Source organism: Rhodococcus sp. 06-470-2 (genome assembly GCF_002258235.1).
In the GTDB taxonomy this organism is placed as follows: domain Bacteria; phylum Actinomycetota; class Actinomycetes; order Mycobacteriales; family Mycobacteriaceae; genus Rhodococcoides.
In genome coordinates, this window is record NZ_NOYB01000038.1 from 284,793 (window position 1) to 342,463 (window position 57,671).

At 65.6% G+C, this 57,671-nt stretch carries 50 protein-coding genes (2 of these 50 cut by a window edge); 23 read left to right on the forward strand and 27 right to left on the reverse strand.

Going from position 1 to position 57,671, the window contains the following annotated elements; all coding sequences use genetic code 11:
* Positions 1–471, reverse strand: the 5' portion of a protein-coding gene (locus CH276_RS22245) for a metallophosphoesterase family protein (protein ID WP_037191692.1). 246 nt of this gene lie to the left of the window's left edge; 471 of the gene's 717 nt are visible here — the first part of the coding sequence; its start codon is at positions 469–471; the stop codon falls past the left edge of the window.
* A gap of 70 nt (positions 472–541) precedes the next feature.
* Here CH276_RS22245 and CH276_RS22250 point away from each other — a divergent pair, with 70 nt between their 5' ends.
* Positions 542–1,135: a suppressor of fused domain protein gene (locus CH276_RS22250; RefSeq protein ID WP_082073932.1), complete on the forward strand. Its 594-nt coding sequence runs from the start codon at positions 542–544 to the stop codon at positions 1,133–1,135.
* A 7-nt stretch (positions 1,136–1,142) separates the two neighbouring features.
* On the opposite strand, the gene CH276_RS22255 is transcribed toward CH276_RS22250, so the two are convergent.
* The gene (locus CH276_RS22255) at positions 1,143–2,105 is read right to left on the reverse strand and encodes a hypothetical protein (RefSeq protein ID WP_052683988.1); all 963 of its coding nucleotides are present in this window, start codon (positions 2,103–2,105) and stop codon (positions 1,143–1,145) included.
* A gap of 140 nt (positions 2,106–2,245) precedes the next feature.
* The gene (locus CH276_RS22260) at positions 2,246–3,334 is read right to left on the reverse strand and encodes a magnesium and cobalt transport protein CorA (RefSeq protein ID WP_032394111.1); all 1,089 of its coding nucleotides are present in this window, start codon (positions 3,332–3,334) and stop codon (positions 2,246–2,248) included.
* Between the two features lie 57 nt (positions 3,335–3,391).
* On the opposite strand from CH276_RS22260, the gene CH276_RS22265 reads away from it, so the two are divergent.
* The 4 genes from CH276_RS22265 (at position 3,392) to CH276_RS22280 (ending at position 6,572) form a co-directional block, all read left to right on the forward strand.
* Positions 3,392–4,228 carry a PHP domain-containing protein gene (locus CH276_RS22265; protein ID WP_032394238.1) on the forward strand — a complete coding sequence of 279 codons (837 nt, stop codon included), beginning with the start codon at positions 3,392–3,394 and terminating at the stop codon, positions 4,226–4,228.
* On the forward strand, positions 4,225–4,839 hold the full coding sequence (locus tag CH276_RS22270) for a MarC family protein (RefSeq protein ID WP_032394112.1): 615 nt from the start codon (positions 4,225–4,227) through the stop codon (positions 4,837–4,839). The genes CH276_RS22265 and CH276_RS22270 overlap by 4 nt, the downstream gene beginning before the upstream one ends.
* Positions 4,836–5,123 (forward strand): hypothetical protein, encoded by a 288-nt coding sequence (locus CH276_RS22275; RefSeq protein ID WP_094629606.1) that lies wholly within the window; start codon positions 4,836–4,838, stop codon positions 5,121–5,123. The genes CH276_RS22270 and CH276_RS22275 overlap by 4 nt, the downstream gene beginning before the upstream one ends.
* 243 nt (positions 5,124–5,366) lie before the next feature.
* Complete coding sequence (locus CH276_RS22280; protein WP_094629703.1) at positions 5,367–6,572, forward strand: NAD(P)-dependent malic enzyme; 1,206 nt, start codon at positions 5,367–5,369, stop codon at positions 6,570–6,572.
* 89 nt (positions 6,573–6,661) lie between these two features.
* Here the strand turns inward: CH276_RS22280 and CH276_RS22285 are convergent, their stop codons facing one another.
* Genes CH276_RS22285 through CH276_RS22300 form a run of 4 tightly spaced genes read right to left on the reverse strand, consistent with a single transcriptional unit; the run spans position 6,662 to position 10,138 of the window.
* Entirely contained in the window at positions 6,662–7,354 is a 693-nt protein-coding gene (locus CH276_RS22285) for an ABC transporter permease (protein ID WP_032394114.1), read from the reverse strand.
* Positions 7,351–8,016: an ABC transporter permease gene (locus CH276_RS22290; RefSeq protein ID WP_032394115.1), complete on the reverse strand. Its 666-nt coding sequence runs from the start codon at positions 8,014–8,016 to the stop codon at positions 7,351–7,353. The genes CH276_RS22285 and CH276_RS22290 overlap by 4 nt, the downstream gene beginning before the upstream one ends.
* Positions 8,013–9,164: an ABC transporter ATP-binding protein gene (locus tag CH276_RS22295; RefSeq protein WP_032394116.1), complete on the reverse strand. Its 1,152-nt coding sequence runs from the start codon at positions 9,162–9,164 to the stop codon at positions 8,013–8,015. Before CH276_RS22295 ends, CH276_RS22290 begins: the two co-directional genes overlap by 4 nt.
* Positions 9,164–10,138, reverse strand: a complete 975-nt coding sequence (locus CH276_RS22300; protein ID WP_045199238.1) for an ABC transporter substrate-binding protein — start codon at positions 10,136–10,138, stop codon at positions 9,164–9,166. The genes CH276_RS22295 and CH276_RS22300 overlap by 1 nt, the downstream gene beginning before the upstream one ends.
* Before the next feature lie 202 nt (positions 10,139–10,340).
* Here CH276_RS22300 and CH276_RS22305 point away from each other — a divergent pair, with 202 nt between their 5' ends.
* Complete coding sequence (locus CH276_RS22305; RefSeq protein WP_094629607.1) at positions 10,341–11,231, forward strand: glycine betaine ABC transporter substrate-binding protein; 891 nt, start codon at positions 10,341–10,343, stop codon at positions 11,229–11,231.
* Here the strand turns inward: CH276_RS22305 and CH276_RS22310 are convergent.
* From CH276_RS22310 to CH276_RS22320, 3 genes are read right to left on the reverse strand one after another with little or no spacing between them, the layout of a single operon-like run.
* Positions 11,187–12,143 (reverse strand): alpha/beta hydrolase, encoded by a 957-nt coding sequence (locus CH276_RS22310; protein ID WP_032394118.1) that lies wholly within the window; start codon positions 12,141–12,143, stop codon positions 11,187–11,189. The genes CH276_RS22305 and CH276_RS22310 overlap by 45 nt on opposite strands.
* Positions 12,144–12,155: 12 nt before the next feature.
* Positions 12,156–12,989: an SDR family NAD(P)-dependent oxidoreductase gene (locus tag CH276_RS22315; RefSeq protein WP_032394119.1), complete on the reverse strand. Its 834-nt coding sequence runs from the start codon at positions 12,987–12,989 to the stop codon at positions 12,156–12,158.
* Positions 12,986–14,557 (reverse strand): flavin-containing monooxygenase, encoded by a 1,572-nt coding sequence (locus tag CH276_RS22320; RefSeq protein ID WP_045199242.1) that lies wholly within the window; start codon positions 14,555–14,557, stop codon positions 12,986–12,988. Before CH276_RS22320 ends, CH276_RS22315 begins: the two co-directional genes overlap by 4 nt.
* 69 nt (positions 14,558–14,626) lie before the next feature.
* On the opposite strand from CH276_RS22320, the gene CH276_RS22325 reads away from it, so the two are divergent.
* Positions 14,627–15,286 carry a TetR/AcrR family transcriptional regulator gene (locus CH276_RS22325; RefSeq protein ID WP_094629608.1) on the forward strand — a complete coding sequence of 220 codons (660 nt, stop codon included), beginning with the start codon at positions 14,627–14,629 and terminating at the stop codon, positions 15,284–15,286.
* Positions 15,287–15,497: 211 nt separating this feature from the next.
* On the opposite strand, the gene CH276_RS22330 is transcribed toward CH276_RS22325, so the two are convergent.
* The 6 genes from CH276_RS22330 to CH276_RS22355 form a co-directional block, all read right to left on the reverse strand.
* On the reverse strand, positions 15,498–19,301 hold the full coding sequence (locus tag CH276_RS22330) for a multifunctional oxoglutarate decarboxylase/oxoglutarate dehydrogenase thiamine pyrophosphate-binding subunit/dihydrolipoyllysine-residue succinyltransferase subunit (RefSeq protein WP_094629609.1): 3,804 nt from the start codon (positions 19,299–19,301) through the stop codon (positions 15,498–15,500).
* A 110-nt stretch (positions 19,302–19,411) separates the two neighbouring features.
* Positions 19,412–23,146 carry an ABC transporter ATP-binding protein gene (locus tag CH276_RS22335; protein WP_094629704.1) on the reverse strand — a complete coding sequence of 1,245 codons (3,735 nt, stop codon included), beginning with the start codon at positions 23,144–23,146 and terminating at the stop codon, positions 19,412–19,414.
* A gap of 182 nt (positions 23,147–23,328) precedes the next feature.
* Positions 23,329–24,099, reverse strand: a complete 771-nt coding sequence (locus CH276_RS22340; RefSeq protein WP_094629610.1) for an ABC transporter permease — start codon at positions 24,097–24,099, stop codon at positions 23,329–23,331.
* A complete protein-coding gene (locus CH276_RS22345) occupies positions 24,096–25,139 on the reverse strand; it encodes an ABC transporter ATP-binding protein (RefSeq protein ID WP_094629611.1) in 1,044 nt (347 codons plus the stop codon). The genes CH276_RS22340 and CH276_RS22345 overlap by 4 nt, the downstream gene beginning before the upstream one ends.
* Before the next feature lie 122 nt (positions 25,140–25,261).
* Positions 25,262–26,101, reverse strand: coding sequence for an LLM class F420-dependent oxidoreductase (locus tag CH276_RS22350; protein ID WP_094629612.1), 840 nt, complete (start codon positions 26,099–26,101; stop codon positions 25,262–25,264).
* 43 nt (positions 26,102–26,144) lie between these two features.
* On the reverse strand, positions 26,145–26,864 hold the full coding sequence (locus CH276_RS22355; protein ID WP_094629613.1) for a hypothetical protein: 720 nt from the start codon (positions 26,862–26,864) through the stop codon (positions 26,145–26,147).
* Positions 26,865–26,961: 97 nt separating this feature from the next.
* Between CH276_RS22355 and CH276_RS22360 the strand changes: the two genes are divergently transcribed.
* Complete coding sequence (locus tag CH276_RS22360) at positions 26,962–27,810, forward strand: helix-turn-helix domain-containing protein (RefSeq protein ID WP_176459376.1); 849 nt, start codon at positions 26,962–26,964, stop codon at positions 27,808–27,810.
* Positions 27,794–28,195, forward strand: coding sequence for a VOC family protein (locus CH276_RS22365; protein WP_176459377.1), 402 nt, complete (start codon positions 27,794–27,796; stop codon positions 28,193–28,195). The genes CH276_RS22360 and CH276_RS22365 overlap by 17 nt, the downstream gene beginning before the upstream one ends.
* Here CH276_RS22365 and CH276_RS22370 read toward each other — a convergent pair.
* Together CH276_RS22370 and CH276_RS22375 are read right to left on the reverse strand one after the other, a co-directional pair.
* A complete protein-coding gene (locus tag CH276_RS22370; RefSeq protein WP_094629616.1) occupies positions 28,177–29,196 on the reverse strand; it encodes a glutathione S-transferase family protein in 1,020 nt (339 codons plus the stop codon). The genes CH276_RS22365 and CH276_RS22370 overlap by 19 nt on opposite strands.
* Positions 29,197–29,253: 57 nt before the next feature.
* Complete coding sequence (locus tag CH276_RS22375; RefSeq protein ID WP_094629617.1) at positions 29,254–30,006, reverse strand: GNAT family N-acetyltransferase; 753 nt, start codon at positions 30,004–30,006, stop codon at positions 29,254–29,256.
* A 174-nt stretch (positions 30,007–30,180) separates the two neighbouring features.
* Here CH276_RS22375 and CH276_RS22380 point away from each other — a divergent pair, with 174 nt between their 5' ends.
* The 3 genes from CH276_RS22380 to CH276_RS22390 all read left to right on the forward strand — a co-directional run bounded on the left by CH276_RS22380 (position 30,181) and on the right by CH276_RS22390 (position 32,742).
* Entirely contained in the window at positions 30,181–30,384 is a 204-nt protein-coding gene (locus CH276_RS22380) for a cold-shock protein (RefSeq protein ID WP_008714360.1), read from the forward strand.
* Between the two features lie 288 nt (positions 30,385–30,672).
* A complete protein-coding gene (locus CH276_RS22385; protein ID WP_032396495.1) occupies positions 30,673–31,278 on the forward strand; it encodes a PadR family transcriptional regulator in 606 nt (201 codons plus the stop codon).
* A 9-nt stretch (positions 31,279–31,287) separates the two neighbouring features.
* A complete protein-coding gene (locus CH276_RS22390; RefSeq protein ID WP_094629618.1) occupies positions 31,288–32,742 on the forward strand; it encodes a DHA2 family efflux MFS transporter permease subunit in 1,455 nt (484 codons plus the stop codon).
* Between the two features lie 67 nt (positions 32,743–32,809).
* Here the strand turns inward: CH276_RS22390 and CH276_RS22395 are convergent, their stop codons facing one another.
* A complete protein-coding gene (locus CH276_RS22395; RefSeq protein ID WP_032396497.1) occupies positions 32,810–33,955 on the reverse strand; it encodes an acyl-CoA dehydrogenase family protein in 1,146 nt (381 codons plus the stop codon).
* An 89-nt stretch (positions 33,956–34,044) separates the two neighbouring features.
* On the opposite strand from CH276_RS22395, the gene CH276_RS22400 reads away from it, so the two are divergent.
* Both CH276_RS22400 and CH276_RS22405 read left to right on the forward strand, forming a co-directional pair.
* A complete protein-coding gene (locus tag CH276_RS22400; RefSeq protein WP_045201077.1) occupies positions 34,045–34,836 on the forward strand; it encodes an enoyl-CoA hydratase/isomerase family protein in 792 nt (263 codons plus the stop codon).
* 10 nt (positions 34,837–34,846) lie between these two features.
* Positions 34,847–35,788 carry an adenosine deaminase gene (locus CH276_RS22405; RefSeq protein WP_094629619.1) on the forward strand — a complete coding sequence of 314 codons (942 nt, stop codon included), beginning with the start codon at positions 34,847–34,849 and terminating at the stop codon, positions 35,786–35,788.
* Positions 35,789–35,807: 19 nt separating this feature from the next.
* Here CH276_RS22405 and CH276_RS22410 read toward each other — a convergent pair whose 3' ends face one another.
* Both CH276_RS22410 and CH276_RS22415 read right to left on the reverse strand, forming a co-directional pair.
* Complete coding sequence (locus CH276_RS22410; RefSeq protein WP_094629620.1) at positions 35,808–37,295, reverse strand: molybdopterin-dependent oxidoreductase; 1,488 nt, start codon at positions 37,293–37,295, stop codon at positions 35,808–35,810.
* A 61-nt stretch (positions 37,296–37,356) separates the two neighbouring features.
* Positions 37,357–38,670 carry a D-arabinono-1,4-lactone oxidase gene (locus CH276_RS22415; protein ID WP_094629621.1) on the reverse strand — a complete coding sequence of 438 codons (1,314 nt, stop codon included), beginning with the start codon at positions 38,668–38,670 and terminating at the stop codon, positions 37,357–37,359.
* A gap of 88 nt (positions 38,671–38,758) precedes the next feature.
* Between CH276_RS22415 and CH276_RS22420 the strand changes: the two genes are divergently transcribed.
* A complete protein-coding gene (locus tag CH276_RS22420) occupies positions 38,759–39,400 on the forward strand; it encodes a TetR/AcrR family transcriptional regulator (RefSeq protein WP_032396501.1) in 642 nt (213 codons plus the stop codon).
* 90 nt (positions 39,401–39,490) lie between these two features.
* On the forward strand, positions 39,491–40,705 hold the full coding sequence (locus CH276_RS22425) for an alanine racemase (protein ID WP_094629622.1): 1,215 nt from the start codon (positions 39,491–39,493) through the stop codon (positions 40,703–40,705).
* Here the strand turns inward: CH276_RS22425 and CH276_RS22430 are convergent.
* Positions 40,675–44,124, reverse strand: a complete 3,450-nt coding sequence (locus tag CH276_RS22430; RefSeq protein WP_094629623.1) for a TM0106 family RecB-like putative nuclease — start codon at positions 44,122–44,124, stop codon at positions 40,675–40,677. The genes CH276_RS22425 and CH276_RS22430 overlap by 31 nt on opposite strands.
* Positions 44,125–44,203: 79 nt before the next feature.
* Here CH276_RS22430 and CH276_RS22435 point away from each other — a divergent pair, with 79 nt between their 5' ends.
* Entirely contained in the window at positions 44,204–44,821 is a 618-nt protein-coding gene (locus CH276_RS22435; RefSeq protein WP_045199264.1) for an alpha/beta hydrolase, read from the forward strand.
* 57 nt (positions 44,822–44,878) lie between these two features.
* On the opposite strand, the gene CH276_RS22440 is transcribed toward CH276_RS22435, so the two are convergent.
* Entirely contained in the window at positions 44,879–46,666 is a 1,788-nt protein-coding gene (locus CH276_RS22440; RefSeq protein ID WP_176459378.1) for an AMP-dependent synthetase/ligase, read from the reverse strand.
* Between the two features lie 277 nt (positions 46,667–46,943).
* Here CH276_RS22440 and CH276_RS22445 point away from each other — a divergent pair, with 277 nt between their 5' ends.
* The 4 genes from CH276_RS22445 (at position 46,944) to CH276_RS22460 (ending at position 52,423) form a co-directional block, all read left to right on the forward strand.
* Positions 46,944–48,764 (forward strand): DEAD/DEAH box helicase, encoded by a 1,821-nt coding sequence (locus tag CH276_RS22445; RefSeq protein WP_256986309.1) that lies wholly within the window; start codon positions 46,944–46,946, stop codon positions 48,762–48,764.
* A gap of 61 nt (positions 48,765–48,825) precedes the next feature.
* Positions 48,826–49,326 (forward strand): 2Fe-2S iron-sulfur cluster-binding protein, encoded by a 501-nt coding sequence (locus tag CH276_RS22450; RefSeq protein ID WP_094629706.1) that lies wholly within the window; start codon positions 48,826–48,828, stop codon positions 49,324–49,326.
* Entirely contained in the window at positions 49,323–50,318 is a 996-nt protein-coding gene (locus CH276_RS22455; protein ID WP_094629625.1) for an FAD binding domain-containing protein, read from the forward strand. The genes CH276_RS22450 and CH276_RS22455 overlap by 4 nt, the downstream gene beginning before the upstream one ends.
* Positions 50,315–52,423 carry a xanthine dehydrogenase family protein molybdopterin-binding subunit gene (locus tag CH276_RS22460; protein ID WP_094629626.1) on the forward strand — a complete coding sequence of 703 codons (2,109 nt, stop codon included), beginning with the start codon at positions 50,315–50,317 and terminating at the stop codon, positions 52,421–52,423. The genes CH276_RS22455 and CH276_RS22460 overlap by 4 nt, the downstream gene beginning before the upstream one ends.
* Here CH276_RS22460 and CH276_RS22465 read toward each other — a convergent pair.
* From CH276_RS22465 to CH276_RS22480, 4 genes are read right to left on the reverse strand one after another with little or no spacing between them, the layout of a single operon-like run.
* Positions 52,420–53,166, reverse strand: a complete 747-nt coding sequence (locus tag CH276_RS22465; protein ID WP_094629627.1) for an amino acid ABC transporter ATP-binding protein — start codon at positions 53,164–53,166, stop codon at positions 52,420–52,422. The two genes, CH276_RS22460 and CH276_RS22465, sit on opposite strands and share 4 nt — an antisense overlap.
* Positions 53,163–54,653, reverse strand: coding sequence for an ABC transporter permease subunit (locus tag CH276_RS22470; protein ID WP_094629707.1), 1,491 nt, complete (start codon positions 54,651–54,653; stop codon positions 53,163–53,165). Before CH276_RS22470 ends, CH276_RS22465 begins: the two co-directional genes overlap by 4 nt.
* A gap of 38 nt (positions 54,654–54,691) precedes the next feature.
* Positions 54,692–55,174 carry a RidA family protein gene (locus CH276_RS22475; RefSeq protein ID WP_032396509.1) on the reverse strand — a complete coding sequence of 161 codons (483 nt, stop codon included), beginning with the start codon at positions 55,172–55,174 and terminating at the stop codon, positions 54,692–54,694.
* Between the two features lie 14 nt (positions 55,175–55,188).
* A complete protein-coding gene (locus tag CH276_RS22480; RefSeq protein WP_094629628.1) occupies positions 55,189–55,743 on the reverse strand; it encodes a histidine phosphatase family protein in 555 nt (184 codons plus the stop codon).
* Between the two features lie 78 nt (positions 55,744–55,821).
* Between CH276_RS22480 and CH276_RS22485 the strand changes: the two genes are divergently transcribed.
* Both CH276_RS22485 and CH276_RS22490 read left to right on the forward strand, forming a co-directional pair.
* Entirely contained in the window at positions 55,822–56,997 is a 1,176-nt protein-coding gene (locus CH276_RS22485; protein WP_032396511.1) for an acyl-CoA dehydrogenase family protein, read from the forward strand.
* Between the two features lie 17 nt (positions 56,998–57,014).
* On the forward strand, positions 57,015–57,671 hold the 5' portion of the coding sequence (locus tag CH276_RS22490; RefSeq protein ID WP_094629629.1) for an acyl-CoA dehydrogenase family protein. It continues 471 nt past the right edge of the window; the window shows 657 of its 1,128 coding nt (coding positions 1–657); it begins with the start codon at positions 57,015–57,017; its stop codon lies beyond the right edge, outside the window.

Consider the following 57,671-nt stretch of genomic DNA (forward strand, 5'->3'; position numbering starts at 1 on the left):
GCCCAGAGGTGGACTGTGGGTGAGCAGGATGTCGACGGGCCGAAGATCCTTGCGCACGTTGCGATGCCATGCGAACGTCCGGGTCAGGGTGCGTGATCGCCGTCGCTGCTGCCGTTGGGTCCACTGATTGGGCCCACCGTTGTAGCGGATGGACCCGCCGAGACCGGCGATCCGCACGCCTGCCGCGGACACGATGCGACGGTCGACGTTGACGGCACCGACCGGTCCGGGCCAGGTGGCGGGCAGCCCGGCGCGCATCCAGCCTGCACGCCCGGCCGAGTATCCGGTGAGGTCCGCGTCGTGATTGCCTGGAACGAACACACACGGAGCGTTCAACGCGTCGGTGAGGTACTCGAGGTAGTCGAACGGGAGGTCGCCCGCGCCGAGAATCAGGTCGACTCCGAGCGACTTCACCTGCGGACTCCACAGGGATTCGATCGTTTCGTCGGCAACTGCGAGAACGGAGACCACGGGTACGACGGTACCCACCTCCGGTGCGGTGATACCTCCGAACGGACTTCTCGGGCATCGGTGGTGTTGGATGGGTCAGGTGAGCGACAGTGTCATTGCAGCGGTACGCGCACATCTGGTGACCGAGATCGGCGACGAGAATCCGTCGTCGGCGTCGGTGACGTTCCTCGGCCTCGAGTCGCTGGACGTGCTGAGATTCGGCGCGGACTCCGACGTGGTCCGGTACGTCAGTCTCGGCTGTTCTCGTCACCCCATGGCCGATCCCAACGAACTCGTCGCCGATCCCTCGCGCGGCCCCCGAGCAGAACTGGTGCTGACTCTTCGCGGTGGGGCAGGCGTGGCGTCGGGCGTGCACAAGTCACTGGCCGTGCTCGCTGCCTCGCCCGCGGTGGAGGGGGTCGTGCTCGTCGAGGACGCGCTGCTCGACCTGGGCGAGCCGCTCTGGACCAACGCGCCGTTCACCGCGGTGCTGCTCGGCGACAGCGACATCGCCGATCTGACGCTGCCCGAGCCCTACGATCCGGTTCGCTTTCTCGCTGCCGTGCCGTTGACCGGTACCGAGGCCGCCTGGGTGCGTCTGCGCGGTGCCGCGGCCCTGCGTGAGGCCTGGGCCGAGGCCGGGATCGACGTGCGCGATCCGAATCGGTCCGCGGCCAGTCTCTGACCCGGAGTCACCGAGCGTAGGACGCCAATTCCGGTTCTGCGGTGACGGAGTCGTCGATCAGGTGCCGAGGTACCTGGGCCAGGTACTTCAGGCCGGTGATCGCGGCATGCGCGTCGTAGCGCAGGTTCGGCATGCTGGTGGTGAAACACAGATCGTCCGGAATCCGCTCGCGGACAGCAGGTCCGTCGTGTTCGAGTGCATCGAGGACGATACGGAAGGCGACGTTGTCGCCGATGATGTTGAAGTGTTCGACGGGCCGCAGCGGGCAGACGTCCTGAACGGCGATGTTCGCGGCTCCGGCAAGAGTGCTGGCGTGCGGTTGCGGATAGATCAGCTCGTCGAATTTCGTGTAGATCGAGGTGTAACCCGGTCCCTCCGGCAACGGACGCGCCGCCAGCGCGGTGAGGAACTTCGATCCGGTGGCGATCTGCCAGTTCGCAGGCGGGCACTCCTGCGAGTCGTCGCATCCCGAACGCGCCGAGTCGGTGCCGTTGTACGGGGTGGCGAGCGAGATGAGATCCGACACCAGAGCAGGCAGATCCGGCCAGAACGTCAACGCCCACAGCTCGTCGAGCGGGCCGTGCTGGTGGCCCATCATGACGACCTGGCGACCGCTGTCGGCGGCCATCGTCCGAACCGCGTGCACCACGTACTGGGCGGCGATCTGCAGGTCGCCGTACCCCTCGTCCGGCAGGGAGAGGCTGCACACCGGTATCCCGGCGGCGGGCAGAGACTGCAGATAGTTCCACCCGAACGACTGCTGGTCGGTGGCGAAAGCCGGGGTGAGCAGGACCGGATCGCGGGTGGCGTCGTGCAGATCGGGGGTGCACGTCAGAGCGTGGTCGAGGGCGGCCGGATCGACGGTCAGTGCGGGACCCGGATCGAGGTTCGACCCTGCCGATGCGGTTCCCGGTACCACCGTGGACAGCAACGCGACGGTCGACGCCAGTACGAGTGAGCGGATTCTCATCGATCCCTTCCGGACGACAATGCAGGGCTTCTGCAGTCTCATCCGGCCCGAACCGGTGGGCTCGTCACCGGTCGGCAGTCGGGGCAATCACCAACGATCGGACGATTCGGTTGGGCATCGTCCAATCGAATCGTCGGCCCCTAGAGCCAGTTGTTCTTGTGGAACGTCCGCCACAGTCCGATGCACACGCACAACACCACTGCGACCATCAGGTGGTAACCGTACGTCCAGTGCAACTCGGGCATGTTGTCGAAATTCATCCCGTAGATCCCCGCGACCATCGTCGGCACGGCGGCGATCGCCACCCACGACGAGATCTTGCGCATGTCCAGGTTCTGCTGCATCGTCACTCGCGCCAGCGCAGCGTCGACCAGTGAGCTGAGCACCTCGTCGTACTCGGAGATGCGTTCGGCGACCGTCGTGTGATGGTCCTGCACGTCGCGCAGGTAGCGTCGCACCGCTTTGGGGACGCTCGGCTCCTGCACCAGACGCGCCAACGGCGTCGACAGTGGTGTCACCGACCGCCGAAGTTCGACGACCTCCCGCTTGAGGAGATAGATGTTCTCGATGGGCACGTGGTGGTGCGGCGAGAACACTTCCTCCTCCATACCGTCGACGTCCCGCTCGATCGAGTCGGTCACCGCGAGATACTCGTCGACCACGTGGTCGGCCACCGCATGGAGAACTGCCGACGGGCCGAGCGCGAGCTGTTCGGGGTTGCCCTCGAGGCGTTGACGCACGCCGGCCAGTCCCGAATGCTCCCCGTGCCGGACGGTGATGACGAAGTCACGGCCGACCATCACCATGATCTCGCCGCTCTCGACGATCTCGTTGGCGGTCGTCACCGACTCGTGCTCAACGTACTTCACCGTGCGCAGTACCAGGAACGCGACGTCGTCGTAGCGCTCGAGTTTGGGTCTCTGGTGGGCGTGCACGGTGTCCTCGACCATCAGCTCGTGCAGGCCGTAACACTGGGCGATGGCGTTCATCTGTTGGTCGTCGGGTGCGTGCAGACCCACCCACACGAATCCTTCGCCGCGTGCACGCACCTCCGCGATTGCCGAGGTGTGAGTGAATCTGCCGGGCAGTCGAGCGCCCTCGACGTAGACCGCGCAGTCGACGATTGCGCGAGCCGTGGGCACCGGAATTCGCGGTGCGTGCACGGGACCGGCCTTGGCCGATCGTCGGTGCAGGGACGGCAGCGACGGGCGTGGTGGAAGGGACGGCATGGCGGGCAATCGTACGCCAGCAAAACGACGAGAGAGTGGGCCTGGAACACTGTGCAGGTGCTCATCGACCTCCACACCCACTCGACGGCGTCCGACGGCACCGACAGCCCGGCCGAGCTGGTCCGGGCCGCAGCCGAGGCGGGACTGTCGGTGGTGGCTCTGACCGACCACGACACCACCTCGGGATGGGACGAGGCGGCCTCCGCACTGCCGTCCGGTCTCACGCTCGTGCGCGGCATGGAACTTTCCTGCACCGGGCGAGGCGAGGACGGCCGGCCGGTTCCCGTGCACCTACTGGCGTATCTGTTCGACCCCGCGAACGAGGTGTTCGCAACCGAGCGCGCGCGGTTGCGCAGCGAGCGGGTCACGAGATTGCGTGCCATCGCCGAGAAGATGGCGGCGGACGGTCTGCCCATCGATCCCGACGCGGTGCTGGCCTCGGCCGGTGCGGCGGCCGGGCGACCCCATCTGGGTCGAGCCCTGATCGACGCCGGGTACGTCCCGGACATGAACGCCGCGTTCGCCGGTCCGTTGGCGACCGACGGCAAGTACTACGTCGAGAAGGTCGACACTCCCCTCGAAGTAGCGGTGGACATGATCGCTGCGGCAGGCGGTGTCAGTGTGCTCGCGCACGCCAGAGCTCGTACCCGCGGCCGCATCCTCGACCTCGATCACATTCGCGAACTCGCAGCGCGCGGTCTCGGTGGTGTGGAGGTTCATCACATGGATCACTCGCCGGAAGACACCGCGGTGATGGCCGACCTCGCCGCGGAACTGGACCTGATCGTCACGGGATCCTCGGATTACCACGGCACCAACAAGACGGTGAAGTTGGGCGAATACTCCACTGCCCCAGAGCAGTACGACCGTCTGGTTGCGGCGGCGCGGCCATGACATTCGATGTGACGCTCTACTTGACGGTGTTGATCACCCTGTTCGTCATCATGGACCCGCCGGGCGCGATCCCGGTGTTCCTGTCTCTGGTCGGGCGCAAGAGCAAAGAAGCCCGCAACAAGGCCGCATGGCAGGCCCCCGCGGTTTCGCTGACCGTCATCTCGGTGTTCGCGATCGGCGGCCAGGCGATCCTGAGTTACCTGCACATCGGCATTCCGGCATTGCAGGGTGCGGGCGGGTTGCTGTTGCTGCTCATCGCGTTGTCGCTGCTCACCGGAAAGGGTGCGGGCGGGGACACCGCCGCGGAGGACGTCAACGTGGCACTCGTGCCGCTCGGGACTCCGCTCATGGCGGGCCCCGGTGCCATTGCCGCGGTGATCGTCTACGTCAGCCAGGCGGACGGTGACGCCGGTTCGTTCTTGGCAATTGCGTTGGGCATCATCACCATTCACATTCTGTTCTTCCTGGTGCTTCGATTCTCGACCGCGCTGATCCGGCTCCTCGGGGAGGGCGGTATCTCGCTGTTGGCACGCATCGCCGGTCTGTTGCTGGCCGCTATCGCGGTGCAGTTGATCGCGGACTCGGTTCGCGGATTCGTGGCAGGCGGATGACCGGGGCAGGTGCCGGGCTCCGATTCCTGCGCGGGCTCAGCGGTATCGTCACCGGGGGACTGGTGGTGCTGGCCCTCGGCGTCGCCGTCACGCAGTATCTGGGCCACTCCCGCGGCTTTCCCGGTCCTGGCGCTCTCTCGGTTGCCGCCCATATCGTCGCCGCGATCGTTGCCGTGGTCGCGCAGCGCATCACCGATCACCGTCGCGGATTCTCGGCCGTTCTCGGCGCTCTCGTGGTCTTCGTCGCCGCAGGACTCGTCCTGTGGACACAATGGTGGCAGTGAGAACCGGTGCCGGTGGTTCCTGACGCTGTGGTCAGGTGGGGCGGCGATATGGCACACTGGGGCACCGACAGGGCTACAGCCCATCGCTGATCGTGCAGGCGTACCCGCCTCACATGCGAGACACGCTCTCGGCAGTTTGCAGCCAGCACTGGCGCACTCCGACGGGCCCTCATTTCCACCACTCACTTCGTTGACACTTCGTCGCCTTGCTGGTCGAGGTCGACAGTGCGAGGAGCTTTCACCGTGACGGCAGTCGAAGACACCGCAGCAGCACACACCGCACCGGCAGGACCGGCGGCGATCACCGACGAGGAGATCTTCGCCGGGCATCTCGGCGGCAAGCTGTCGGTCGAGTTGGCAGCGCCGCTCGACACGCAGCGCGATCTCTCGATCGCCTACACCCCCGGAGTGGCGCAGGTCAGCCGCGCCATCGCCGCCGACGCCTCGCTGGCCAAGCGATACACCTGGACCGATCGCCTCGTGGCCGTCATCTCCGACGGTTCCGCAGTGCTCGGCCTGGGCGACATCGGTCCGCGCGCGTCGTTGCCGGTGATGGAGGGCAAGGCCGCGCTGTTCAAGAAGTTCGCGGGCCTCGACTCCATTCCGATCGTGCTCGACACCAACGACGTCGACGAGATCGTCGAGACCATCGTGCGGATGCGGCACAGCTTCGGTGCCGTCAACCTCGAAGACATCTCGGCACCGCGCTGTTTCGAGATCGAGAAGCGCGTCATCGAGGCGCTCGAATGCCCCGTCATGCACGACGACCAACACGGCACCGCCATCGTCGTACTCGCTGCTCTCAACGGGGCTGCGAAGGTTCAGGGCCGCAGTACGTCCGAGCTGAAGGTCGTCGTATCCGGAGCCGGGGCAGCGGGAGTCGCGTGCGCGAACATGCTGCTTCTGGCCGGCATCGGGGACGTGGTGGTGCTGGACTCGAAGGGCATCGTGTCCGCCGACCGCTCGGACCTCAACGGCGTCAAGACCGATCTCGCCGCGCGTACCAACCCCCGTGCACTGTCGGGCGGTGTGGTCGACGCCCTCGCCGGAGCCGACGTGTTCCTCGGTCTGTCCGCAGGCAAGGTCGACGAGAGCTACATCGCGTCGATGGCCCCGGACTCCATCGTGTTCGCACTGTCCAATCCGGATCCGGAGATCCATCCGGAGGTGGCGAGGAAGTACGCCGCCATCGTCGCCACCGGACGAAGCGACTTCCCGAACCAGATCAACAACGTTCTCGCCTTTCCCGGTGTGTTCAAGGGCGCACTCGACGCCGGTGCCCGCCGTATCACCGAAGGCATGAAGCTCGCCGCTGCCGAGGCAATCCTCTCGGTTCTCGGCGACGAGTTGGCTGCGGACAAGATCGTGCCCAGCCCACTCGATCCTCGTGTCGCCCCGGCCGTTGCGGACGCAGTTGCGGCAGCAGCGCGAGCCGAGGGCGTCGCGTAGGAAAACGGAAGAAACACCGGCGAACCCGGCCCCACCCGGGCCAGCGGTTCGCCGGTGTCTTTCGTCTGTGTCTTTCGTCGTGGGACGAGTCAGACTTTCGCGAGTCCGGTCGGCATCCGCCGCAGGCGACCGGTTCCCGGCACCGACGTCCACACCGCGAGCGCGAGAAGGCCGTCGACGATCAGGGTCAGCAGAGCCACCAGGATCGCGCCGACGAGAACGCGGCCGTAGTCGTAGAGCGCGAGCCCGTCGAAGATGTAGCGGCCGAGCCCACCGAGGTTGACGTAGGCCGCGATGGTCGCGGTGGCGATGATCTGCAGTGTGGTGTTGCGCAATCCACCGAGAATCAGCGGCAGCGCGTTGGGGATCTCGACCCGAAACAGCACTTGCGTTTCGGTCATCCCCATCGCGCGGGCGGCGTCGACCACGTTGGCGTCCACGTTGGCGATGCCGGAGTACGTGCCTGCCAACAGCGGAGGAATACCGAGCAGCACCAACGCGATGATCGGCGGAACCAGTCCGAGTCCGATCACCAGAACCAGAAACACGAGAATGCCGAGGGTCGGCAGCGACCGCAGCGCGTTGACGAGGCCGACGACGACGGCCTCACCGCGGCGCAGGTGACCGATGAGCAGACCCACCGGAACCGCGACGGCGGCCGAGAGCAACACTGCCAGCAGGCTGTACCACATGTGCTCGATCAGTCGTGCGCCGATTCCCGTCGGCCCGGCCCAGTTTCCGCCGTCGAGAATGTACGAGAACGCCTCGGAGAAGAGATTCATGCGCGTGCCTTCTTCTTCGAAGAGCCCGTGTTCAGTCGCGTCCACGGAGTGAGTCGACGCCCCAGCAGGAACAGGGCCGCGTCGAAGATCAACGCCAGGAACACGATCGAGATGATGCCTGCGAAGATCTGGTCGGGATAGTCTCGCTGGTAGCCCTGGGTGAAGAGCTGGCCGAGACCGCCGATGCCGATCACCGAGCCCACCGATACGAGCGAGATGTTGGTGACCGCAACGACTCTGATGTTCGCGATCAGCACCGGAAGCGCCAGGGGCAGTTCGACGGTCACCGCTCGCCGCAGCGACGAGTAGCCCATCGCCTCGGCAGAATCGACCACGGCGAACGGCACCGAGTCGAGGGCCTCGGGGACCGCGCGCACCAGCAGTGCGGTCGAGTACACCGACAGGGCGATCACCACGTTCAGTGGATCGAGTACCGGTAGGCCGACCACCGCGGGGATGGTGACGAACAGGGCGAGCGAGGGCAGGGTGAACGCGATACTGGCCACCGTCAACGTGATTCGACGAACCCAGCGAGTGTTGCGAATGACGGTGCCCAGCGGGATGGCGATGAGCAACCCGACGAACAGCGGGACGAGCGAGAGGTACAGGTGCGTCTTCGTGTAGCCGAGGACCACACCGAAGTTGTCCAGCAGCCAGGTCACTGTTCGGCGTCCCCGCTGGCGAGGAAGTGATGCCGGTTGCGTTCCGAGTCCTCCGACTTACGTTGCGCAGCAAGGTGTTCGAGGATCTCCGCACCGTCGACGCTGCCCACGGCAGCCCCGGCACCATCGACCGCGACGCCGATTCCCGACGGCGAGGAGATCGCGGCGTCGAGTGCCTGACGCAGATCGCCGCCCTCGAGGAACAGCGAGCCGCCCGCCGCCGTGCTCTCGTCGATGCTGCGGCCGCCACGCACCTTCTCGACTCCGGTCGCGTCGATCCACCCGAGCGGTCGGCGCTGTTCGTCGACGACGAGCACCCACTGCCCCTGGTCCAGTCGGAGGCCGTCGATCTCGTCCTGCGTCGCCGTGTGGATCGGGTGCATGGTCACAGCCTGCGCCGACCTGAACGACAGCCCGCGGTAGCCGCGATCGCGGCCGACGAACGACGCCACGAAAGACGTTGCCGGTGCAGCGAGTACGGTCTCGGGCTTGTCGTACTGCTGCAGTCGGCCCTGCGGTCCGAAGACCGCGATGCGGTCGCCGAGCCGGACGGCCTCGTCGATGTCGTGGGTGACGAAGACGATCGTCTTCTTCAGGTCGGCCTGCAGGCGCAGCATCTCGATCTGCAGTTCTTCACGAACCACGGGATCCACCGCGCTGAAGGGCTCGTCCATCAGCAGGATCGGTGGGTCGGCGGCCAGCGCCCGGGCCACGCCCACCCGCTGTTGCTGCCCGCCGGACAGTTGCGCCGGGTAGCGCGAGGCGAACGCCGGGTCCAGGCCGACGCGCTCGAGGACGTCGAGTGCAGCCTTGCGTGCGGCGCGACGCGATTCGCCGTTCAGTACCGGCACCGTGGCGACGTTGTCGACGACGGTACGGTGCGGCAACAAGCCGGCACTCTGAATCACGTATCCGATGCCGCGGCGCAGCTTCACCGCGTCGATGTCGGCGATGTTGCGACCGTCGACCGTGATCACACCCGAGGTGGGAGTGATCATGCGATTGATCATTCGCATCGAGGTGGTCTTGCCGCAGCCGGACGGCCCCACGAACACGGTGAACGAGTGTGGCTCGATCACCAGGTCCAAGGAGTCGACCGCTGTGGTGCCATCCGGATAGGTCTTGTTGACGTGCTCGAAGGTGATCATCAGCTGACCGGCTGGTCCAGGCCCTTGTCCTTGACCCACGCCGCTGCTGCTGCCGCCGGCTCGACCTTCTCGTCACCCGAGACCGAGGTGTTCAGTGCGATCAGCTCTTCGGTGGTGATCTGCGCCGACACGGCGTCGAGCACCTGAGTGAGCTTGTCGGACTGCTTGGCCGTACGCAGCACCGGAATGATGTTCTGGGCCGCGAAATTGTTCTCCGGGTCTTCGAGGACCACGAGATCGTTCTGTGCGATCGAGGGCGCGGTGGTGAAGATGTCCGCCGCGACGACCTGCCCGGAGACGAGTGCCTCGACCGTGGCCGGGCCGCCGCCGTCGGAGATCGGGATGTAGTTGCCGGGCGAGATGTCCAGGCCGTACTTGTCTCGCAGACCGGGCAGGCCGCCGACGCGCTCCTGGAACTCCGGGGTACCGGCGAAGGTCACCTCGGAGGAGAACGGTGCGAGGTCGCCGATGGTGGTGAGGTTGCGTTCGGTGGCGGTCTGGCGAGTGACGACGACGGCGTCCTTGTCCTCGCCCGGTGCCTGCGCCGTCACGGTGAGATCGTCGCCCAGGGCGGCAGGAAGTGCGGCCAGGACGTCCTCGGACGAGGTGGCGGTCGCGGATTCGTCCAAGTACTGCAGCAGGTTTCCGGTGTAGTCCGGGATCAGGTCGATCGACCCGTCTCGCACTGCGGGAATGTAGGCCTCACGGCTGCCGATGTTGAGCTTGGTGCTCACCTCGAAACCATTGGCGCGCAACGCCTCGGCGTAGATGTTCGCCACGGTCTCGGACTCGGGGAAGTTGGCGGAGCCGATGATGATGGAGTTCGTGTCGCTGTTGGTCTCGCCGCCACCGCTCGAGAGTGGATCCGAATTGCCGCCGCAGGCGGTCAGGGCGGTGACCGAGAGAGCGAGTGCGGCAACAGCTGCCACTGCCCTCGGAGCGGAGAACGCACGCGTGATGCGGGAGGTGGTCATGGTGTCCTTCCATCGGTTCGGGCACAGTCCTACCCATTTCCGCCGATCTGCCCCCGGGGGGCAACGGAAGAACCAGGACTCGGGCTGCTCGGGATGGTAGTCGAATTCGGCGTGCCCATAAGGTTGGTTCGACTACCGTCTCGTTCGCACTAGTGCCCCGCGGTCGGGATCGGTAAACCACATGGGCAGTGAACAGGAGAAAATGACAGTGCGATCGTCGGTTCTGGCAGCAGCCCTGGTGATGTCGATCGCCGGTCTGGTCGGCGGTTGCAGTGCGAGTGCATCGACCGACCCTGCTGCGGTGCCCGTCGTCGTCGGAGCGGGCAATTCGGATCTGTCGCGTCTGCTCGCGCAGATCTACGCCGGGGGACTGCGGTCGACAGGAGCGGAGGTCGAGGTGAAGGAGGACCTGGGCGAACGGGCCGACTACCTCGCGGCGCTGGACCGCGGTGAGGTGACGATGGTTCCCGACCTCACGGGCGAGCTGCTGCGGACCTTCGACGGTCTTTCCGAGGCAACCGAGGCCGAGGACGTGTACACGGAACTGAACCGATCACTGCCGGCCGGATTGTCGGTGGGGGATTACGCCACCGCCGAGGATCGACTGGCCATCGCGGTGGCGTCGGGCAGTGAATCGGGCGACGAGACGGTGACGGATTTCCTGGGTCGTGAGGAAAGAACGGTGGGAATCGTCGACGGCCAAGTCGATCCGATGGACGTGCTTGCGCAGGGTACGAGGAGTCCCACGTTCACAGGGGCGTCGGTCACCGATGTCACCCCGTATGCCGATGCGCAGTCCGCCGTCGACGGCTTGAACGCCGGAGAAGTCGACGTGCTGGCGATTCGCACCGCGTCGTTCGGCCCGCTGGCGAAAGACCTGACAACGCTGCCCGACGACGACCACGTGTATCCGGCGCAGAACGTGGTGCCGCTCTATGCCGACGGAGTGCTCGACGAGAGTGCTGTGAGGTCGTTCTCGGTGGTGGCGGGTGAGCTGACGACTGCGGACCTCGCCGAGATGATCGGCGAGGTCCGCAACGGAGTTCCGTCAGGCGATGTCGCCGGCCGTTGGCTCGGCGAGCGCAACCTCTGACGGTCCGGTCGGCTGCGCGGCTCGGAGCTTGCGGCCGAGGTACGAGCCCATGTGCTGGACGGCCTGGGCCGCCTCACGCAGAATCGACGCCTGCAGATGGGCCACGTGCCAGAGCTTCTTGTACTCCACGTGTTCGAGCTCGACACCCGACAGGCGCAGCTTGTCCGCGAATGCAGTGATCTGCGCGTACAGCACCTCGTCGGTACCGACGTGCATGACGATCGGCGGCAAACCGTCCAGGTTGCCCAGCAGTGGGGCGAAACCCTGGTCCAGCGGATCGCCCGCACCCAGATACGCATCGGCCGAGCTGTAGGACCACCCGGTGTTGACCACCATGTCGCGGTCCTTGGCGGCGTCGCGAGCTCCGGGATCGACCCACGGCGAGATCAGGCCGAGGGCAGCCGGGCTGGTGCCGTCGTCCACCAGACGCCGGGCAGCGGCGACCGAGAGACCGCCACCGGCCGAATCGCCGGCAATCGCGATGCGGTCCGCGGTGAATCCGTGGACACGAACCAGCTCGCGGAACGCCGCCACGGCGTCGTCCAGACCTGCCGGGTACGGGTTCTCCGGTGCCAACCGGTAATCGAGCACGTAGACAGCACTGGCCGATTCCCGGGCCAGATGTGCGGCCAGTGACCGGTGCGTGTTGATGGATCCGATCGTGTACGCGCCGCCGTGCAGGTACAGGATCGCGGTGTCGCGTTCGGTTGCCCCGACGGTGACGCGCTCGGCTCGACGGCCCGCGAGTGTCATCTTCTGCGAGACCGTTCCGTGCGGAAGCGTTTGCACGGGAGCGGCGGCCTCGAGGATCAGCCGCTGCGTCCGAAACGAGAATCGCGCATTCAGCGCGAGGCGATAGAACGGCTTCAGCGCAGCCGCGACGATCGGCAGGGGAACGTAGAAGGACTTCACGACGCGACCCGCCTACTTCTTCGTGCGCGGCAGCGCGCGCTTGGACACTGCGGCGATCAGGCCCTGGTAACGCGATCCGGTGATGCGCTGGAGCAGGTCGAGTGCGATGGCGTCGGAACCGATGAGAACGCGTCCCTTGCCCTTCTCGACACCCTTCAGGATGGTCTTGGCCGCGTCGATCGGGGTGGTCTTGGCGAGCTTGGTGTCGAAGAACTTCGCGAAATCGGCCTGGTCGTAGTTCTCGGCCACGGTGGCGTTGCGAGCGATGGCGGTCTTGATGCCACCGGGGTGAACCACGGTCACCTTCACCGGAGCCTTCGAGATCAACATCTCGATGCGGAGCGATTCGCTGAACCCGCGTACGGCGAACTTGGCCGCGTTGTACGCGGACTGCGACGGAATCGCCAACAGTCCGAAGAGGCTGGAGATGTTGATGATGTGGCCGTCACCGGAGGCCTGGATGTGCGGCAGAAAAGCCTTGGTGCCGTTGACGACTCCCCAGAAATCGACGTCGACGATGCGCTCGATGTCCTTGAACGAGGACTTGTCGACGTCACCGTGGTAGGCGATGCCTGCGTTGTTGTAGATCTGGTTGACCTTGCCGAAATGCGCGACGACGGCCTCGGCGTAATCCAGGACGGTCTCGCGCTGGGAGACGTCGAGGAAGTCCGACTTGACCTCGGCGCCGAGTGCCTCGACCCGTCGGACGGTCTCGTCGAGTCCGGCGGTGTCGACGTCGGACAACGCCAGTTTCGCTCCACGGCCGGCCAGCTCGAGGGCCAGTGCGCGGCCGATTCCCGAACCCGCGCCGGTGACGACGGCCACCTTGCCTGTGAATGTGCTCATCGTGCGGACACCTTGTCTGTGTTGTTGCCGGCGGAGTTGTTCGCCGACGATCCGGAGGGCAGGTCTGCGGTAGCGACGCTACGGTACGCATCGAGATCGAACTGCTTGGTGATTCTGCGGAACTCGAACGTGAAGCCCGGCCACAGCGTGGTGTTGTTGCCGTGCTTGTCGAGGTACCAGCTGGCGCATCCGCCGTTCATCCACACGCTCTTGGCGAGCTGATCCTGCAACGTCACGTTGTACTCGTCCTGCACGTCCTTGCGCACCTCGATGGTGCCGATGTCGTGCTTGTCGATGGTGTCCAACGCGTCGACGAGGTAGTTGATCTGCGATTCGATCATGAAGACCATCGAGGTGTGGCCGAGGCCCGTATTCGGTCCCACCAGGAAGAACATGTTGGGGAAGTTCGCGACCGCTGCCCCCTTGTAGCCCTGCTGGCCGCCGTCGTCGAAGGTTTCGGCCAACGTGCGGCCGTCCTTGCCGATGATGCCCTGGTAGGCGGGGGAGTCGGTGACGTGGAAGCCGGTGGCGACGACGAGCGCATCGATCGGGCGCTCGGTGCCGTCCTTGGTGACGATCGATCCTTTGCGGATCTCGGCGATGCCGTCGGTCACGAGGTCGACGTTGCTCTGCGCGAGAGCCGGGTAGTACGCGTTGGAGATCAACATGCGCTTGCAGCCGATGCGGAAGTTCGGCGTCACCTTGGCGCGCAGTGCCTTGTCCTTGATCTGGGTGCGCAGGTGGTTCTCCGACGCCCACTGCAGCGGCTTCATGAAGGCCGGAGCCTTGGCCAGACCGACGACCTGGGTCTCGCGCATCGCGTAGATACCGGCCCGCGACAGGCGCTGGAACCCGGGAACGTGCTTGAAGGCGAAGCGCTCGAGCTTGGTGTATGGGCGATCGGCGCGGGGAAGGATCCACGGCGCGGTGCGCTGGTACACGTCCAGATGTTCCACCTGGCCTGCGATGGCGGGCACGATCTGGATGGCGGAGGCACCGGTGCCGATGACGGCGACGCGCTTGCCCGCCAACGAGACGTCGTGGTTCCACTGAGCGGAGTGGAAGACGTCGCCCTCGAAGTCGTGAATGCCCTTGATGTCGGGCAGATTAGGCTCACACAGTGCGCCGACGGCCGAGACGACGATCTTCGCGGTGTAGTTGCCGGAGGTGGTCTGAACATCCCAGCGGTTGGTCTCGGCGTTCCAGCGGGCCGAGGTCACATCCGTGCCGAACACGTGCTTGTCCATGACGCCGTACTTGCGCGCCACCCCGGCGATGTACTTCTGGATCTCCGGCTGTGTGGAGAACGACCGAGTCCAGTTCGGGTTCAGGGCGAACGAGTACGAGTACAGGTGCGACGGCACGTCGCAGGCAGCACCGGGGTAGGTGTTGTCGCGCCAGGTGCCGCCGACGTCGTGGCCACGTTCGATGACGACGAAGTCCTTCTTGCCTGCCTTCGTCAGCTTGATCGCGGCACCGAGGCCGGCGAACCCGCTGCCGATGATCAGCGTATCGACGTGACGCGGCGTCGTTGCACGGTCCGAAGTATCTGTTACGGGAAGACTCATGTAGGGGAGCGTAGAAGCTTATTGAGTGTGAGTCAATAGTTATTGACTAACATTCAGTAGGGTGGTTGCATGGCGTTCGTGAACAGTCCCGGCGCACCGACCACGAAGAGGACGAGACTCAGTCCGCAACAACGACGAGCCCAATTGATCGAGCTCGGCACCGAAATGCTCGCCGACCGCCCCCTCGAGCAGATCTCCGTCGAGGACATCGCCGATCAAGCCGGCGTCTCCCGAGGTCTGCTGTTCCACTACTTCGCCTCCAAGCAGGACTTCCACCTCGAAATCGTGCGTGAATCCTCGCGCGTCATGCTCGAGCGCACCGCACCCGATCCGTCGCTGCCACCGTACGAGATTCTGCGCGACTCCATCGCCAACTACGTCGATTACGTCACCGACAAGCGACAGATGTACGTCTCACTCCTGCGCGGCACCCCCAGTGGCGATCCGCAGATGCGCGCGGTGTTCGAGGAGACTCGCTCCGCCATGGCCGAGCGAACCCTCGCGCAACTCGGGGGACTCGACATCGAGGTGACCCCCACCATCGTGCTGGCCGTTCGCGGCTGGATCGCATTCGTCGAGGAAACGACCATCAACTGGCTCACCGCACCGGAGCTCGGCCGAGACGAACTGATCGACCTCAACGTCAATGCTCTGCCTGCCGTCGCGCTGGCACCGGACATGATCTCCGCACTCCTGGGTGCCGACCGAGACGCCGCCGCAGACGCCTGATCCCGCCGCGCCGCCCGCCCCCGCACGCGTCAATGGACCCTTGCACTCCTCAGACGTATGCAGGGGTCCATTCACTCGTGTCCGGGGGTCGCGTGAATGGACCGTCGTACTGCGCAGACGTATGTAGTGGTCCATTGACGCCGAACGGGGGAGCCCAGAAACGACGACAGCGGCCCACCCCCGAAGGAGTGGGCCGCTGTCGCGAGTGTTTCTAGTCTTCGCCGACTGCCTTGAAGGCCTCGTCGATGATTTCGAGTTGCTCGACGGCGTGCACCTTGCTCGATCCCGACGACGGAGCGGACATGGCGCGACGGGAGATGCGCTTGATGCCGACCAGCTTCTCGGGCATGAGCTCGGGCAGTGCGAGACCGAAGAAAGGCCACGCACCCTGGTTCGCAGGCTCTTCCTGAACCCAACGGAATTCCGTTGCATTCGGGTAGCTTTCGAGAGCTTCCCTGATGCGGCGAACCGGCACGGGGTAGAGCTGCTCGACGCGAACGATCGCGACGTCGTCGCGGTTGTCCTTCTGCTTACGGGCGAGGAGCTCGTAGTAGAGCTTGCCGCTGACCATCAGCACCCGCTTGACCGCGCTGCGGTCGCCGGTGCCGGTGTCGTAGGTGGGCTCATCGAACACCGAGTGGAACTTGCCGTCGGTGAAGTCCTCGATGTTGCTCACCGCTGCCTTGTTGCGCAGCATCGACTTCGGGGTGAAGACGATCAGCGGGCGACGAATGCCGTCCCGCGCGTGCCTGCGCAGCAGATGGAAGTAGTTCGCGGGGGTCGAGGGGAGTGCGACGGTCATCGAGCCCTCGGCGCACAGTGTCAGGAAGCGCTCGATGCGTCCGGACGTGTGGTCGGGTCCCTGACCTTCGTGGCCGTGCGGCAGCAGCAGCACGACGTCGGAGAGCTGACCCCACTTTGCTTCACCGGACGAGATGAACTCGTCGATGATGGACTGTGCGCCGTTGACGAAGTCGCCGAACTGCGCTTCCCACATCACCAGTGCGTCCGGGTTGCCCACGGAGTAGCCGTACTCGAAGCCTACGGCTGCGAACTCGCTCAAAGCGGAGTCGTAGACCATGAACTTGCCAGGGTTGTCGCTGCCGATGTTCTGCAGCGGCGTGTACTCGGCACCGGTCTTGCGGTCGATGATCACCGAGTGGCGCTGGGTGAACGTGCCGCGGCGGGTGTCCTGGCCGGAGAAGCGGATGTTGCGTCCCTCGTCCACCAGCGATCCGAGTGCCAGCAGCTCGCCGAAGGCCCAGTCGACCTTGCCCTCGTACGCCATTTCCCGGCGCTTCTCGAGAACCGGCTTGACGCGCGGGTGCACGTTGAAGCCGTCGGGAACGGCGAGGTGCGCGTCACCGATACGGTGCAGCACGGCCTTGTCGACCGCGGTGGTCAGCTTGGCGGGCAGCTGCTGATCGAGCTCGACCGACTCACTGGGCTCAGGGGTGTACTTCTCGAGTTCGCGTACCTCGTTGAAGACGCGTTCGAGCTGGCCCTGGTAGTCGCGGAGTGCGTCCTCGGCTTCCTTGAGCGAGATGTCTCCACGACCGATGAGCGATTCGGTGTAGCTCTTGCGGACGCTGCGCTTGGTGTCGATCACGTCGTACATCGCCGGCTGCGTCATCGAGGGGTCGTCGCCCTCGTTGTGACCGCGACGGCGGTAGCAGATCATGTCGATGACGACGTCCTTGTGGAACTTCTGACGGAAGTCCACTGCCAGCTGAGCGACCCAGGCACAGGCCTCGGGATCGTCGCCGTTGACGTGGAAGATCGGCGCGGCGATCATCTTCGCCACATCGGTGCAGTACTCGGACGAACGCGAGAACTCCGGCGAGGTGGTGAAGCCGACCTGGTTGTTGACGACGATGTGCACGGTGCCGCCGGTGCGGTAGCCCCGCAGATCGGACAGGTTCAACGTCTCGGCGACGACGCCCTGGCCTGCGAATGCCGCGTCTCCGTGCAGCATCAGCGGCAGAACGGAGTAACCGCCCTGGCCGGTGCCCTTGTCCAGCAGGTCCTGCTTGGCGCGAACGAGGCCTTCGAGAACCGGGTCGACGGCTTCGAGGTGCGACGGGTTCGCGGTGAGCGAGACCTTGATGTCGTTGTCACCGAACATCTGGATGTACGTGCCCTCGGCACCGAGGTGGTACTTCACGTCGCCGGAGCCGTGCGCAGCGGCCGGGTTCATGTTGCCCTCGAACTCGGTGAAGATCTTCGAGTAGGGCTTGCCGACGATGTTGGCGAGCACGTTCAGGCGGCCGCGGTGCGGCATACCGATGACGACCTCGTCGAGGGCGTACTCGGCGCTCTGGTCGATGACGGAGTCCATCATCGGGATGACCGACTCGGCACCTTCGAGCGAGAACCGCTTCTGCCCGACGTACTTGGTCTGCAGGAACGTCTCGAACGCCTCGGCGGCGTTGAGCTTGCTCAGGATGTACTTCTGTTGCGCCACAGTCGGTTTGACGTGCTTGGCCTCGACGCGTTCCTGCAGCCAGGAGACCTGCTCGGTCTCGAGGATGTGGGTGTACTCGACGCCGACGTGGCGGCAGTACGAGTCGCGCAGAACGCTGAGCACGTCCCGCAGCTTCATCTTGTCCTTGCCGTGGAATCCGCCGACCTTGAACTCGCGGTCGAGGTCCCACAGCGTGAGGTCGTGGCTGATCACGTCGAGGTCCGGGTGCATCCGGAACTTGTCCTTGGTGAACTGCAACGGATCGGTGTCGGCCATCAGGTGACCGCGGTTGCGGTACGCAGCGATGAGCTCGAGCACGCGGGTGTTCTTGTCGACCGTGCCCTCGGGCAGATCCTTGCGCCAGCGAATGGGCTCGTAGGGGATCTTCAGCGAGTGGAACAGCTCGTCGTAGAACTCGTCGCTGATCAGCAGGTTGTGGATCGTCTTGAGGAAATCGCCCGACTCCGCACCCTGAATGATGCGGTGGTCGTACGTCGAGGTCAGCGTCATGAGCTTGCCGACGCCGAACTCGGCGAGACGCTCGTCGCTGGCTCCCTGGAACTCTGCCGGGTACTCCATCGCACCTGCGCCGATGATCGCTCCCTGGCCGTTCATCAGACGCGGCACCGAGTGCACGGTTCCGATTCCGCCGGGGTTGGTCAGCGAGATGGTGACGCCTTGGAAGTCCTCACCGGTGAGCTTGCCGTCGCGCGCACGACGCACGATGTCCTCGTACGCGTTGTAGAACTGCGTGAACGTGAAGTCCTGCGTGTTCTTGATGGCGGCGACGACGAGGGAACGGTTGCCGTCCTTGCCGGGCAGGTCGATCGCGAGACCGAGGTTGATCGCTGCCGGAGTCACTGCGTTCGGCTTGCCGTCGACCTCGGCGAAGTGGCGGTTCATGTTCGGGAACGCCTTGACGGCCTGCACGATGGCGTAGCCGAGCAGGTGCGTGAACGAGATCTTGCCGCCGCGGGTGCGAGCGAGATGGTTGTTGATCACGAGACGGTTGTCGACCATGAGCTTGGCCGGGATCGCACGGACGCTGGTCGCGGTCGGAATCTGCAACGAGGCGGACATGTTCTTCGCCACCGCTGCAGCAGCGCCGCGCAGAACCTTGCTCGACTCCTCGCCGAACTCGGCTGCGGCGGGCTTTGCGGGAGCGGACTTCGCCGGTGCTGCCTTCTTCTCGGCAGGCTTGGCGGCGGCAGGCTTCGAGGCTTCGGCCTTGGGAGCGGCGGTTTTCGGAGCTGCCTTGGGTGCTGCGGCCTTCGGCGCGTCGGTCTTGTCGGAAGCAGAAGCGGCCGTCTGGGCTGGTGGCGCGGGCGCTGCGGGAGGCGCGGACTTGGTCGAGCTGCCGTTCGAGGATGCGCCGTTACCGGCAGCACCGTTGGATCCGGCGGTCTCGTCGGTCGCTGCATCGGGGTCGTAACCGGTCAGAAACTCGTGCCAGCTCGCGTCGACGGATGAAGGGTCCTTCTTGAATCGCTGGTACATCTCGTCGACCAGCCATTGATTTTGTCCGAATTGGGTAGTAGAGCTGCTGCTCACGGCAGTAGTTCGCCTCGTTTCTGTCTTCGTTCCCGTTCAGCGCGCGTACGTGTCCAGGCTAGACCTTTGGTCCAGCTCACGTGCGTCCGGGACGTAGCTGTGATATGTACTCACCGGTAACCATCGGCCTCGTTGTCGATGACACCTTGGACTATCGAATTATTCCCTCGGTTCGTTTCGGCTGCAGTCCACAACTGCGCGTAGAACCCGCCCTGCGTGCGCAGCTCCGAATGTCGACCCACTTCCACGATACGGCCGCCGTCGACGACCACGATCAGATCCGCTCGTGCGGCGGTCGCCAAGCGGTGCGCGACGACCACCGCGGTGCGGGTGCGTGCGACGGCACTGCTGGCTGCGAGCACGGTGCGCTCGGTCGCGGGATCGAGCGTGGCGGTGGCCTCGTCGAGCAGGAGAAGGTCGGGGTCGACCAGCTCGGCCCTGGCCAGTGCGATCAGCTGTCGTTGACCCGCGGACAGCCCTTGACCGCGCTCGCCGACAGGTTGGTGCATACCGCCGCGAAGTGCGGCGATGGTGCTCAGAGCTCCCACGGATCGGGCCGCGTTCTCGATGTCGGCACGGGTGGCGTCGGGCCTGCCGTAGGCGATGTTCGACGCGACGGTCCCGGTGAACAGGTGCGCTTCCTGCGGTACTACGCCGAGTCGGTGCCGGTAGTCCGAGAGGCGATAGTCGCGTAGATCGTGGCCGCCGACGCGCACCGATCCGGAGGTGGGATCGTAGAAGCGGGCCAGCAGTTTCACGACCGTGGATTTGCCCGCGCCGGTGCGCCCGACCAACGCGACGGTGGTGCCGGCGGGGATGGTGAGATTTACCTCACTCAGGGCGTCGGACTGTGCTCCGGCATACCGAAAACCGACGTCGACGAGTTGTATGTCGGCGTGCAGGCGTCCGCCGGGGAGTGCGGTGGTGTCTGATTTGGTGGACGTTTCAATCGAACTCGTGGTGCGGAGGAGATCACCGATGCGGCCGACACCGACACGTGCTTGCTGGTAACCGTCGAACACCTGCGATAGCTGCTGGATCGGACCGAAGAGCAGCCCGAGATATAGCACGAACGCCACGAGAGTGCCCGCAGTGGTGGTGCCGGTGGCGATCTGATGCGCGCCGACGAAAACGACGACGGCGAGGGCGATGTCGGAGAGCAACGTGATGAGGGGGAAGAACACCGAGATCGCGGTCTGCGACCGCATCCGACTCACCCGGTAGCGGTCGGAGCGTTCGGCGAACCGGGATGCGGCGTACTCCTCGCGTCGGTACGCCTGCGCGGCGCGCAGTCCCGTGACGTTCTCCTGGAAGTCGGCGTTGACGATCGAGATGCGCTCGCGAGATGTCGAGTACGCCGCCGACGAGATGCGCCGGAAGATCACGGTGGCCACGGCGAGGGGCGGCACCACCGCCAGCGCCACCAGTCCCAGTGCCGGGTCGGTGACGAGCAGTGCGGCGGCGATGCCGACGACGGTCAGCACGCTGACCACTGCGGTTGAGGCTCCGGTCTGGATGAAGGAAGACAGCGCATCGACGTCGGTGGTCATTCGCGTCATGATGCGACCCGACAGTTCGCGTTCGTAGTAGTCCAGGCCGAGCCGTTGGATGTGCGCGTAGCTGCGCACCCGGAGTCCGAAGAGCACTCGCTCGCCTGCTCGCGCCGTGATGACCGTCGTCCAGCAGACGACGAACCAACTCGCCGCAGCCAACACGACACCGATCGAGGTGGCGATCCACAGGGTGTTCGAGTCTCCGCCGGCCACTCCGCTGTCCACCGCGTAGCGAACGAGCGAAGGGAACGCGATCGAGGCCAGTGAGTCCAGCGCGAGGAGCACCACCACCGCTGCCAGCAACAACCGCACCGGGCTCAGCAGTCTCGACAGCCGGAACTCCGGGTCGGGTCGACGAAGTTCGACTCCCGATGCAGCCGGATCCTCCGTCGCGGGCGGCAGCGCCGCGACCGCCCGGGAGATCGCCGGAGTCGGCGCGAGTGAGCCGAAGGCCCCCGCCATCGCAGTTCCGTGACCACCTCCGCCTCCGGGCGCGGGCGTTGACACCGCGCCGGGCTCGACGGTCGCCTCCGCCGCGGACTCGGGCCAGAGCGTGTCGGCGGACGGTTCCGCTGTCGGTTCCCGGTCGGTGTCGTCGTTCGCGTCGCCGTCCCCTCCTGCGAGGAGGGCCCGGAACAACGGACAGCGCCGATCCAGTTCGTCGACCGTTCCGGTGTCGATGATGCGGCCGTTGTCGAGGACGGCGACGCGATCGGCCAGTGTCAGGGTCGAACGGCGATGTGCGAGAACGAGAGTCGCGCGAGTACGGACGCCGCGCAACGCGTCGAAGACGGCGGCCTCGGTCTCGGCGTCCACGGCGGAGGTGGCGTCGTCGAGGATGAGAATTCGCGGTTCGACCAGAAGAGCGCGGGCCAGTGCGATGCGTTGGCGCTGACCGCCCGAGAGAGTGAGGCCGCGTTCGCCGACGAGGCTGTCGTATCCCTCGGGAAGCGCCTCGACGAACGTCGAGGCCTGCGCGAGCCGCGCCGCATGCCTGATGTCCTCCGCGGTGGCGTCGGGCCTGCCGAGGGCGATGTTGGCGGCGATGGTGTCGGAGAAGAGGAACGGCTCGTCGAACACCAGCGAGACCGCCTCGCGGAGCGACGTCGAGTCGAGGTCGTCGATGTCGATCGACGTTCCGTCGGACGTCAGCGCAATCTGCCCCCGAGTCGGGCGGTAGAAGCGGGGGAGCAGGAGTGCGAGTGCGGTCTTTCCCGAGCCCGCGTGACCGACGACGGCCACCGTCTCACCGGGCGAGATGGTCAGGTCCAGGCCGGTGAGCACGTCGCGTTCGGGTTCGAATCCGAAGGTCACCTCGGAGATATGGACTCCGAGCGGGCCGTCGGGCAACGCGACGGGTTCGGCCGGTTCCGGGTCGGACGGCTCGGTGTCGACCACCTCGTAGACGCGCTCGACGGCCGCGCGGGAGAGTTGGGCCATGATCACCACCGACGAGACGGTGCGGGTCACGGCGGACAGAGTCGCGACATAGGTGGCGAAGGCCAGGAAGGTGCCGATCGTGATGTGGCCTTCCAGGGCCAGATAGCCGCCGAGGGCGATGACTCCGACCAGTCCGAGTTGAGGAATGGTGGCCATCGACGGTGCGAACCGTGAGTTGATCTTCGCCGACCGCATGCGCTCGGCGAACAACCTGCGACCCAGTGTCTCGATGCGATCGACCGCGCGGGCTTCCTGCCCGAAGCCCTTGACCACCCGAACGCCGGTGACCGTCTCCTCGACGTGCTGTGCCAGATCGGCGGCGCGTTGCTGCGCCGACCAGGTGGCCGCGAAGAGAGTGGGCCGAATTCGGTAGACCACGATGCCGACCGCAGGAACGATGAGTACCGCGACAACGGTGAGCAGCGGCGACAGATACGCCATCACAGCCAGCGCCAGCACGAACTGCAGGACGGCTCCCGCCGACAACGGCACCATGGCCAGCAGCCCCTGCACCAGTTGGAGGTCGGTGATCGATCTCGAGACGACCTGCCCGGTACGGATCTCGTCCTGCTTGCGCCCGTCGAGCCGCTGCAGTGACGCGAGCAGGTCGAGGCGTAGATCGTGCTGGACGTCGATCGAGAGCCGGCCGGCGAGCATGCGTCGACCGAATTGGCACGCGAAACGCACCAGGCCCAACAGTGCGATGGCGGCGGCGACGGCGGCGATCTTCTCGCCTCTGCCGGCCGTCGCGTCGTCGATGGCGACCCTGGTGAGGAGCGGGAACGAGATGTCGATGACCGCGGCGATCATCGTCACGCCCAGTGCTCCGAGTGCGGTGCGTCGATGCAGCATGCACTGCGCGATCAGACGTCTGATCCACCCACGCCGGGGCCTCGACGCGGGTTCTGCGCTGTCGAGTGTCGACGAGCTGCGTCCGGGTGCCGCTGCACGGTCTTTCACCGCATTACTGTGTGCCATCGCCTCACCACGGTAGACCCGAGTACCGACAGGGTCGGCCCGCGAACGAAGCGACGTCAGTCGATGTCGCGGGTGCGGGCCAGGAACCAGCCGACGCCGGTGAGGACCGCGGCCCACAGCGCGAGTCCGAGCGGTGCCCACGGCCACGACGCCAGGTCGCCGGCGTCGTCGAGTTGAGTCGCCGCCATGGTCGGCAGAGTCAGGTTCGACGGCAGCGCTACGGCGACCGATCCGAGCCCGAGTCCGAACAGGATCAGCGAGAGCAGACCCTCGCCGAACGGCAGCCAGGCGACGAGCACGATCGCGGCCCACGTCGGAGATTTGAGCAGCAGACCCAGGCCGGCACCGATCATCGACCACAGCACGACTGCGAGGAGGCACGACAACACCACGCCGACGAACGCGCCGTCCAGCAGCACGGTCCGCTCGTTGAATATCAGCAGGCAGATCAAGCTGGCCAGCAGCACCACCAGGCCGTATCCGAGGCCGAACAGCGCAGTGACGACGAGTTTGGCGGCAATCACCCCGTCGCGGCCGCGAGCGGTCAGGAAGCTGGTGGTGATGGTCTTGTGGCGAAATTCGGTTCCGGCGTTGACGGCACCGAATATCCCGGCGAACAGAATCGCGGCACCGGCGGCGACGTACAGGCCGATCGAGGCGACGCCACCCGAGATGTCCAGGTCCTCCTCGAATTCACCCAGCTGATTCGCGATCACCGACGTGATGACGGACGCGAACACTCCGACGACGATCGGGGCGATCGCCAGCGCCCACCAGAATTTCAGTGTGGTGACCTTACGGATCTCCGACGTCAGCAGTGCGTTCATCGCTGACCCCCGTTCCAGTTCTGTGGCGGACCGTAGTTCTGCGGCGGAGCGCCGTACCCCGGCGGTGGGCCGTAACCCTGCGCAGGACCCGGCGGGCCGTAACCGTGGGGACTCTGCTGAACGGGTGCGGCGTTGTACTGACCCGTGGTCATCGACAGGAACACCTGCTCGAGGTCGACGTGTTCGCCGGTGGTCCCGAAGATCGTCACCTGGGCGGCGGCCGCGATGCGGGCGATCGTCGCCGCGTCGGGACCGGCGACACCGATGCGTCCGTCGGGAAGCAGTTGGCTGTCGTTGAACCCATTCGAGGCCAACGCCAAGGCCAAAGCTGCGGGGTCCGATGCGGCCACCAGTACGCGGCTCGGACGTGTCGATCGCAAATGCGCGATGGAACCCTGGTACACGAGTGCGCCGGCGCTGACGATCACCAGATTGTCGACGGTCTGCTCGATCTCGCGCAGGATGTGGCTCGATACGAGCACGGTGCGACCCGACGCGGCGAATGCCTTGAGGAAGTCGCGCAGCCAGGCGATTCCTTCGGGGTCGAGACCGTTCGCGGGTTCGTCGAGCACGAGGATTTCCGGATCCCCCAGCAGGGCTGTCGCCAACGTCAGGCGCTGACGCATGCCGAGCGAGAAACCGCCTGCGGCGCGGTCGGCGACGTCACCGAGCCCCACGAGGTGCAGGACGTCGAGCGCGCGGCTGTCGGGTATGCCGATCGCAGCGGTGTAGATCTTCAGGTGGTGTGCGGCGCTGCGCTTGGGGTGCAGGCTCAGCGAGTCGAGGACGGCACCCACCGTGCGGGCGGGGTGGGCCGCCGCGCGGAACGGCATGCCGTTGACGAGGCCGACACCCGAGGTGGGAGCGACGAGTCCGAGGAGCATGCGCAGCGTCGTCGTCTTGCCCGATCCGTTGGGGCCGAGGAATCCGGTGACCGTTCCGCGCGGAACGACGAAGCTCAGGTCCGAGACCGCGCGAACTGTGCCGAATTGCTTGGTCAGTGCTTGCGCTTCGAGCGCCGCTCCCGGATAGCTGGACATCTGTGCGCAATCCCCCTGGCCGTAGGTCACCTCGAGTACCGGCTGCGCGCGGCAACCGGTACTCGAGGCTACGGGGTGCGACCGACATCCGGTGCGGCCCCACGTGCGCGAGCCGTCCCGCTTCAGTGATGCAGCGCGGCGGCGATCTCTCGGTAGGTCTCGAGCGGATCGGCCATGTCGGGCAGCGAGTGCAGTGTCACGTGCGAAGCACCTGCATCGATGTGCTCGTTCAACCGTGCTGCGATCGCGTCGGCGGTACCGTGCGCCACCAACGCGTCGATCAGTCGGTCGCTGCCGCCGTCGCCGATCTCATCGTCGGAGTAGCCGAGTCGGTTCAGATTGTTGGTGTAGTTGCGCAGGTGCAGGTAAGGGTTGTTGACCGGTGGTCGGCCGATCGAGCGTGCCTGCTCCGGATCCGACTCGAGGACCACCTTGTGTTCGGGTGCCAGAATCTTGTTCGGTCCGAGCGCCTGGCGTGCTTCACGGGTGTGCTCGGGGGTGGTCAGGTACGGATGCGCACCTGCGGTGCGGTCGGCCGCAAGCGCGAGCACCTTCGGTCCGAGCGCAGCGAGAACGCGTCGCTCCACCGGGACTCCGGCCTCGTCGAGAGCGTCGAGGTAGGCGACAAGAGCGTCGTACGGCTTGGTGTATTCCTGCGTCGCCTCCGGATGGCCTGCGCCGATTCCGAGGACGAATCGGCCCGGGTGCTTGCTCTCCAACCGGTGATACGACGCGGCGACGTCGGCCGCTGCGTCCGACCAGATGTTGACGATGCCGGTGGCGACGACGACCGTCTCGGTGGCGTCGAGGATCTCCTCGCTGGTGGTCAGGTCCGCGGGCGGCGAGCCGCCGAGCCAGATCGTCCCGTAGCCGAAGGATTCGATCGCCCGGGACAGTTCGGGTGTGAACGCCGAGTGCAGTCGCCAGACGCCGTACTTGCCGAGTTCAGGTGTGGAAGTCATGTTCGAAGTCAACGCGGCAGAGTCACGAAGATTCCGCTGCCGGTCACTCGTCCGGTTCGATGATCCTATTCTCCGGGAACCGAGCAGGCGGCGGGCCGAAGGCATCGCGGGCATTCTTGATGACACCTTTGCCGACTGCGCGGTTGCCTGCGCCGCCGATCGCCGCACCGATGCCTGCGGGAAGCATCTTGCCGACCAGAAGCGCGCTGCGCTTGGCCAGGTATTTGGTGATGAACTTCTTCACCAGCGACTTGTTCATGCTGGTCATCGAGCCGCCCGGGATGCGGGAGGTGATCAGCGGCCCCCAGTTCTTCGCCGTCTTGCCGACCGTCCGTTGCACGATCTGCATACCCGACTCGCCCAGCGCAACCGAGAGCACCAGGGCGCGTCGTTGCTGGTGGTTCTCGACGGGGATGCCGTGTACGGCGGCCACCGACAGTGTCAGCAGTGCGGAGGACTCGATGAAGAAGGCAGTTTCGGCACCCACCGCTGCGAGCGAGGCGACGGTCCCGACGCCGGGGATCGCCGCGGCACCGCCCACCGCGGAACCGCTGCCGGTGACCGCGAGCAGAAACCGCTTCTCCAGCCGTTCGATGATCTGCGCGGGGGTGTCGTACGGGTGTGCTCGACGCACGTGCGCGACGTACTTGTCGACGGCGGGTCCCTGGAGGCGGCTGGCGTTGTCGAGGATGTTGACCAGCGCGCGTTCGAGCTTGCCTCCACCCCCGACCTCGACCTGTGCGTCGTCCTTCTTACCTGCCATGGGTCCTCTTCTCGCCGTCCGCGGTGGTGCCCACCCGGAGACCACTGTAGATATCGACTTCTGTTACCCCGCTTCGCGCTGTTCTACGCTGAGCCGTATGACGGTGGGCGCAGTCTCCGAGGGTTTGCGCTGGTTGCCTTCTGCGCGGCTGCGTTCGTCGGTGCGTCCGTACGACGGGTATTGCCTGCGGGGACACGCCCCCGGGGAGCACGTCGGGATGCCCAGTCCGTATCTGACTCTGATCGTGGCAATCGAGCCCGAGGTGGTAGTTCGCGGTGTGCCGCATCGCGGTGACGGCTCGTTCGAAACCCTCGTCGGTGGGATCTCCTCGACGCCGGTGACGATCGTGCACGACGGCAATCAGTACGGGATTCAGCTTTCGCTCACCCCGCAGGGATCTCGGACGTTGCTCGGTGTTCCGTCCGCCGACTTGGGTGACTGGATCGTACGGCTGGACGACCTGCTGGGGTCCGACGCTGTCGAGATGCGTGAGCGGGTCTGCGCCGCGGCGACGTGGTCCGCACGCTTCGATGTCGTCGATGAGATCCTGGTGCGTAGGTTGATCGGCCAAGAGATCGATCCGCGGTTGGGCTGGGCGTGGGATACGCTCACGGGCGAACCCGCCTCGCGGGTTGCCGACGTCGCACGCGAAATCGGCTGGAGCACAAGACACTTGATCTCGAAATTCACTGCGGAGTATGGCGTGTCGCCGAAAGTGGCCGCCAGAATCGCCAGGTTTCATCGCTCCCATCAGCTACTACGCCGGCCGATCGTGCAGAGTATGGCGGTCGTCGCCGCCGACTGCGGGTACTACGACCAATCGCACATGAACCGCGACTGGCGCGCGATGGCAGGTATGGCACCTTCGGTGTGGCGCGAGAGAGAAGTGTTCGCATTCGTACAAGACCACGTCATCGAGCGCGGGCACGATGACAGTCATGACTGAAACGCGAACTACCGTGTGGCCGTGCCTGCGTTACGACGATGCTCGTACCGCCATTCGCTTCCTCGTCGATGTTGTCGGGTTCACCGAAGCCGCCGTCCACGGCGAAGGTGACCGTGTCGATCATGCAGAACTGCGCTGGCCGGAAGGCGGGGGCGTCATGCTCGGCAGTGTCCGTGCCGACGGTGCGCTCACCGGTCTGCCGGCCGGCGTCGGTTGTGCCTACGTCGTCACCGATCGCCCCGACGAGATCCATGCACGTGTCGTGGCGGCCGGCGTCACGATTACGCAGCCCTTGCGGGACGAGGACTACGGGAGTCGCGGCTTCACGTGTCGCGACGCCGAAGGCGTCCACTGGTCGTTCGGAACCTACGCGGGGACCCAGTGATCGGCCGGAACGAGCTCGTCAGGCTTGGGCGGCGGGGGAGCGGTTCCGTCGCCGAACGGTGATCCTCCCAGGGATTCGCGGCCGTGGGGTTCGAGCCACCCTGCCAGGTCCGGGCCCTTGGGCACGATCCCCGTCGGGTTGATGTCGGTGTGCACCTCGTAGTAGTGCCGCTTGATGTGGTCGAAGTCGACCGTGTCGCCGAATCCGGGCGTCTGGAACAGATCGCGTGCGTAGTTCCACAGCACCGGCATTTCGCTGAGCTTGCTGCGATTGCACTTGAAGTGGCCGTGGTAGACGGGATCGAAGCGTACGAGGGTGGTGAACAGGCGCACGTCGGCTTCGGTGATGTGCTCGCCGACGAGGTAGCGCTGGGTGGACAGGCGTTCGACGAGCCAGTCGAGGCGCGTGAACAAGCGGTCGTAGGCCTTTTCGTACGCCTCCTGCGAGCCGGCGAATCCACAGCGGTAGACGCCGTTGTTGACGTCTCGGAACACCAGATCGGCGACCTCGTCGATCTCGGCGCGCAGCGCTTCCGGGTACAGATCGGGGGCACCGTCGCGGTGGTACTGCGTCCATTCGGTCGACAGGTCCAGGGTGATCTGCGGGTAGTCGTTGGTGACGACCTCGCCGGTGGGAACGTCGACGATGGCGGGGACGGTGATGCCGCGCTCGTAGTCCGGGAAGCGAGCGAAGTAGGCGTCCTGCAACCTCGGGATCTGCAGAACGGAGTCGACGCCGCCTGGCTCTTCCTGGAAGTTCCAGCTGCGCGGGTCGTGGGTCGGCCCCGGAATGCCAAGGGACAGCACGTCTTCCAGCCCGAGGAGGCGACGCACGATGATGGACCGATGCGCCCACGGGCAGGCGCGTGCGGCGATCAGTCGATACCGACCGGGTTCCACCGGATAGCCGTCTCGGCCGTCCGCGGTGATTCGCGTCGGAATGTAATTGGTGTCGCGCGTGAATTCCTTGCCCGGTTCCACGTAGGCGGCATCGTCTGCCATTGTGTTCACTCCTCGCATCGATCGGTCCCCGACGACGCTACCCAGTCCGGAGGTACCTCAACCGTGATCGCCGCGAAGCACCGCGGTGTGACGGACGCCGATCTCCACGTAGCCCAGCCGCGCGGCGAGGCGTCGAGCACTGGCGTTCTCCGGTCGCGATCGCCATTGCGGAATCAGGCCGTCGTCGATGGCGTCGTTGGTCGCCAGCCTGCCGACCACCTGGGCGTGGCCTCGTCGGCGATGGTTCGCGTCCGTCAGGACACGCATGTCGGCCAGGATCAGCTGCTGCTCCGAGTAGCCGGCCGACGCGAGGGAGTGCGCCGAGTCCGCAGGCCTGTCGTCGCCGAGCAGAGTGAACCAGTGCCGTGAGACCGGCTCGTCGAACGCCTCGGCGACGTCGGCTTCACTGCAGTGCGCAGCCAGGTTGCGCGCATGCTCCGCTTCGTGGGAGATCAGCGGGTCGTGTACGTCGATGGTGTGGCCGATGTCCGACCCGTAGGCCACGGTGTGTGTGCCGATGTCATAGCGCTCGGATCGGTCACCCAACAGCGCCGAGATCCAGGTGCGGTCGGTACCGGCATGGCCGGTGAGTGTGCGCGAGGCGTCCACCGCCCAGGACGGACCGGAGATCAGGGTGGTCTCGGCCAGTCGCAGGACGGTGATGTCCTCGGTGGCACCGACATGTTCGACGCGGTCGGAGTCGGTGTCGAGGGCTCGATCGTCCATCTGCAGCTGTCGACACCACGCCAACCGGACGATGTCGAGTCGGTGGCGATCGAACGGACCCGCGTCGGGCAGAGGGGAATTCACGCTCGAAACATTAGCCACAGGGCCGCAGGGCTCCATTTCGGTTTCACCGTCCCAAAGCAATCTTTCGAACTTTTTCGCCCCCGGTGTTTCGCTCAGCGCCGATAGATGGCAGACTCGGATTTGAGATTAGAGCTTCGACGTGAAGATCTAGCTCGCTTACAGAAGGTTTACAGAATGACGCAGGGCAGTGTGAAGTGGTTCAACGGCGAAAAGGGCTTCGGCTTCATCGAGCAGGATGGTGGCGGACCGGACGTTTTCGTTCATTACTCGGAGATTCAGGGTAGCGGCTTCAAGTCGCTCGACGAGGGCCAGCGCGTGGAGTTCGAGGTGGGCCAGGGTCAGAAGGGCCCCCAGGCTACCGGCGTCCGCGCCATCTGATTCAAGCTTCGTAACCCGACTTCTCCTGGTGGAGTGAGCTTCTCGAAGTAAATCCCACCAGAAATTCGGTGACAAGGCCGGATACACGGAAGAGATTCCGAGTATCCGGCCTTCGTCTGTCGAAAGGGACATCGACCTCGGTCGATGTCCCTTCTGCATTTCCAGGACATCATGTGCCGTATGTCCGATTGATCCCCAGGTCGGAGCATTGTCCTGGTTGCAGTCGGCCTTCCCGCGAGCTTATATTCCAGTTGGAATAATTCGACTGGGGTATCGGGAGGGAGTGCGATGCGAGGGGCGGCAGTGAACCCGCTGGGCGTATCGGTCCTGGCACTGCTCTCGGAAGGTGCCATGCATCCCTACGAGATGTACCAACTGCTGCTGGAGCGTAAGGAAGATCGAATCGTCAAGGTTCGACCGGGGTCGCTGTACCACGCCGTTGCGCGACTCCACGGGCAGGAACTGGTCGCCGAGGTCGGAACGGACCGCGGCGGCAACCGACCCGAGCGCACCACCTACGAGATCACGCCCGCCGGCCGACGCGTTCTCCTGGACAGGCTCACCGAGATCCTCCGCACCCCGGTGCGTGAGTATCCGCAGTTCACCCTCGGTCTGTCCGAGATGCACAACCTACCGGCGTCCCAGGCGATCGCCCTGCTCCGTGCACGAATCGAAGACCTGTCGCTCGAGATCGAGGAACTGTCCGGTTACCAGCGCCTGGCAGCAGAACGCAAGGTGTCCGAAATCTACTGGGCCGGAATCGATTACACGTACCACATGTTGTCCGCCGAAGTGAATTGGTTGACGAGCTACATCGATCGCGTCGACAGCGGCGCGTTGCCGTGGCCGCACGAGATTTCCGCACACCACACGACCCTGACGGATCGGGACTAGGAGAACAGTATGAACGCCGTCGAGACCGCTCCGCCGCAGAAGGCGATCGAACCCTGGCCCGCCCTGTGGGCACTGTGCCTCGGCTTCTTCATGATTCTGGTCGACACCACCATCGTGGCAGTCGCTCAGCCGGCCATCCTCGCGGGCCTGAACACCGACATCAACAACGTCATCTGGGTCACCAGCGCGTATCTGCTGGCCTACGCCGTGCCGTTGCTCGTCACCGGACGACTCGGTGACAAGTTCGGTCCCAGAAACCTCTACATCGCCGGTCTGGTCGTGTTCACCCTCGCGTCGGCGTGGTGCGGGCTGTCCGGATCCATCGAGATGCTCATCGCTGCGCGTGCCGTGCAGGGTCTCGGCGCTGCGATGATCACCCCGCAGACGATGGCCGTGATCACCCGGGTGTTCCCCGCCGAGAAGCGCGGAACGGCCATGGGAGCGTGGGGTGCCGTCGCGGGGGTGGCGACACTCGTCGGTCCGATCCTCGGCGGCGTCCTGGTCGACTCACTCGGCTGGGAGTGGATCTTCTTCATCAATCTGCCGGTCGGTGTAGTTGCAATTGCGTTGGCGCTCAAGTTCGTTCCGGTGTTGCCCACCAACGACCACAAGTTCGATCTGCTCGGTGTCGCACTCAGTGCCGTCGGACTGTTCTGCATCGTCTTCGGTATTCAGGAAGGGCAGAAGTACGACTGGGGGACAGGTATCTGGATCCTGATCGGTGTCGGATTACTCGTCTTCGCCGGGTTCGTCTACTGGCAGTCGGTGAACAAGAGCGAACCGCTGGTCCCGTTGGCGCTCTTCCGTGATCGTAACTTCTCGCTCTCCAATATCGGCATCGCCGCAATGGGTTTCGCGATGTCCGGCATGATGTTGCCGATCATGTTCTACGCACAGAGCGTCACCGGGCTCACCCCGACCCGATCGGCACTACTGTTCGTGCCGATGGCACTGCTGACCGGCATTCTGGCACCCAACGTCGGCAAGCTCGTCGACAGGACACATCCGCGCTACATCGCCGGTTCGGGATTGTTCATCCTGGCCGCATCACTGCTGTGGTTCGCGTACGAGATGACACCCACCACGGCGATCTGGAAGCTGCTGCTCCCCGTCGCCGCAATGGGCGTGGCCAACGCGTTGATCTGGTCTCCGCTGGCGGCCACGGCAACTCGTAATCTTCCGATGAGTCAGGCCGGCGCAGGCTCGGGCATCTACAACACCACCCGCATGATCGGCTCCGTGCTCGGTAGTGCGGGCATCGGCGCGCTCATCCAGTCTCGCCTGGCCGCCGAACTGCCCACCGGTGGATCTGCCTCGGGGGCAAACGAATTCGCCGGCCGGGTGCCCGAGATGCTGCGTGACGGTTTCACGACCGCCATGGCCCAGTCTCTGATCCTGCCCGCCGCGGTGTTGATCGTCGGCATGATCGCGGTCTGCTTCTACGCTCGGCCGGCGTTCAAGTAAGTGCTTGCGGCAGTGGTGCGTTTGGGTCCCCCATGCGGCACTTATCCGCACCGCTGCGCGAAGCGCACTACAGGCCCAGATCGCGGCCGATCAGTTCCTTCATGATTTCGTTCGATCCGGCCCAGATCTTCGTCACGCGAGCGTCTTTCCATGCGCGGGCGGCGCGGTACTCGTTCATGAAGCCGTAGCCACCGTGCAACTGGACGCAGTGGTCGAGAATCTCGTTCTGTACCTGCGAGCTCCACCACTTCGCCTTGGCGGCGTCGATCGCCGTCAGCTCACCGATGCCGTGCGCGGCGATGCAGTTGTCGATATAGGCCTGTGCCACATCCAGTTTGGTGACGAGCTCGGCGAGCAGGAACTTGTTCCACTGGAGCGAACCTATCTGCTGGCCGAAGGCCTTGCGGTCCTTGGCGTACTGCAGCGTCTCCTCGAGGATCGGGCGCACGTGTCCGAGGTTGGCGACCGAGCAGCTGATGCGTTCCTGGGGGAGCAGCTGCATCATGTGGATGAAGCCGCCGTCGAACTCGCCGATCATGTTCGAGCTCGGGACCCGAACGTTCTCGAAGAACAGCTCGGCCGTATCGGACTCGGGCTGACCGACCTTGTCGAGCTTGCGGCCACGGGAGAATCCTTCGGTGCCGTTCTCGACGGCGAAGAGCGTGATGCCCTTGGCCTTCTTCTCCGGCGTGGTGCGGGTGGCGACGATGACGAGGTCCGCGGAGTTGCCGTTGGTGATGAAGGTCTTCGAACCGTTGATGATGAAGTCGTCGCCGTCCTTGACGGCGGTGGTCTTGAGCGCAGCGAGATCCGAGCCGCCGGACGGCTCGGTCATCGCGATCGCGGTGAGGATCTCGCCGCTGCAGAAGCCGGGCAGCCAGCGCTTCTTCTGCTCCTCGGTGGTGAGCTTGACCAGGTAGGGAGCGACGATGTCCACGTGAATTCCGAAGCACGACGCCACCGCGGCACTCGAGCGGGCGAGTTCCTCGGCGAGGACGGCGTTGAATCGGTAGTCCTCGGCTCCGCTGCCGCCGTATTCCTCGGGCACTTCGAGGCCCAGGAATCCGTTGCGACCTGCTTCGAGCCAGATCTCGCGGTCGATGTATCGCTGTTCGACGAGCTTTTCCTCGACCGGTGTGATGGTGCGGGTGACGAACTCGCGCACCGACGCACGGAAGTCCTCGTGATCGGCCTCGAACAGGCTGCGCTTCATCTATCTGTTCCTCTCGGTAACGGTGACTTACCTGCGCACAATACTCGTTGGTAACAACCGTCCGAGACCGGTGTGGCACTATGCGAACCATGGCTGACGCACCCACTTCGCTCGTTCGATCCACCACCGCGGCAGGCGCCGAGGTCGCCGTCCTCACCTTCGACCACGGCCCGCTCAACCTGTTCGATCAGGCCATGTTCGACGCGGTGGCAGCGAACGTTGCCGACCTCGTCGCGCGGCCCCCTCGTGCGGTGCTGCTTCGCGCCGAGGGCAAGGTCAACTCCGCAGGTGTCGACGTCCATGTGTTCGAGGGCCTGTCCGCCGCACAGGGTGCCGATCTGTGGCGGGGTCTGTTCGCACAGATTGCTCATCCGCTCGAGGCGCTGCCCTGCCCGGTGATCTACGCCGCGCACGGTTTGACGCTCACCGCCGCGTTCGAGATCTCGCTGGCCTGCGACATCATTCTCGCCGGTCCCAAGGCCAAGTTCGGTCTGGTCGAGACCGTCGTCGGGTTGACGCCGTCGATGGGTGGCCCGCAGCGCCTCGCCGAGCGGGCCGGTTCGGGTCGGGCTCGTGAGCTCGTCATGACCGGTGACCTGTACGACGCGCAGACGCTGAAGGAGTGGGGCGTGGTCAATCAGGTTCACGACGACGTCGATGCCGCGGCGCTCGCGCTGACGCATCGACTGGCGGACGGCCCCACGGTCGCCCATGCGGCGACGAAACAGATTGTGGCAGCGTGGCGTTCGGGCGGTGTGGCCCATGCGGACGAGGTCACCTCGGAGGTCTCCGGTGCCCTGTTCGAAACAGAGGATCTGCGGGGTGCGGTGAAGAGCTTCCTCGAGGTCGGTCCGGGTAAGGCGACGTACACGGGCAAGTAGCATCGGGTGAGTGAGTACTGATCAGCTGGCCGAACTGCACCTGCACATCGAGGGGTCACTCGAACCTCCGTTGATATTCGAGCTGGCGGAGCGTAACGGATTGTCGTTGCCGTACAGCGACATCGACGAACTGCGGGCGAAGTACGAGTTCACCGACCTGCAGTCGTTCCTGGATCTGTACTACGCCAACATGGCCGTGTTGCGCACTGCCGAGGATTTTGCCGATCTCGCTCGGGCCTACTTTCGCCGCACGGCGCAGGCCGGGGTGACACACGCGGAGATCTTCTTCGATCCGCAGGCGCACACCGAGCGCGGCGTCCCCCTCGAGGCCGTCGTCGACGGATTGGCGGACGCGTGCGCCTCCAGCGAGCGCGAGTTCGGCGTCACCAGTGGGCTGATTGCGTCGATCCTGCGGGACAAGCCGGTGCTGCACGCCAACCAGCTACTCGACGATCTGTTGGCGATGCAGGCCCCCATCATCGGGCTCGGTCTCGATTCCGCCGAGGTGGGCTATCCGCCGTCACTGTTCGTCGACGTGTTCGCCAAGGCGCGCGCCGAGGGACTGCACGTCGTCGCGCATGCGGGCGAAGAAGGGCCGCCGGATTACATCTGGCAGGCACTGGATCTGCTGAAGGTCGAGCGCATCGACCACGGAGTGCGATGCCTCGAAGACGAAGCACTGGTCGATCGTCTTGTCGAGGAACAGATTCCGCTCACCGTCTGCCCGCTCTCCAACGTTCGGCTCAAGGTGATCGACACCGTCGACCAGCTGCCGTTGCGGCAGATGCTCGAGCGCGGCCTGTCGGTGTCGATCAACTCCGACGACCCCGCCTACTTCGGCGGCTACGTCGACGACAACTTCGCAGCCCTCGAAGCGGGAATGGGTCTCACCACGGCCGAGCGAAAGCAGCTGGCCGAGAACTCGATTCGCGCGAGCTTCGCGACTGTCTAGATCAGCGCGACTGTCCGGATCAGGTCGCCGTCACCGAGATCCGCGGGTAGCCGGTGGCACCATCGGGAACGGTGTCGGCGGTCTTGTTGGTCTGCAGCTCTCCGGCCGAGTTGGTGGCCCGGGCACGGATCGCATGCTGCCCGGCAGGCAGGTCCAGCTCGACTGTCCACTGCCGCCAGGTGTCCTTGGAGTACTCCTCGGACAGTGTGGCCGGCACCCAGTTGCCCTCGTCCACTTGCACTTCGACGGCGTCGATACCGGTGTGCTGATCCCAGGCGACGCCGGCGATGACCGTCTTCCCCGTGGGCACGGAACTGCCCGATCGCGGGGTGTCGATTCGCGAGGCCGTCTTGATCGGCCCGAGCGCGCCCCAACCGCGGTCGGTCCAGTATGCCGTCGCGCGGTCGAAGCGGGTGATCTCGATGTCGGTGACCCACTTGGTCGCCGAGACGTAGCCGTACAGACCGGGTACGACGAGCCTCGCCGGGTAGCCGTGTTCGACGGGCAGCGGTGCGCCGTTCATTCCGACGGCCAGCAGCGCGTCGCGGCCGTCGAGCAGCACTTCGAGGGGAGTGCCCGCGGTGAAGGCGTCACTGCTCGACGACAGTGCCATGTCGGCGTCGGGGGTGAGGCCTGCTTCTTCGAGAATGTCCTTGAGCGGGTAGCCGATCCACGTCGCGTTGCCCACGAGGTCGCCGCCGACGATGTTGGAGACACACGTAAGGGTGACCGTCTTCTCCACGGCCTGGCGCTGCGCCAGGTCGGCGAACGTCAGCTCGATCTCGCGGTCCACCATGCCGTGGATCCGCAACGACCACGTATCCGACGCCACCCGCGGCACGACCAGCGCGGTGTCGATGCGGTAGAAGTCGTCGTTCGGGGTGATGTACGACGCGAGGCCGTCGATCTTCAGGTCCGCCGCGGCCGGGATCGGGGGTTGCGGAGTGGGCGTGGGCAGCATGAAGCCGAGTCGATCCGCGGTGACGGCGCGGGCGGAGGTCAGCATCCGGCCGGCTGTCCCGGCAACGACGCCGAGTACCGCGGCACCGGCGGCGAGGGTCAGGAAGCTACGTCGGTTCATGCCTTCGGTCGCAGGGGCGGCGGCACCGATGAGGGAGTGCAGCACGACGATGCCCACGATGACGCCGCCGATGGTCGGGACTGCGTAGAGCGCGGTGGCGTCGGGTCGAGTCACTGCCGCGAGTACGCTTACAATGCCCAGTGCGGCGAACACCACGGCACCGATCGGCTTGCGGGCGATTCCTGCCGCCGCGGCGATCGCGCCGATCACCACGGCCATGCCGACGAACAGGGCGAGCTTGTCGGAGGTGCCGAAGGTGTCGATGGCCCATTCACGGATCGGGGCCGGACTGTTGTCGACGGCCGAGGACCCGACGGCGGTCAGTGGTGACGAGTTGGGTCCGATGGGCACGGCGATCAATTCGCCGACACCGAGGACGACTCCGGCGGCGACGATGCCGGACAGCGCGCGTTTTCCTGTGCTCACTCGCTCCAATGTAAGCGAATTCGTGGTGAGCGGTACTTCGTAGCCTGCTACGAATTACCGCTCACGACAGCAGACGCTCGAGGTACTCGCTGCCGAACAACTTCTTCGGGTCCATCGAATCGCGAACACGCAGGAAATCGTCGAAGTGTTCGTAGCAATCGCGCAGCTCGTCGCCGCTGAGGGAGTGCAGTTTGCCCCAGTGCGGCCTGCCACCGACGCTGCGGCAGATGGCTTCGACGGCGTCGAAGTACTCGCGGTGATCGCGGCGGTGGTACTGGTGGACGGCGACGTAGGCCGTGGGGCGTCCGGATGCGGTGGAGAGCCAGATGTCGTCGCCCGCGGCGAAGCGCACTTCGACCGGGAACGCGATGGACACCGACGACCGTTCGAGCCATCGATCCACCTCGCGCAGCACCCAACCGATCTCGGATGCGGGTACCGCATATTCCATCTCTACGAACTTGACGGTCCGCGACGACGCGAACACCCGGTACGAGCGGTCGATGTACTCGCGAGCCGACAGTGCCCGAGCCGAGACCGCATTGACCCGAGGAATCAGTGCGGGTACGCGGGTCACCACTCGGTTGAGGCCTTCGAAGACCGTGTTGGACAGCAATTCGTCGTCGATGTAGGAGCGCACCTTTCCCAACGGCTTCAGCACGACGTCACCGGGCAGGCGGGTGTTGCGTTTGGTCAGCACGCGGTCGGTGTGCGGAAACCAGTAGAACTCGAAGTGGTCGACGGCGGCGACGGTGGCGTCGAGTTCGGCGAGCGTTGCCCGCAACGTCGACGGCTCCTCGACGGCCCGCAGGGCGAAGGCCGGAACGCACTCGAGCGTGACTCGGGTGATGACGCCGAGCGCACCGAGCCCGACGCGGGCCGCGTCGAACAGTTCCGCGTTCTCCTCACGAGAGCACTGCACGAGTTCGCCGCCCGCGGTCATCAGTTCCACCGCGCACACCTGGGTGGCGATGCCGCCGAAGCGTCCTCCCGTTCCGTGGGTACCCGTGGAGATGGCTCCCGCGATGGATTGTTCGTCGATGTCGCCGAGGTTGGTCATGGCCAGCCCGAGATCCCACAACCGCGCGGTCAGCTCGCGCAGCCGGGTGCCTGCGAGCACTGTCACCCGGGCCGACCCGTCGTCGTCGTGCACCACGGATTCGATGCCGCGCAGCGAATCGAGGCCGATCTGGACGCCGTCGGTCACCGCGATCGGAGTGAAGGAGTGACCGGCCCCGACGCATCGCACCGTGCGAGATCGTGCGGCGGCACCGGCCAGCACGACGCGCAACTCGTCCACCGACGTGGGCTCGGCGCGGTCCGACGGGAACGCGTGTTGATTGCCTGCCCAGTTCTGCCACGACCCCGCGTTCATTCGATCACTATTGCATTGCTCGTACCGCGCGGAGGCGTGCCTGGATCAATCCGAGGCACAGAACTCGGCCGCGCCCTAGGATCGGGTCATGCAATCGAGGCTGCCCGCTGATGTGCGACGCGCACAACTGGTGCAGTCTGCGATCGAGGTCGCCGAGCGCGTGGGAATCGAGTCCCTGACCGTACGTGCTCTGTCGGAGCATGCCGAGGTCACCAAGGGCATCGTGCAGTACCACTTCGAGACCAAGCAGGATCTGGTGATCGCGATGGGCGAGCACCTCATCGTCGACGTCACCGAGATTCTGCACGCCGCGTTGGACAGTGCCGTGGGTACGCGCGAACTCCCGGGCGTCCGCGGTCTGCGAGAGCTGGTGCACGGCGGTCTGAGCGCGGTGTGGTTGCTGATCGAGAAGTCGCCGGATCGGCAGTTGCTCGCCTACGAGATCAAGACCTATCTCTTGCGTCATCGCGCGCTCGGGTCCGCAACGGCCGCCGAGATCGCCACTGGGCAGTACCGAATCCGAGACTCCGAGGCCCGGTTGTTCTTCGAGAAGTGTTCCGCTCACACCGGGACGCGATGGCTCGAGCCGGTGGCGTCGATCGCGCGTTTCGGAATGGCCACCCTCGACGGGCTGGTGCTGCGGTGGTTGGTCGACGGTGACGATCTCGAGGTGCTGGCGCAGATCGACGACCTGTCGGGGCTGATCGCGGGCAAGGCCGTGGACTGCTGAGACTCGGCGTGGTCGATGTTCGCTGGGACTTCTGGGCTGCGGAGTGTTTGACTGTGTAGGCCTGGCAACGACGACGAAGGAATACGCCGCATGAGCTCGATCGCCGGTGTCGCAACCACCGACACGACACCACTGTCCCGTATCGCCGCTGCCACCGAGGGGATCGAATCACCTTTGGCTGCAGTCGATTCGGCTGCCCTCGATGCCAATGCTGCGGCCCTGCGAGCGCGGGCGAATTCGGTGCCGATCAGGATCGCGAGCAAGTCGGTCAGGTGCCGGGCGGTACTGGATCGGGTGCTCGCGGCCGACGGTGTGAACGGGGTCATGGCCTACTCCCTGCGTGAGGCGATCTGGTTGGCACGCCACGGCGTGGAGGACATCCTGATGGGGTACCCGTCGGTCGATCGCACCGCCCTCGCCGGAGTCGTCAACGATCGTGTGCTGTCGGGACGCATCACGCTGATGGTCGACGACGTCGCACAGCTCGACATCGTGCGCGACGCCACCGACAGCGATCTTCTCAAGCCGCGGATCTGTATCGACGTCGATGCCTCGCTGCGCATCGGGCCGCTGCACATCGGTGTCCGACGTTCGCCGCTGCGCGAACCCGAGCAGGTCGCCGCCTTCGCGCGGGCGGCGCAGGCGCGTGGGTTCCGGGTGGTCGGTCTGATGTTCTACGAGGCGCAGATCGCCGGTGTGCCCGATGCCAATCGTGCGGTGGAATGGATGAAGTCGCTCTCGTCCCGTGAGATCTCCACGCGCAGAACGGCGGTCGTCGAGGCCGTGACTGCGGCAGTCGGTCGGATCGAGATCGTCAACAGTGGCGGTACCGGGTCGATCGACTTCTCGGCGGCCGATCCGGTCGTCACCGAGGTGACCGCCGGGTCGGGCTTGTTCGCGCCGACGCTCTTCGATCGGTATCGCGCGTTCTCGGCCGAGCCCTCGCTGTTCTTCGCACTGCCCGCGGTGCGCAAGCCGACTCCGCAGATCGCGACGCTGTTCGGTGGTGGCTACATCGCGTCGGGTCCGGCGTCGGCGTCGAGGTCGCCGCGGCCGGTCGCGTGGTCGAGAAGGGCCAGAGGAGTGGTGACGTCCGGTCTGAGGTTGCTGCGCAACGAGGGTGCCGGCGAGGTGCAGACTCCCGTGAGCGGAGCAGGGGAGATCCGGATCGGTGATCGCGTCTGGTTCCGCCATGCCAAGGCGGGCGAGCTGTGCGAGCGGTTCGACACCCTGCATCTGGTGCACGCCGACGGGTCCGTCGAGGTAGTCCCCACTTATCGTGGTGAGGGTATGGCGTTCGGCTGAATCCCGTTCTCGCACAGGCCCATGAACGTTCCGAGAGTGACCAGTCCGGCCGGGGTCGACGGCAGGTACCGGGTCAGTGCCCGCGACCGGATCAGTATCGCGGCCCATTGGCCCCGCGAGACCGCGACGTTGAGTCTGTTGCGCGACAACAGGAATCCCATGCCTCGCGGAACGTCCTCGATCGCCGACGCGGCCATCGAGATCAGCACCACCGGTGCCTGGCGTCCCTGGAACTTGTCGACGGTGCCCACCGCGACCTCGTCGAGTCCGGCGGCCGCGAGTCTCTCGATGATGACGGCTACCTGCGCGTTGTAGGCCGCGACGACCAGGAAGTCGCCCTGGTGCATGGGCCGCGCACCCTCGAAGGACTGCGGGTCGCGCCATTGCCGGCCGAGCAGAGTCTGCACACGGGTGACGATCTCGTCGGCTTCCTCCACCGAATCGGTGGAATTGCCGTGGTGGTCGAGGTACACGGTGTGCAGTCCAGGTGCAAGCGACTCCAGCGAACGGGCCTGTGTCACAGCACTGTTGGACTCCAGTTTGCCCTCGTAGGACAGCGCCGACACCGGGGCACACAGATCGGGATGCATCCGCCATGTCGTGGCCAGGAAGTAACCGCGGTCGACGGGCAGCGTCGGGTGACCGCTGGTGATCCAACCCAGAGCCGACTCGTCGACGGGTTCGGGGTGGGTGCCCTGGCTGACCTGTGGCAGTTGCGCCGGGTCGCCGAGCAGCAGAAGATTACGTGCAGACACCGAGACGGCGATGGTGTTGGCCAGCGAGAACTGCCCGGCCTCGTCGATGACCAGGAGGTCGAGCGATTCGGGCGGGATGCGGCCGGGGTTGGAGAAGTCCCAGGCGGTACCGCCGATGACGCAGCCGTCCTCGGCGTCGGTGACGAAGCGGGAGTACTCCGCCGGGTCGACGACGGTGTGGGCTGTCGGTGCCTTCTTGCCCACCCGGCCCGGGTCGACGCCGGCCGCCACGATGGTGTCCAGCACATTGTTGACCACGTGATGCGACTGGCCCACCACGCCGATGCGCCAGCGATGGGCGTCGACCAATTCGGCGATCACCCGGGCAGCGGTGTACGTCTTCCCGGCCCCGGGTGGCCCCTGCACGGCAACGTAGGAGTGATCGAGATCGAGCAGGGCCGCCGTGACCGCCGTCGCGTAATCCCCGGCGCGGACCTCGGGAAGACCTGTGCCGGAACGGGTTCGGGGTGGGGACAGGGTCAGCAGATCGGCGACGGCCGTGCGCGGAAGGTGCGGCAGTGCCGCGCCGACCTCGGCGGCGGCCGCAACGATCGCCTGCTCCAGGTACTTGGTCGCCGGAGGCGGTTCGGGTGCGGTGGCGATGGGGAAGTCGGGGTACTCGTCCACTCCCTTGCGGAGGTTCTCCTGCACCACCACCATGTCGAGGGTGCCCTCGTACCCTGCCTGCACGATCTCGACCGTCGTGGTCGCGCGATGGGTCGGCTGCTGCTTCGGCAGCCCCTCCGGCGCCGGGTCGTCGTAGAGCAGCTTGACCTTCGAGCTCGACAGGACCCCGTTGCTCAGGTGCCCCAGTAGTTTGAGCTGCCGTCGCAGGACGCGTTGATTCGGTGCGGTTTTCATCCAGTCGTGCACCAGTTCGGCGCGCTCGACCTTCAGCACGTCGGCAGCGTCGGCCCACTCGTCCAACGGGTGCGTCAGGCGGTCGAAGTGCGCCCACCAGAACGGCTTTCGTTCGCGTCGGTGATACCCGATGGAACCGGCGAACAGTGCGACGGCCTGTTGCGTCGAGGTGCGCTCCCACGGCAGACCGGCGTACTCGGCGAGTTCGAGCTCGAGCGGGCTGGCGGTGTCCACGGCAGCGTCTTCGAGCTCGAGGTGTTGCGTCGTCCGCGGGTGCACCCCGGCATCCGACGCGCGCGCCAGCAACCAATCCCGCAGTCGCTGAGTCGATTCGCAGTCGGTGCGGTTGTACTCGGCGATCTCGGAGAGCAGTGCCGCGGCCTCGGCGTCCTTGCCCTGATCTCGCAGATCGCACCAGTTCGCGTATTCGACGATCGACGCGGCCGCGTCGGTGACGTCTCCGTCGCGGGCGGCGGGCATGTACAGGGGTTCGAGCTTCTTGATGCTGTAGGACCTGGCTCCGATGCGTACCGCAGATCGCACGATCGGATAGAGGTCGACCAGAACATCGTCCCGCAGTAGGTCGTCGACCGCGTCCTCACCGACGCCGTAGCGTCCGGCGAGGCGCAGCAGCGCGGTCTTCTCGTACGGCGCGTAGTGGTAGACGTGCATGTTCGGGAAGGCCGCGCGACGGGTGGTCACGTAGTCGAGGAAGTCGATCAGGGCGCGTCGTTCCTGCGCGCGATCGTGCGCCCAGAACGGCAGGAAGTCGCCGTCGGCGGTGTGGACACCGAACAGGTACTCGAGTCCCCACTCGGAACTGCCTGCCTCTGCCCACAGGGGATCGCCCTCGAAGTCGAAGAAGATGTCGCCCGGATCGGGCTCGGGAATCACACTGAGGGCGTCGGCGTCGAAGATCTCGAACTCGGCGTCGCCGCTGTGCTCCTGGCGCACCTGGAGCTCGGCTTGAGCTCGCAGGTTGGTCAGTGTGCGCGACGACATGCCCTCTACGGTCCCGGTCGACGCAGCCAGCTCGTCCACCGTGGCGATTCCCGCGTCGAGCAGTCTCTCCCGGGTACTCGCGCGCATCCCGGCGACGAGAACCAGGTCGCGGTGCTGTTCCACCTCGATCGTGCAGGCCTCGCACTGCCCGCAGCCGGAGTAGCGCGGGTCGAACCAGTCGACGACGGTGCCCTCGGCGTGGTGTTCGTCGAGGATGTGTTGCAGGTGTTCCCTGGACTGCCGGTAGACCGGAAGGATCTCAGCGAGCGAGTGGACGGAGTCGCTGCCGTCGCCGAGCATCAGGTGCACCTCGTCGCTCGGAGTGATCCCGCCGGACCGCAGCGCGTCCGCGTAGGCCGCCAACTGCAGCAGTGCCGGAACCTTGGCGTGCCGCGAGAGCTTCGTGTCGTACACCGCGTACCGATCGCCCTCGGCCACCAGAAAGTCGCAGAAACCGAGGAATCGTCCGTCGAAGAAGGTCGCCTGGTAGACCACCGGTGTGCGCGCAGTCAGAGCGGTGAAGGTTGCCCACGCGGCGTCGGCAAGTTCCTGGTCGGTACGCCCCGGTCGATCCATCGTCAGGACTTCGCCGGGGAACCGCCGCTGGAATGTCTCGAGCTGTCGGCGCTCGTGCTCGAATCCCAGTGCGGAGGTGCGGTCGAGCATCGGATCGGGGGTGGCCGTTGCCCGCGGGATCAGTCCGCTCAGCCCGTCGAGTCGGCGCAGCAGTCCGAATTCGCACGACGCTGCCGCGGCGAGGTCGCTGGCGCTGTAGATGACGCGATCGCCGATGAGGAACACGCGCCCACCCTAGTCACCGCCGGGAGCGGCACCGGTCACGTTGCGCGCGGATGCCGTCGCGAGGAGGCAAAATGATCGAATGCCTTTTTTCGACGGAGCCACCGGTGCTGTCCATTACCGAAACTGGACTGTTCCCGATGCTCGTTTCGGTCTCGTTTTTCTGCACGGTCTCGGCCAGAACAGCGGCCACTATCACCGCTTCGCTCGGGTCCTCAACGGACGCGGGGTCGACGTGTGGGCGGTCGATCACGTGGGCCACGGCCTCACCGAAGGTGAGTTGACCGACGCCGCTCAGATTCCCGGCCTCGCGCAGAATGCGCTGCAGTTGCTCGACATCGCCGAAGCCGAGCACCCCGAGTTGTCGTTCGCCCTGATGGGTCATTCCCTCGGCGCGGCCACGGCCATCGCGGCCCTCGGAGCGCATCCCGAGGCGGTTCGGTGCGCGGTGCTGTGCGGCACCCCCAAGTCCGTGACCGGCTCGGCCAACGATCTCGCCGACAACGTGATTCCGATCCTCGCGGTACACGGAGTCGACGATCGCCTGGCTCCGATCGATGCGGTGCGCGAGTGGATCGGCAGTGTTCCCGACTCGTCACTGCGTGAATTCGAGGACGGGGGCCACGACCTGCTGCACGAGAAGATCCATCTGCAGGTGACCTCGGTGGTGGCGGAGTTCCTCGACGATCACATGTCCTGACCCGACGACGAGGGCCCGGTGCGCATCGCACCGGGCCCTCGTCGTCGGATGGTCGATCTACGAGTAGATCGCCTCGATGTCGCTGCCGCGCTCGGCGTGGATGATGTTGCGCTTGAGCTTCATCGTGGGGGTGAGCTCACCGGTTTCGACGGTGAAATCGTTCTCGAGGATCGTGTACTTCTTGATCTGCTCGGGGTTGGAGACCTTCTTGTTGGCCTCGGCGACGGCCTTGTCGATCTCGGCGACGAGGTCGGCGTTCTTCGACAGCTCCGAGAACGAGATGTCGGCCGAGAGTCCGTGTCGCTCGAGCCAGCCCGGCAATGCCTCGGGGTCGAGGGTGATGAGCGCACCGATGAACGGCTTCGCGTCGCCGACGACGAGGCACTGGCTGATGATCGCGTTCGCGCGGAGGGCGTCCTCGAGCACTGCGGGGGCGACGTTCTTGCCGCCCGCGGTCACGATGATCTCCTTCTTGCGGCCGGTGATCGAGACGTAGCCTTCCTGGTCGATGGTGCCGAGGTCGCCGGTGTGGAACCAGCCGTCGACGATGGCCTCTGCCGTCGCCTTCTCGTTGTGCCAGTAGCCGCTGAACACGACCGGTCCCTTGAGCAGCAGTTCGCCGTCCTCGGCGACCTTCACCGAGTGGCCGTCGATGGGCTTGCCGACGGTGCCGACGCGCTGGTCCTTGGTGGTGTTGACGGTGATCGCCGCGCTTGTCTCGGTCAGTCCGTAGCCCTCGTAGACCGGAACGCCTGCACCGCGGAAGAAGTGGCCGAGGCGGGCACCGAGAGGTCCGCCGCCGGACACCGCGCGGGTGCAGTTGCCGCCGAGTGCGGCGCGCAGCTTGGAGTACACGAGCTTGTCGAACACCGTGTGCTTGAGGTTCAGGACGAGCCCGGCTCCGCCCTTCTCCTGGGCCTCGCTCCACTCGATGGCCGTCGCGGCGGCCTTGTCGAAGATGGAACCCTTGCCGCCGTCGTGCGCCTTCTGCTTGGCAGAGTTGTAGACCTTCTCGAACACGCGCGGCACCGACAGGATGAAGTCCGGCTTGAACACCGCGAACTGATCCACCAGCGTCGTCACGTCCGAGGTGTGCCCGACGGTCACCTTGGACTCGAACGAGCCGAACGACACGGCGCGAGCGAACACGTGCGCCATCGGGAGGAACATCAGTGTGCGATTGCCCTCCTTCATCGAGTCGTGCAGCGCGATCTGGGTGGCCTGAACCTCGGCGTAGAAGTTGGCGTGTGTGAGCTGAACGCCCTTGGGGCGACCGGTGGTGCCCGAGGTGTAGATCAGGGTGGCGGGCGATGCCGCGCTGACCTGATGGCGTCGCGCGTGCAGATCCTCGTCGCTGACCCCGGCACCACGGGTGGTCAGTTCCTCGATGGCTCCGGCGTCGATCTGCAGAACCTCACGCAGATCCTTGGCGCCCTCGGTGACCTCTTTGAGGTTCGAGGCGTGCGCTGCGGTCTCGACGACGAGCAGCTTCGTGGCGGAGTCCTCGAGGATCCATTGCGCCTGATCGGCGGAGGATGTCTCGTAGATCGCGACGGTGCAGCCGCCTGCCGACCAGATGGCGTAGTCGAGGACGACCCACTCGTAACGCGTCGCGCTGAGGATGGCGACTCGGTCGCCGAGTTCGATTCCGGACGCGATCAGTCCCTTGGCCGCTGCGGCGACCTCTTTCGCGAATCGAGCTGCGGTGACGTCGGTCCAGTTGCCGTTCTCCAGTCGCTGGAAGGGTACGAAGTTCGGCGATTCCTTCTCGTACCTGTAGACGGTGTCGGCCATGGATGCGTCGTCAGGAATGGTGAACGACGCCGGCACAGAATATTCGCGCACTGCTGGACCCCTTACGGAAAAATAGCGTGGTAGTTGTGCATTTCATCACATTCGAGGCCGTGGCGCACCATCCGGGGTGTCCGGTTTGTCGACTTTGCCGCGAGTCCGAGGGAGTTGAGTGTGACTCGGGGTACAACTTAACTGCCTGCAGTCGGGTCCGGGCGTCGGGTTGCCGGTGTGAGGCCGCTCGCACCGCATGCCGTCGTGACCGGTTTCATCACCTGATCAGCGTAGAAGGGGTCGCGGTGCCCGAGCAGGTACTAAACTCGTGCAACATATGAGCACTTCAGAAACTGAACAGGATGCCGCCGTGACGTCGGACGAGACGAATTCGCCCCCTCAGGAGTCCGCCTCCGATCCGGTCCGCGCGAGCGAGTCGTCCTCGGCGACGGGTGACGACATCACTTTTGCCGATCTCGGCATCGACGAGCGGGTCCTGAAGGCCCTGCGTGACGTGGGGTACGAGACGCCGTCGCCCATCCAGGCGGCCACCATTCCGCCGCTGATGGCCGGCAACGATGTCGTCGGCCTCGCTCAGACCGGAACCGGCAAGACCGCCGCGTTCGCAGTGCCGATCCTGTCGCGGCTCGACGTCTCGCGTCGAGTACCGCAGGCCCTGGTGCTGGCCCCGACCCGGGAGCTCGCGCTCCAGGTCGCCGAGGCGTTCGGCAAGTACGCCACGCACATTCCGGGTCTGCACATCCTGCCGATCTACGGCGGTCAGGCGTACGGCATACAGCTCTCGGGCCTGCGTAAGGGCGCGCAGATCATCGTAGGTACCCCCGGTCGCGTCATCGACCACCTCGAGAAGGGCACACTCGACCTGTCCGGCCTCGAGTACCTGGTGCTCGACGAGGCCGACGAGATGCTCAAGATGGGCTTCCAGGAGGACGTCGAGCGCATCCTCTCCGATACCCCGGAGTACAAGCAGGTCGCGTTGTTCTCGGCCACCATGCCTGCCGCGATTCGCAAGATCTCCAAGCAGTATCTGCACGACCCGGTGGAGATCACCGTCAAGACCAAGACGTCGACGGCACCGAACATCACCCAGCGCTACGTGCAGGTGGCCCATCAGCGCAAGCTCGAGGCACTGACTCGAATCTTCGAGGTAGAAGAGTTCGAGGCCATGATCATGTTCGTCCGCACCAAGCAGGCCACCGAGGAGCTCGCCGAGAAGCTGCGCGCACGGGGCTTCTCGGCCGCGGCGATCAACGGCGACATCGTGCAGGCCCAGCGTGAGCGCACCATCGGTCAACTGAAGAACGGTCAGGTCGACATCCTGGTGGCCACCGATGTCGCGGCTCGCGGTCTCGACGTCGACCGCATCTCGCACGTCATCAACTACGACATCCCGCACGACACCGAGTCCTACGTGCACCGCATCGGTCGTACCGGTCGCGCGGGCCGGGCCGGTCAGGCTCTGTTGTTCGTCGCACCGCGCGAGCGGCACCTGCTCAAGGCCATCGAGCGTGCGACGCGTCAGCCGATCACCGAGATGCAGCTCCCCAGCGTCGACGACGTCAATGCGCAGCGCGTGACGAAGTTCAAGGACTCCATCACCGACAGCCTCGGCAACGAGAATCTGGCCTTGTTCCGCCGGCTCATCGAGGACTACGAGCGCGAGCACGATGTGCCGTTGGTCGACATCGCCGCCGCGCTGGCGATCCAGTCGCGCGACGGCGAAGCGTTCCTGTTGAAGCCGGAGCCGCCTGCCCCACCGCGGGCACCCCGTGAGCCGCGTGAGCCGCGGCCGCCGCGCACGTTCGACGAGGATGCCGCCAGCTCGCATCACCGCAAGACGGGCCAGGAGATGGCGACGTACCGCATCAGCGTCGGCAAGCGTCATCATGTCGCTCCCGGTGCCATCGTCGGTGCCATCGCCAACGAGGGCGGGCTGCGTCGAAGCGACTTCGGGCACATCAGTATTCGTCCCGACCACTCGCTGGTGGAGCTGCCCGCAGATCTTGCCGACGAGACGGTCGAGGCGTTGCGCCGCACCCGTATCAGTGGCGTGCTGATTCAGCTGCAACCCGATTCCGGCCCTCCCGGACGTAGCGGTGGGCCACGCGGTGGCGGAAAGTTCAAGGGGAAGCGCTAGCGCGCACGCACGACCCCAGCGCGAGCGTTTGGTGGATCCGGCCTCGGGTATCCGCCCGTGCATGACCAACGTCACCCTCCGTGTCAACGGCATCGATCGCGAGATCGACTGCGACACCCGATCCACCCTGCTCGACGCTCTTCGGGAGAACCTCGATCTGATCGGTGCCAAGAAGGGGTGTGACCACGGGCAGTGCGGTGCCTGCACGGTGTTGGTCGACGGACGGCGGATCAACAGCTGCCTGACGTTCGCGGTTGCACAACAGAATCGCGACATCACGACGATCGAGGGATTGTCCGACGGCGACACACTGCATCCCGTGCAGCAGGCGTTCGTCGATCGCGACGCGTTCCAGTGCGGGTACTGCACCTCCGGGCAGATCTGTTCGGCGGTCGCGGTGATCGAAGAGGCGAAGCAGGGTTGGCCGAGCGCGGTCACCGAGGACATCGAGGCCGCCGACATCGAACTCGACTCCGATGAAGTGCGAGAACGTATAAGCGGCAACCTCTGTCGTTGTGGTGCCTACTGCAATATCGTCTCGGCCGTACGGGACGCATCGTGAAGACCTTCGAGTACGACGCAGCCACCGCGGTCGACGACGCCGTGGCCCGCCTCGCCGAGAACGAGAACGCGATGGTGCTCGGCGGGGGAACCAACCTCGTCGACCTGATGAAGCTCGGTGTCGTGGGTCCGACGACGCTGATCGACGTCACGCGACTTCCGTTGCACGACATAGACGTATCCGACGACGGATCGCTTCGTGTCGGTTCGGGTGTGACCAACAGTGATCTCGCGGTGCATCCGGTGGTGCGTCAGCGTTATCCGGTGCTCTCACGGGCCGTGCTCTCCGGTGCGTCGGGCCAGTTGCGCAACATGGCGACCACGGGCGGAAACCTGTTCCAGCGCACCCGGTGTGTGTACTTCATGGATGCATCGAAGCCGTGCAACAAACGCGAACCCGGTTCGGGCTGCCCGGCCCGGACGGGTGAACACCGAAACCTGGCCATTCTCGGAGCTTCGCAGGCCTGCGTGGCGACGCATCCCTCCGACATGGCGGTCGCGCTGACCGCCCTCGACGCACGCATCGTCGTCCAGGGGGTCGACGGTGAGCGTGTGGTCGATATCGACGACTTCTACCGGTTGCCCGGTGACGCGCCCGAGCGCGACAACACCGTCGCCCGAGACGAAATCGTCACGGCCATCGAGATTCCGGCACCGGCGGCCGGTACCGTCTCGACCTACCGCAAGGTGCGCGACCGGCAGTCCTATGCCTTCGCGATCGCCTCGGTCGCCGCCACTCTCGACGTCGAGGACGGGATCGTGCGCGGGGTGTCGATCGCGCTGGGCGGTGTCGCGCACAAACCGTGGCGGGCCCGCACGGCCGAGCACGCGCTGCTCGGCGCGGCCGCCGACGAGGCGTCGTTCCGGCGCGCGATCGCACTGGAACTCGACGCGGCAGAGCCGTTGCGTGACAACGCATTCAAGGTCCCGCTCGTGACCAACCTGGTCGCTCGCACGTTGGTCGAACTCACGGAGTCGGGAGATCGGTCATGACCGCATCGATCGGACAACCGATCCAGCGCACCGAATCGATCGCGAAGGTCACCGGTCGAGCCCGTTATGCCGCCGAGCAGCCGCCGGCCGTCGGGCAGCTGTACGCCTGGTACGTGCCCGCGACTGTTCCTGCCGGCACGGTCGAACGTGTCGAACTGGACGCCGACGCTACGGTTCACGCAGTTCTGTGGCACGACAACGCCGAGCAACTGGGTGATATCGAGGACGCCGAACTGCATGTGCTGCAGTCGAACACCGTCGCCTATCGAGGTCAGATCGTGGCCGTCGTCGTGGCAGACACCCTCCAGGATGCCCGCGCCGCCGCAGCCCGAGTGCACGTGCGCTACGCCGACGTGCGTTCTCCCGACAACACTCTGACCGCAGACCACGGTTCGCTGTATGCGCCGGAATCGGTCAACGCGGGGTTTCCCACCGACGTCACCGTCGGCGATCCCGATGCGGCGCTCGCATCGGCCGAGCATCTGATCGACAACTGGTACTCCACCGCGCCGATGCACAACAGTCCGATGGAGCCGCACGCCACCACGTCGCAGTGGTCCGACGGCGTGCTGACGGTCTGGGATTCGACGCAGGCACCGTCGGGTGTTCAGGGCGACCTCGCCACGGCCTTCGACCTCGAGCCCGAGAACGTTCGAGTGATCGCGGAGAACGTCGGCGGCGGTTTCGGAGCCAAGGGCAGTACGCGGCCCAACGTGATCCTCGCGGCGATGGCCGCGCGAGCCACCGGCCGCACCGTCAAGTTGGTGTTGCCGAGGCAAGCTCTTTTCGACGTCGTCGGCTATCGCACCCCGACGCTCAATCGCGTCCGGCTGGGCGCTGATTCGACAGGAACCCTGCAGGCCATCACGCACGACTCGTTTCAGCAGACCAGCACGATCTTCGAGTTCTGCGAGCAGACGTCGGAATCCACTCGCCACATCTACGCGTCCCCGAACCGTCGCACCACTCACCGACTCGCGCAGCTGGACGTCGGAACTCCGCGCTGGATGCGGGCTCCCGGTGAAGCGCCCGGCATGTTCGCCGTCGAGACGGCCATCGACGAACTGGCTGTGGCCACCGGCATCGATCCGATCGACCTGCGGATCCGCAACGAGCCGGACGTCGATCCCGCGAGCGGCAACCCGTTCAGCTCTCGCAGCGTGGTCCAGTGCCTGCGCGAGGGTGCCGAGAAGTTCGGGTGGGACCGCCGCGACGCCACGCCCGGTCAGCGTCGAGAAGGCAACACCCTGATCGGCATGGGAGTCGCGACGGCGAGCTACCCGGTGTTGATCTCACCGAGTACCGCGTCGGCGCGTGTGGAGCAGGACGGCACGATCACGGTGTCCGTCGCCGCGTCGGACATCGGGACCGGAGCGCGCACCGTGCTGCGCCAGATCGCCGCCGATGCCCTCGAGGTGGACGCAGATGCCGTCGTACTCGAACTCGGCGACAGCGCTCTGCCGAAAGCTCCCGGAGCCGGTGGGTCCTCGGGTACGTCGTCCTGGGGGTGGGCCGTCACCAAGGTCTGCCACTCGCTGAAGGCACAGGGTTCGTACGAGCCGGGCAACTCTGCCGATGCCGACACCACCGACGACGTCGAGGGCCAGAAGGAGTTGGCGCGCATGGCGTTCGGCGCTCAGTTCGCGGAGGTCGCGGTCGACATCGACACCGGCGAGGTGCGGGTGCGACGGATGCTCGGGGTGTTCGGCATCGGCGCGGTGATGAATCCGCGGCTGGCCAGGTCTCAGCTCATCGGCGGCATGACGTTCGGACTCGGAATGGCACTGATGGAGAACGGCATCACCGATCACGAGTTCGGCGGGTTCGCCAATCACGATCTCGCCGAGTATCACATCCCGGCGTGTGCGGACGTCACCGACCTCGAGGCGGTGTGGATCGAGGAGGTCGATACCGAACTCGCGCCGATGGGCGGCAAGGGAATCGGCGAGATCGGCGCAGTCGGATCCTCGGCGGCCATCGGCAACGCGGTCTACAACGCCACCGGCGTTCGCGTCCGCGACCTGCCGATCACCCTGGACAAGGTGCTGACGCAGTGGAGTGGTCAAGTGCCCCAGGCGGCACTTGACCACTCCACTGGCCGCTAGGCCAATATCCGCTGCAGGAACTGGCGGGTGCGGGGCTCGGTGGGGTTCACCAGCACCTGCTCCGGGGTGCCGCGTTCGAGGACGACGCCGTTCTCGATGAACAGCACCTGATCGGCGACTTGCTGCGCGAAGCGAATCTCGTGGGTGACGATCACCATGGTCCAGCCCTGCGCGGCAAGGCCTTTGATGACGGCCAGAACCTCGCCGACGAGCTCGGGATCGAGGGCCGAGGTGGGCTCGTCGAACAGCATCAGCTTGGGTCGAAGGGCGAGAGCTCGCGCAATTCCGACGCGTTGTTGCTGGCCTCCGGAGAGCTGGAACGGGTACTGGTCGGACTTGGCGTCGAGACCGATCTGATCGAGGATGGCGTGCGCGTCGCGGATGGCGTCGTCCTTGGCGCGCTTCTGCACGATCACCGGTCCCTCGATGATGTTCTGCAGCACCGTCTTGTGCGGAAACAGGTTGTGGCTCTGGAACACCATGCCGCTCTGGGCGCGGAAATGTCGGAGCTGCGGCGCTCCGACGGGCTCGGAGAAATCCACCGACACGTCCCCGATACGAATGATGCCTGCGTCGGCCTGATCGAGTGCGTTCAGTGTGCGCAGCACCGTGGTCTTGCCGGATCCGGACGGTCCGATGATGACGGTGACGGTGCCGGACGGCACGCCGAACGAGATGTCCTTCAACACCTCGAGTGGCCCGAACGATTTCTTCAGTGCGGATACTTCCAGCAGGTCTGTCATTTGGCCACGTACCTGTCGAGTCGGACTTCGAGTTTGCCTTGGAAGAACGAGAGAACGATGCAGATCGCCCAGTAGTACAGCGCCGCAACGGAGTACAGGGTGAAGAAGTCGAAGGTCGGTGCCGCCGCGAGCTGCGCGACGCGCAGCAGCTCCGTCACCAGGATGGTCGAGGCGAGCGAGGTGTCCTTGACGAGCGAGATCAGCGTGTTCGACAACGGTGGCACCGCGGTACGCAGTGCCTGCGGAAGCACGATGCGCTGCAGCGTCGTTCGGTAGCCCATCCCGATGGTCTGCGCCGCCTCCCACTGGCCCTTGGGCACGCTCAGTATCGCGGCACGGATGACCTCGGCCGCGTAGCCACCGACATTCAACGAGAATGCGACCACCGCGGCCGGGAACGGCGAGATCACGATGCCGAACTGCGGCAGCCCGTAGAAGATGATGAACAGCTGCAGCAGCAGGGGAGTGCCGCGGATGATCGAGACGTAGAACCGGGCGACGGCGGCGAGCGGCTTGTTCGACGAGATGCGTGCCAGCGCCACGGCGAGGGCGATGACGAGTCCGACGACGAAGCTGATGGCGGTCAGCGGAATCGTCATGGTCACAGTGGCTTCGAGCATCGGCCACAGGTTGTCGAGCACCAACTGCATCTTCGACGGTGCAGTGGTTCCGGCGTCCTCGCTCTCCGGAACCACGGTGTCCGCGGTCGGTGCGGCGACGTCGCTGCCGAAGTACTTGTTCGAGATCTCGGCGATGGTGCCGTTCTCGCGCAGTGTGTCGATGGCCGTGTCGACCTCGTCCATCAGCCCACTGTCCTTGCGGGCCACGAACGATTGCAGGGTCGTGTCTCCGGTCTCGCCTGCGATCTTCACGCCGGTGTCGCCGGTCTGCTGCAGGTACTCGGCGATGGCGAGGGAGTCGTTGACGGTGGCGTCGACGCGGCCGTCCTTGACGAGCGTGACCGCCTGGACGAATCCCTCGACGGCCTCGACGTTCGCGCCTGCGTTCGCCGCGACCTCCGCCCAATTGCTCGTCGAGGATTGGGCGGTGGTCTTGCCGGCCAGGTCGGCGAGAGAGGTGATGGTGGAGTCGTCTGCGGCGGTGAGGATCTGGCCTTCCGACACCGTGTAGGGCGTGGACAGGTCGTAGGCCGACTGGCGCGCAGGAGTGATCGAGACCTGGTTGGCGATGAGGTCGAACCGTTGGGACTGCAGGCCGGCGAAAATCGAGTCGAACGGGGTCTGCACGAAGTCGACGCGTACGCCCAGTTCTGCACCGACCGCGTTGATGACGTCGATGTCGTAACCGGTGAGTTGTCCGTCGTCGCCCTGATAGCTGAAGGGACTGTAGGTTCCCTCGGTACCGACGACCAGTACGCCCTCGTCCTTCACCCGGTCCAGTAGCGACTGTGAGGACGAGCTGCAGCCGGACAACCCCAGGATGGCGATCAGAATCGCGACCAGAGCAAGAATCGATCTGCGCACCATCTGCGCCCGCTTTCGCCGTATGTACGAGTGGAGCAAACCTACCCGTCGATCTCCAGTTCCGCTGACACCACGACGGTGTTGTTCATCGGCAGTGCGGCCACCCCGAGTGCGGTGCGGGCATGGGCACCGATCTCGGGACCGAAGATGGCGAGAACCAGATCGGAGAAGCCGTTGACGACCGTGGTGGTCTGAGTGAAACCGTGGTCGGCGTTGACCGATCCGGTGACGGTCAGCCACGCGCTGATTCGATCGAGGTCGCCGATCGCACGGGCGAGGCTGCCCAGCACGGCGAGAGCCGCATCGCGCGCGGCGTCGGTGGCGGCGTCGAGACTCACCTGTGATGGCACTGCGCCGAACGGTCCTGCCAGGGCACCGTCCTGCTCCAGCGGCGAATGGCCCGACGCGAAGACTCGGTTGCCGCGCACGCGAACCCACTCGAACGAGTACTCGAAACCGGGTGGGGCGGTCGGTTCGCCGGGCAAGGTGAAGCCCAGTTCGGTGATGCGACGTTCGATCTCCATGAAGGAAAACTCTGTCAGACCGGGATGCCGTTGATGGTGCGAACGGTCCAGTGAGAACCGTCGTGTTCGAGGGTGGAGACGCCCGCGTTGAGGATGCGTGGGGAGTGGCGTCGCCGGATCGCGTCGAAGATCGCCCGGATGACGCCGCCGTGCGCCACGGCGATCACCGCGGAGTCCGGATAGCGCGAGGCGATCTCGTCCACGCCGCGCACGCCACGCACGATCAGGTTCGAGCGTGGCTCCAGGCCCGGATACCGGCCGTCCGGCCAGTGCGAGTACGCGTCCCAGTCGGTGAATCCTTCGGCGTCACCGAAATACCGTTCGGCCAGGTCGGGGAACTCGGCGGTGCGGGTAAGGCCCAGGTGCGCGCCGATGATGTCCGCGGTTTCCGCTGCTCTGATCAGCGGGGAGCTGACCAGGTGGTCCCACGTTCGGTACTCGAGTTCGTGGCCGGCCTCGCGGGCCTGGGCACGGCCGGTGTCGTTGAGAGGAATGTCCGATGAGCCCTGCAGACGCCCGTGCAGATTCCAGTTCGTTTCACCGTGCCGAACCAGTGCCAGAAGAGTCATAGTGAGCGGAGAATATCCCAGAGTTACCAGGGAGTACGGTCGATACGAAGATACGCGAACGAGCTTGGAGGATTGTCGATGAATCTTGCCCTCACAGAAGAAGAGGCCGCGTTCCGTGACGAGATGCGGACGTTCTTCACCACGAAGGTCCCGGCCGAGATTCGCGAGAAGAGCGCGACGGGTCAGGAGTTGAGCAAGGACGAGGTGGTCACGACCATGCGAATCCTCAACGAGAACGGCTTGGCCGTGCCGCATTGGCCGGCCGAGTTCGGTGGCCGCGACTGGACCGCTGTGCAGCGCCACATCTGGCTCGACGAGATGCAGTTGGCGTCGGTGCCCGAGCCGCTGGCGTTCAACGCCTCGATGGTCGGCCCGGTCATCGCGACGTTCGGCTCTCAGGAGCTCAAGGAGAAGTTCCTGCCCAAGACGGCGAACCTCGACATCTGGTGGTGCCAGGGCTTCTCCGAGCCCGAGGCCGGATCGGACCTGGCGTCGTTGCGCACCACCGCGATCCGCGACGGTGACGACTACATCGTCAACGGACAGAAGACGTGGACCACGCTCGGCCAGTACGCCGACTGGATCTTCGCGCTCGTGCGCACCAACCCGGACGCGCCGAAGAAGCAGGCAGGAATCTCGTTCCTGCTCATCGATCTGAACACTCCCGGCATCGAGATGCGCCCTATCAAGCTGATCGACGGCAGCGTCGAGGTCAACGAGGTCTTCTTCGACAACGTCCGCGTTCCGGCGGAGAATCTCGTCGGCGAGGAGAACCAGGGCTGGAGCTACGCCAAGTTCCTGCTCGGCAACGAGCGCACCGGCGTCGCCCGGGCCGGACACACCAAAGTGCATCTGGGACAGGCGAAGAAGCACGCAGCGCAGACGAAGGTCGGCAGCGGCACATTGCTCGACGACCCCTTGTTCGCGGCCAAGATGGCCGAGGTCGAGAACGAACTGCTCGCCCTGGAGCTGACTCAGCTGCGCCTGGTGTCGAGCTCGGACGACGGTAAGCCGAATCCGGCGTCGTCCATCCTCAAGCTGCGGGGATCGGAATTGCAGCAAGCGACGACCGAACTGCTGATGGACGTCGCCGGGCCGGACTCACTGCCCTACGAGGCGGGCGAGGACATCGAGAGCGAGGGCTGGGCGCAGCGCTCGGTACCGGGGTACCTCAACTACCGCAAGGTGTCCATCTACGGCGGCTCGAACGAGGTTCAGCGCACCATCATCGCCTCTGCGATTCTCGGACTGTAAGGGAGCATCTGAAAGACATGGATTTCGAACTCAACGAAGAGCAGAAGCTGCTGCGCGACACCACTCGTGAGGTGCTCACGCGGGCCTACGACACCGAGAAGCGCAACAAGATCGTTGCCGGTGAACTGGGCTGGAGCACCGACGTCTGGAAGCAGCTGGCCGAGGTCGGGCTGCTGGGTCTGACGTTCGGCGAGGAAGACGGCGGCATGGACGCCGGTCCCGTGGAGATCATGGCCGTGATGACCGAGGTCGGTCGACGCCTCGCGCCGGAGCCGATTCTCGACGCCGTCCTCGTCCCCGGCGGGTTGATCTCCGAGCTCGGCAGCGCCGAGCAGCGCGCGCGGCTCCTGCCGCCGGTGGCCGAGGGGTCGTCGATGTTGGCGTTCGCGCACAACGAGTCCGGCAGCCGCTGGCCCGACATCGAGGTCGCCACCACCGCCACCGAGGACGGTGGATCGTGGGCGATCAACGGCGTCAAGAACCCGGTTCCGCACGGCGGTAGCGCAGACGTCATCGTTGTCAGTGCCGCGCTGCCCACCGGTGGCACGGGACTGTTCGTCGTCGATGCCGATGCGACCGGCCTCACGCGCAAGTCCTACGCCACCCACGACGGTCAGCGCGCCGCGCAGATCGAATTCGTCGATGTCGCAGCAGAACCGCTCGGTACCGCCGAG

Coding starts and splice junctions, on each gene's coding strand:
- CH276_RS22250 (WP_082073932.1), top strand. CDS start 542: ATGGGTCAGGTGAGCGACAGTGTCATTGCAGCGGTACGCGCACATCTG.
- CH276_RS22255 (WP_052683988.1), bottom strand. CDS start 2,105: ATGAGAATCCGCTCACTCGTACTGGCGTCGACCGTCGCGTTGCTGTCC.
- CH276_RS22260 (WP_032394111.1), bottom strand. CDS start 3,334: ATGCCGTCCCTTCCACCACGCCCGTCGCTGCCGTCCCTGCACCGACGA.
- CH276_RS22270 (WP_032394112.1), top strand. CDS start 4,225: ATGACATTCGATGTGACGCTCTACTTGACGGTGTTGATCACCCTGTTC.
- CH276_RS22275 (WP_094629606.1), top strand. CDS start 4,836: ATGACCGGGGCAGGTGCCGGGCTCCGATTCCTGCGCGGGCTCAGCGGT.
- CH276_RS22285 (WP_032394114.1), bottom strand. CDS start 7,354: ATGAATCTCTTCTCCGAGGCGTTCTCGTACATTCTCGACGGCGGAAAC.
- CH276_RS22295 (WP_032394116.1), bottom strand. CDS start 9,164: ATGATCACCTTCGAGCACGTCAACAAGACCTATCCGGATGGCACCACA.
- CH276_RS22300 (WP_045199238.1), bottom strand. CDS start 10,138: ATGACCACCTCCCGCATCACGCGTGCGTTCTCCGCTCCGAGGGCAGTG.
- CH276_RS22305 (WP_094629607.1), top strand. CDS start 10,341: ATGACAGTGCGATCGTCGGTTCTGGCAGCAGCCCTGGTGATGTCGATC.
- CH276_RS22315 (WP_032394119.1), bottom strand. CDS start 12,989: ATGAGCACATTCACAGGCAAGGTGGCCGTCGTCACCGGCGCGGGTTCG.
- CH276_RS22320 (WP_045199242.1), bottom strand. CDS start 14,557: ATGAGTCTTCCCGTAACAGATACTTCGGACCGTGCAACGACGCCGCGT.
- CH276_RS22325 (WP_094629608.1), top strand. CDS start 14,627: ATGGCGTTCGTGAACAGTCCCGGCGCACCGACCACGAAGAGGACGAGA.
- CH276_RS22335 (WP_094629704.1), bottom strand. CDS start 23,146: ATGCTGCATCGACGCACCGCACTCGGAGCACTGGGCGTGACGATGATC.
- CH276_RS22340 (WP_094629610.1), bottom strand. CDS start 24,099: ATGAACGCACTGCTGACGTCGGAGATCCGTAAGGTCACCACACTGAAA.
- CH276_RS22345 (WP_094629611.1), bottom strand. CDS start 25,139: ATGTCCAGCTATCCGGGAGCGGCGCTCGAAGCGCAAGCACTGACCAAG.
- CH276_RS22350 (WP_094629612.1), bottom strand. CDS start 26,101: ATGACTTCCACACCTGAACTCGGCAAGTACGGCGTCTGGCGACTGCAC.
- CH276_RS22355 (WP_094629613.1), bottom strand. CDS start 26,864: ATGGCAGGTAAGAAGGACGACGCACAGGTCGAGGTCGGGGGTGGAGGC.
- CH276_RS22360 (WP_176459376.1), top strand. CDS start 26,962: ATGACGGTGGGCGCAGTCTCCGAGGGTTTGCGCTGGTTGCCTTCTGCG.
- CH276_RS22365 (WP_176459377.1), top strand. CDS start 27,794: ATGACAGTCATGACTGAAACGCGAACTACCGTGTGGCCGTGCCTGCGT.
- CH276_RS22370 (WP_094629616.1), bottom strand. CDS start 29,196: ATGGCAGACGATGCCGCCTACGTGGAACCGGGCAAGGAATTCACGCGC.
- CH276_RS22380 (WP_008714360.1), top strand. CDS start 30,181: ATGACGCAGGGCAGTGTGAAGTGGTTCAACGGCGAAAAGGGCTTCGGC.
- CH276_RS22385 (WP_032396495.1), top strand. CDS start 30,673: ATGCGAGGGGCGGCAGTGAACCCGCTGGGCGTATCGGTCCTGGCACTG.
- CH276_RS22390 (WP_094629618.1), top strand. CDS start 31,288: ATGAACGCCGTCGAGACCGCTCCGCCGCAGAAGGCGATCGAACCCTGG.
- CH276_RS22395 (WP_032396497.1), bottom strand. CDS start 33,955: ATGAAGCGCAGCCTGTTCGAGGCCGATCACGAGGACTTCCGTGCGTCG.
- CH276_RS22400 (WP_045201077.1), top strand. CDS start 34,045: ATGGCTGACGCACCCACTTCGCTCGTTCGATCCACCACCGCGGCAGGC.
- CH276_RS22415 (WP_094629621.1), bottom strand. CDS start 38,670: ATGAACGCGGGGTCGTGGCAGAACTGGGCAGGCAATCAACACGCGTTC.
- CH276_RS22420 (WP_032396501.1), top strand. CDS start 38,759: ATGCAATCGAGGCTGCCCGCTGATGTGCGACGCGCACAACTGGTGCAG.
- CH276_RS22425 (WP_094629622.1), top strand. CDS start 39,491: ATGAGCTCGATCGCCGGTGTCGCAACCACCGACACGACACCACTGTCC.
- CH276_RS22435 (WP_045199264.1), top strand. CDS start 44,204: ATGCCTTTTTTCGACGGAGCCACCGGTGCTGTCCATTACCGAAACTGG.
- CH276_RS22445 (WP_256986309.1), top strand. CDS start 46,944: ATGAGCACTTCAGAAACTGAACAGGATGCCGCCGTGACGTCGGACGAG.
- CH276_RS22450 (WP_094629706.1), top strand. CDS start 48,826: ATGACCAACGTCACCCTCCGTGTCAACGGCATCGATCGCGAGATCGAC.
- CH276_RS22460 (WP_094629626.1), top strand. CDS start 50,315: ATGACCGCATCGATCGGACAACCGATCCAGCGCACCGAATCGATCGCG.
- CH276_RS22465 (WP_094629627.1), bottom strand. CDS start 53,166: ATGACAGACCTGCTGGAAGTATCCGCACTGAAGAAATCGTTCGGGCCA.
- CH276_RS22470 (WP_094629707.1), bottom strand. CDS start 54,653: ATGGTGCGCAGATCGATTCTTGCTCTGGTCGCGATTCTGATCGCCATC.
- CH276_RS22475 (WP_032396509.1), bottom strand. CDS start 55,174: ATGGAGATCGAACGTCGCATCACCGAACTGGGCTTCACCTTGCCCGGC.
- CH276_RS22480 (WP_094629628.1), bottom strand. CDS start 55,743: ATGACTCTTCTGGCACTGGTTCGGCACGGTGAAACGAACTGGAATCTG.
- CH276_RS22485 (WP_032396511.1), top strand. CDS start 55,822: ATGAATCTTGCCCTCACAGAAGAAGAGGCCGCGTTCCGTGACGAGATG.